The organism is Rhodoferax bucti (genome assembly GCF_005876985.1).
GTDB lineage: Bacteria > Pseudomonadota > Gammaproteobacteria > Burkholderiales > Burkholderiaceae_C > Allorhodoferax > Allorhodoferax bucti.
Genome location: NZ_VAHD01000003.1, coordinates 398,523 through 456,193, shown reverse-complemented (window position 1 = coordinate 456,193; position 57,671 = coordinate 398,523). Strand labels below are relative to the sequence as shown.

Genomic DNA, 57,671 nt, shown 5'->3' with positions numbered 1-57,671 from the left:
GTCAATCGACTCGGCCGCATTGCGCAGCAGGTTGACCAGCACCTGTTCGATCAGGATAGGGTCCACCATCACCAGCGGGATGCGGGCGGCCACGTAGTGGTTCAGCCGCACATTGAATTTGCGTAGCTCAATTTCCGCCAGCTCCACAGCTTCGGCCACCATGGTGGGCACTTCGGACAGGGTGCGGTTGGGCTCGCTGCGTTTCACAAAGCTGCGTATGCGCTGAATGATCTGGCCGGCGCGCTGGGCTTGCTTGGCGGTTTTTTCCAGCGCAACCAGCAGGTCCGGCTCGCTGATCTGCTTATCTTTGATGCGCGACACCATGCCATTGCAGTAGTTGTTGATGGCAGTGAGCGGCTGGTTGAGCTCGTGGGCTACGCTGGAGGCCATTTCACCCATGGTGATCAGGCGGCTGGCCGTCTGGGCGCGCTCCGCCTGAATGGCGGCTTGCTCTTCGGCCAGGCGGCGGGTGGTGATGTCGGTGGCAATCACCATTTGCGCCAGGCGGCCATCCACCCAGCTCAGGTAGCGGGTGCGTACCTCCAGCCATTTGCCCAGGGCGTCCACAAAAATGTCGGCGCTTTCGGAGTCGCTGTCGGGCAGGGCGCTGGTGGGCAGGCCGGCAAAAGAGTCCACGCTGTCGTCAGACTCGTCGTTGGTCGGGTTGTTGGGCATTCCGGCCTCGGCGACCAGTTGCAGGTGGCCGCCTGCCTGCACGCCAAACCACTGGCGGTAGAGCTTGTTGGCAAACAGCAGTTCGTCGCTGCCCAAAGGCGCCACTGATATGGAGGCGTCCAGCGCTTCCAGCACCGTGGTGAATCGCTGGTGCGAGGCGGTGAGCTGTTCCCGCACCCGGTTGGGTTCGGTGATGTCAGTCATGGAGGTGACCCAGCCTGTTTGGGTGCCCATGGCGTCGATCAACGGGGAGACATAGAGGCGGGCGTCAAACAGGCTGCCGTCTTTGCGCTTGACGCGTACCTGAATGCCGCCTGGGGTGGCGTTGCCGGTGAGTTCTTCTTCAAGCCGTGCGGCTACGTGCTCGCGCTCGCTGTCAGGCCAGTAGGGGAAGGGGGCGGTGCGGCCGACGAGGTCGGACTCGGTCCAGCCCGTCATCTGGCAGAAGGCTGCATTCACGTAGGTAATGCGGCCTTGCAAGTCCATAGCGCGCATGCCGGTGAGCATGGAGTTTTCCATGGCACGGCGGAAGTTGGTTTCCGACATCAAGGCCTGCTGGGCCTGGACGCGGCGGCGGGTATGGCGCCAGTTGGCGATCAGCATCCAGGCGGTCAGCACACTCAAAGCACTTACCAGCCAGAACAAGCCGCTCCCGATCACGCCCAGCGATGCCCGGTAAGTCTGGGCCCGGATCACCAACCCGGAACCCACCGGGGAGACCGGCATGGAGTACTCGTTGCCCGGGCTGCTCCAAGGCAGAAAGCGCCCCACTAATTTGCGGCCGGGAATGCTAGTGCCTGCGAGCAAGCGCCCGCCTGCATCCTGCAGCGAAATGGCGTAGCGGGCGGACACCTCAGACGGCACGCCATAGCGGTACAGCCCATCGATGGAGTATTCGGTAATCAGCACTCCGGCAAACCGGCCTTTACTCACCAAGGGAATGAACATCTGTAGCAGCGGCGCTTGGTCTTTGGCCAAGGGGGGCTGCACATAGACCAGTTGGTTGAGCTGGCGCGCCAGGTTGTAGCCGGTTTGGCGGTCTTCCCTGAGCAGCACGTCGCTGGTGGTCTGGTAGGGGCCGACCACGGTGGCACCCATGCCCTGGCTGGCGCGGGTGCGGTGTTTGTCGTCGATCCAGGCCATGGCCTGCACTTCGGGGTACTGGTCCAGCAGGTTGGCGGCGCGGAGTTTGAAGTCGGTGATGTCGATTTCTTTGTTGGCGATTTCGCGGGCAATGCGGGTGATCTGCTCTTGCCGCTCCAGCAGGCGCAGGCGCAGGCGCTGCTGGGTGTATTCCACGTCGCGCTGCACCGCTTCCTGTTCGCGGTCCATTTCTTCCAGACGCAAATAGCCCAGTGCGGCCACGATGGCGGCAAAAAACAGCAGCACCGCCGCCAAGGGGGCCAGCATGGCAAAGCGGTCCTGGCGGTGGGGCGTCAGCCGGTGCCACCAGCGTTTGGCGCCATCGACGGTGGGGATTCCCAGGGGTTTGGGTAAGGCAATCACTTTGTAAAAAGGCATGGCCCGAGTGTAGGGGAGGGGCGCCAACGGCGATGTCGCAAGTGCTGCAAAGCAGCATAAATATTTCAATATATGAAACGCATAAGCATGATTTGAAATTTTGAAATAAATATGAGAAACTAGGCAGACCGCACTAAATTACGCCAAAGTAACCAGGAGACATCGATGGCAGCAGTTCCCCAGAATCCTTTGGGCGCGTCCGACGTGGACGGCCAAGAAACCCGTGAGTGGATGGATGCGCTTAGCGCAGTGATTGAAGCCGAAGGCCCCGAGCGCGCGCACTTCCTGCTGGAGCAATTGCTGGAGCACGCTCGCCAGAAGAGCATCGACATGCCTTTCTCGGCCACCACCGGTTATGTCAACACCATCGAGCCGCAAGACGAAGAGCGCGCTCCTGGCAATCTGGAAATTGAAGAGCGCCTGCGCGCCTATATGCGCTGGAATGCCATGGCCATGGTCGTCAAGGCCAACCGCCACAACCCCGCAGATGGTGGGGACTTGGGTGGTCACATTGGCTCGTTTGCCTCGCTGGCCAGCCTTTTTGGCGCCGGCTTTAACCATTTCTGGCACGCTGAAAGCGAAAATCACGGTGGTGATTGCTTGTACATCCAAGGCCACGTGTCCCCCGGTGTGTACGCCCGCGCCTACCTCGAAGGCCGCCTGACGGAAGAGCAGTTGCTCAACTTCCGCCAGGAAGTGGACGGCAAGGGCCTCTCCAGCTACCCGCACCCCAAGCTGATGCCTGAGTTCTGGCAGTTCCCCACCGTGTCCATGGGCTTGGGCCCATTGATGGCGATTTACCAGGCCCGTTTCCTGAAGTACCTGCACGCCCGCGGCATTGCCAATACCGAAAACCGCAAGGTTTGGGTGTTCTGTGGCGACGGCGAAATGGACGAAGTCGAATCCCTGGGCGCCATCGGTTTGGCCGCCCGCGAAGGCTTGGACAACCTGGTGTTCGTGATTAACTGCAACTTGCAACGTCTGGACGGCCCGGTGCGCGGCAACGGCAAGATCGTGCAAGAGCTCGAAGGCGAATTCCGCGGTGCCGGCTGGAACGTGATCAAGCTGCTGTGGGGCTCCGGCTGGGATGCCCTGCTGGCGCGCGACAAGGAAGGTGCCCTCAAGAAATTGATGATGGACACCTTGGATGGCGACTACCAGGCCATGAAGGCCAATGACGGCGCTTACGTCCGTAAGCATTTCTTCGGCAAGGACCCCCGCACCCTGGAAATGGTGTCCAAGATGTCGGACGAAGAAATCTTCGACCTGCGCCGTGGCGGCCACGACTCCAAGAAGGTGTACGCCGCCTTCCACAAGGCCGTGAACCACAAGGGCCAGCCTACCGTCTTGCTGATCAAGACCGTCAAGGGCTTCGGCATGGGCAAGGCCGGTGAAGGTAAAAACAACGTTCACCAGACCAAGAAGCTGACCGACGAAGACATCAAAGCCTTCCGCGATCGCTTCAACATTCCCGTGCCGGACAGCGAGCTGCCCAACCTGCCTTTCTACAAGCCGGCAGACGACACCCCTGAAATGAAGTACCTGCACGAGCGCCGCAAGGCCTTGGGCGGCTACCTGCCACACCGCCGTACTAAAGCGGACGAGAGCTTTACTGTGCCGTCCCTGGACGTGTTCAAGAGCGTGATGGAGCCCACCGCCGAAGGCCGTGAAATTTCTACCACCCAAGCTTATGTGCGTTTCCTGACCCAGTTGCTGCGCGACCAGGCCTTGGGCCCACGCGTGGTGCCGATTCTGGTGGACGAGGCCCGTACCTTCGGTATGGAAGGCTTGTTCCGCCAAGTGGGCATCTACAACCCCGCTGGCCAGCAGTACACCCCGGTCGATAAAGACCAGGTCATGTATTACAAAGAAGACACCAAGGGCCAGATCCTGCAAGAAGGTATCAACGAAGCCGGCGGCATGAGCAGCTGGATTGCAGCGGCCACCAGCTACTCCACCAGCAACCGCATCATGGTGCCGTTCTACGTGTACTACTCGATGTTCGGCTTCCAGCGCATCGGCGACCTGGCCTGGGCGGCTGGCGACATGCAAGCCCGCGGCTTCCTGTTGGGCGGCACGTCCGGCCGCACCACCCTGAACGGTGAAGGCCTGCAGCACGAAGACGGCCACAGCCACATCATGGCTGGCACCATCCCGAACTGCGTTTCTTACGACCCGACCTTCGCCCACGAAGTCGGCGTGATCCTGCACCACGGTTTGAAGCGCATGGTCGAGAAGCAAGACAACGTCTTCTACTACCTGACCCTGTTGAATGAAAACTACCCCATGCCCGGCCTGCAGCCCGGCACGGAAGAGCAAATCATCAAGGGCATGTACCAGTGCAAGGCCGGCCCTGCGCTCACCGCCAAAGCACCACGCGTGCAGTTGCTGGGATCCGGCACCATCCTGCGCGAAAGCATTGCGGCGCAAGAGCTGCTCGAAAAAGACTGGGGCATCGGCGCTGACGTGTGGAGCTGCCCAAGCTTCAACGAACTGACCCGCGACGGCCAGGACGCTGACCGCTGGAACCTGTTGCACCCGCTGGAAACACCGCGTGTTCCGTTTGTTGCCGAGCAACTGGGTAAGTCCACCGGCCCCGTGATCGCGTCTACCGACTACATGAAGGCCTACGCTGAGCAGATCCGTCCTTTCGTGCCCAAGGGCCGTACCTACAAGGTGCTGGGCACCGACGGCTTCGGCCGCTCCGACTTCCGCAGCAAGCTGCGTGAGCACTTCGAGGTGAACCGCCACTACATCGTGGTCGCCGCCCTGAAGGCCCTGAGCGAAGACGGTGTGGTGCCCGTGGCCAAGGTGGCAGAAGCCATCGCCAAGTACGGCATCAACGCTGACAAAGTGAACCCCTTGTACGCCTAAGAACTCCGGAGACAACAACATGGCATTGGTAGAAGTAAAAGTCCCGGATATCGGTGACTTCGACGAAGTCGCGGTCATCGAGCTGCTGGTCAAAGTGGGCGACACCGTGAAGGTGGAGCAGAGCCTGATCACCGTGGAGAGCGATAAGGCCTCTATGGAAATTCCTTCCAGCACCGCCGGTGTGGTCAAGGAAATCAAGGTCGCCCTGGGCGACAAGGTCAAAGAAGGCTCCGTGGTCGTGATGGTGGAAGCCGCTGGTGCTGCTGCAGCGCCCGCTGCAGAGTCAAAAGCGGCTCCAGCGCCCACCGCTGCTGCGCCAGCAGCTCCTGTTTCTGTAGCGTCCGCTCCGGTGGCAGCCCCTGCGGCCTCCGGCCCGGTGGAAGTGCGCGTGCCCGACATCGGCGACTTCAAGGACGTGGCTGTCATCGAACTGCTGGTCAAGGTCGGCGATACCGTGAAGGTGGAGCAAAGCCTGATCACCGTGGAGTCTGACAAGGCCTCCATGGAGATTCCTTCCAGCACCGCCGGTGTGGTCAAAGAAATCAAGGTCAAGCTGGGTGACACCGTGAACATCGGTGACTTGGTGGTGATTCTGGAAGGCGTGGCCTCTGCGGCTCCGGTTCCGGTGGCTGCTGCCACTGCCGTTGCGCCCGCAGCCGCGGTTGCCGCTCCGGCGGCTGTGGCGGCTGTGGCGGCTGCCGCCGCAGCTCCCGCTGCCCTGGCGGTGCCCGCGCACGCGCCCGGTGGCACCACCTTGGGTCTGCCCCACGCATCGCCCTCGGTGCGCAAGTTCGCCCGTGAGCTCGGCGTGCCTTTGAACGAAGTCAAGGGCTCCGGCCCCAAGGGCCGCATCACCGAGGCCGACGTGCAGGGCTTCACCCGCTCCGTGATGAGCGGTGCGGTGCAAACCTTGGCCATCGCTGCCCAAGCCAAGGCATCCGGCAGCAACGACGGTGCCGGCCTGGGCCTGATCCCATGGCCCAAGGTGGACTTTGCCAAGTTCGGCCCGATCGAGCGCAAGGAAATGTCCCGCATCAAGAAGATCAGCGGTGCCAACCTGCTGCGCAACGCGGTCATGATCCCGGCCGTCACTAACCACGATGACGCCGACATCACCGACCTCGAAGCTTTCCGCGTCTCGACCAACAAAGAGAACGAGAAGTCCGGCATCAAGGTCACCATGCTGGCTTTCCTGATCAAGGCCTGCGTGGCCGCGCTCAAGAAGTTCCCCGAATTCAACAGCTCGCTGGACGGCGATGCGCTGATCTACAAGCAGTACTACCACATCGGTTTTGCGGCCGATACGCCTAATGGCTTGGTGGTGCCCGTGATCAAGGACGCCGACAAGAAAGGCATCTTCCAGATCAGCCAGGAAATGGGTGAGCTGGCCAAGAAGGCCCGCGATGGCAAGCTCGGCCCTGCCGATATGAGTGGCGCGACCTTCACCATCTCTTCATTGGGTGGTATCGGTGGCCGTTACTTCACGCCCATCATCAACGCGCCTGAAGTCGCCATTTTGGGCGTGTGCAAGAGCCAGATGGAACCCGTGTGGGATGGCAAGGCCTTCCAGCCACGCCTGATGCTGCCCTTGTCGCTGACTTGGGACCACCGCGTGATCGACGGCGCTGCGGCTGCCCGCTTCAACGTGTACCTGGGCCAGATCCTGGGTGACTTCCGCCGCGTGCTGCTCTAAGACAGGAACCTGAATATGGCAATCGTAGAAATCAAGGTTCCGGACATCGGTGACTTCGACGAAGTCGCGGTCATCGAGTTGCTGGTCAAAGTCGGCGACACCATCAAGCCCGAGCAAAGCCTGATCACCGTGGAGTCTGACAAGGCCTCCATGGAGATCCCGGCCAGCCACGGCGGTGTGGTCACTGAACTCAAGGTCAAGCTGGGCGACAAGGTCAAGCAAGGCTCTGTGGTGGTATTGCTGGAAGCTGCTGGTGCAGTTTCTGAAGCAAAACCGGCTGCAGCGACCGCCGCGTCTGCGCCAGCAGCTCCTGTTTCTGTAGCGGCTCCCGCTGCTCCGGCCCCCGTGGCCAGCAGCTTTGGCGGCAGTGCGGATCTGGAGTGCGACGTGGTCGTCATCGGTGGCGGCCCCGGCGGTTACTCTGCGGCTTTCCGTGCGGCGGACTTGGGCCTCAAGGTCATCGTGGTTGAGCGTTACGCCACCCTGGGCGGCGTGTGCCTGAACGTGGGTTGCATCCCCTCCAAGGCCTTGCTGCACGTGGCAGCCGTCATGGACGAAGTCAGCCACATGGCGGACCTGGGTGTGGAGTTCGGCAAGCCGGTGGTCAACATCGACAAGCTGCGCGGCCACAAGGAAAAGGTCATCGGCAAGCTGACCGGCGGCCTGGCTGCCATGGCCAAGATGCGCAAGGTCACCACCGTGCGCGGCTACGGCAACTTCGTCGGTGCCAACCACCTCGAAGTGGAAGAAACCAGCGGCACAGCCCAAGAGAAGACCGGTACCAAGAAGGTCATCGCCTTCAAGCGCGCCATCATTGCGGCTGGTTCGCAAGCCGTGCGTTTGCCCTTCATGCCCAACGACCCGCGCGTGGTGGACTCAACCGGCGCGCTGAAACTGAAAGAAGTCCCCAAGCGCATGTTGATTTTGGGCGGCGGCATCATCGGCTTGGAAATGGGTACCGTCTACAGCACGCTGGGCGCCCGCCTGGATGTGGTGGAAATGATGGATGGCCTGATGCAGGGCGCCGACCGCGATCTGGTCAAGATCTGGCAAAAGATGAACGCCAAGCGTTTCGACAACATCATGCTCAAGACCAAGACCGTGTCCGCACGCGCCTTGCCTGAGGGCATTGAGGTGACGTTTGCGCCAGCGGAAGAGGGCGGCACCGCCCCCGCGCCGCAGGTGTACGACCTGGTGCTGCAAGCCGTGGGCCGTACGCCCAATGGCAAGAAGATCAGCGCCGAGAAGGCGGGTGTGGCCGTGACCGACCGTGGCTTCATCAATGTGGACATCCAGATGCGCACCAACGTGCCGCACATCTTCGCCATCGGCGACATCGTGGGCCAGCCCATGCTGGCGCACAAGGCAGTGCATGAAGCGCACGTGGCGGCTGAAGTGATTGCCGGTGAACTCCAAGGCAACAAGGAATTGGCCGCAGCGGCGTTCAACGCCCGTGTCATTCCATCCGTGGCCTACACCGACCCCGAAGTTGCATGGGTCGGCCTCACCGAAGACCAGGCCAAGGCCCAAGGCATCAAGGTCAAGAAGGGTCTGTTCCCCTGGACCGCATCCGGCCGCGCGATTGCCAACGGCCGCGACGAAGGCGTTACCAAACTGCTGTTTGATGACTCCCCGGAAGCGCACGGCCACGGCAAGATCCTGGGCGGCGGCATGGTCGGCACCCACGCGGGCGACATGATCGGCGAGATCGCTTTGGCGATCGAGATGGGCGCGGACGCCGTGGACATCGGCAAGACCATCCACCCCCACCCCACGCTGGGCGAAAGCATCGGCATGGCGGCAGAAGTGGCGCACGGCAGTTGCACCGACGTGCCTCCGAGCAAAAAGTAAGTCCATAAAGCGCTACTGATTCAGTAGCTGGCCGCGCAGACTCCGTAAGGGCTGCGCGGCTTTTTCTTTGGTAGATACCCATTTGCCCGGGAACGTCTTGCGTTTCACCGCAGCGTACCGTGTGGCCCGCGTCTTACACTGCGAGGCCTCTTGCTGGATTGCCGGAGCGCCTTGTGCTCTGCCGCCAGGCTCCTTTTATTTGTGTGCTCTTCCGGGCGCTAACGTCGTCTCTGCCGTGTCCTTTTTCACCCGTCCGCGTCATGTGTTCCTGCTGGCTGGCTTGTGCTGCTTGCTGTGGGGGAGTGCCTATCCCGCCATCAAGCAGGGCTACGCTTTGCTGTCCATCAGCCGGGGTGATCTGGCTGCCCAGATTTTGTTTGCCGGCTACCGTTTTGTAGGGGCAGGGGCTTTGTTGCTCGTGTTTGCAAAACTCAGTGGCAAGGCGTTGCGGCTGGAGCGTACCCAAGCGGGTGAGCTGGCGCTGCTGGGGGTGTTGCAGACTACCTTGCAATACATTTTTTTCTACATCGGTCTGGCGCACACCACGGGGGTGAAGGCGTCCATTCTCAACACCTCTGGTGTGTTTTTCAGCGTGCTGCTGGCCCATTTTCTTTATCACAACGATGCGCTGACCTGGCGCAAGATATCGGGCTGTGTGCTGGGCTTGGCGGGGGTGCTGGCGGTGAATGCCGGTGGCTTGCTGGGCGATGGCAGTGGGGTAGAAGGCAGCTTTAGCGTGCTGGGTGAGGGCTTTGTGGTGTTGGCGGCGTTGGTGCTGTCTTCGGCATCGCTTTACGGCAAGCGTCTGTCGCAGCGCATGGATTCGGTGGTGATGACCGGCTATCAACTTGCGCTGGGGGGCGTGGTGCTGGTTGCCATCGGGTGGGGTGTAGGAGGGCGCATCAGCGGCTTTTCGTGGGCACCTGCGTTGTTGCTGGCGTACATGGCGCTGCTCTCCGCCGTGGCGTTCGCCTTATGGGGCGTGCTGCTCAAGTACAACCGGGTCAGCACCGTGGCTCTCTATAGTTTTCTGGTGCCGGTGTTCGGGGCGGGCTTGTCGGCGTTGTTCCTGGGGGAATCGCTGTGGGAGTGGAAGTACCTAGTGGCCTTGGTTCTGGTCAGTTTGGGCATTTACCGGGTGACCCAGGAGCGCTAAAAACGGCTGCTTCCCGCGCCGGCGGGAGGGCAGGTGCAAAGTGGTGGAAAATAGAGGGTTTCCCGCACAGCCCACCAACCTTTTTGCTCCTTTGAGCTTCTCCATGTCTGACGTAACTTCCTCCAAGATTTCTGTCGAGAAAATCGGCGGCACTTCCATGACCGCTTTTGGCGATGTGCTGCGCCACATCGTGCTGCACGACCCCAAACGCATCTACGGCCGCATCTACGTGGTGTCTGCCTATTCCGGCGTGACCAACCAGTTGCTGGAGCACAAGAAGACCGGCGAGCGCGGCATTTACGCCTTGTTTGCGGAGGGCAAGGGTTACCAGGATGCGCTGACCGGCCTGGCCGCCAGCCTGAAAAAACTCAACGCCAGCTATGCCGACATCGGCCTGCCACTGGCGGTGGCAGACGCCTTCATCGACCAGCGCATTGCCCAAGCCCGCGAATACCTGGGCGCCATGCACCACGTGTTGGCCAGCGGCTATTTGAGCCGCAAGGATGTGCTCCTGGCGGCCCGCGAAGTGCTGGCGTCCATCGGTGAATCCCACAGCGCGTTCAACTCGGTGGAAATCCTTAAGGCCAACGGCGTTAATGCCGTGCTCATGGACTTGGCCGGTTTTGACGACAACGAAGCTTGGACGATTGACGAGCGCATTGCCAACAGCTTCAAGGACCTGGACCTCGCCAACAGCGTGATCGTGGCCACGGGCTACACCAAGGGCACCGAAGGCATCATGCGTGAGTTTGACCGCGGCTACTCCGAGGTCACCTTCAGCAAGATCGCTGTGGAAGTGCGCCCCGCCGAGGCAGTGATCCACAAGGAATTCCACCTGTCGTCTGCCGACCCCAATCTGGTGGGCCTGGAAAACGCCATCGTGGTGGGCGCCACCAACTATGACGTGGCCGACCAGTTGGCCGATGTGGGCATGGAAGCCATCCACCCCAAGGCCGCCAAGCCGATGGAGTTGGCGGGCATTCCTATCCGCCTGAAGAACACGTTTGAGCCCGACCACCCCGGCACCCTGATCACCAAAGACTTCGTGGGCGAGCGCGCCCGCGTGGAAATCGTGACCGGTACCGACAAGGTCACGCTGATCGAGATCCACGACCCCAGCATGGTCGGTACCGTGGGCTTTGATGCCAGCTTGATGGAAGTGTTCTGCAAGCACGACATCAGCTATATCCTCAAAGCCACCAACGCCAACTCCATTGCCCACTTGGTGTGGGACAACCAGGTCACCGCCGAATTGGTGGCTGAGCTCGAAGGGCTGTACCAGGTGGTCACTGTGAAGCCCAGCGCCATTGTGTGCACCATCGGCTCCAACATCGGCATTCCCGGCGTGCTGGCCAAGGCCGCCCAGGCGTTGGCGGATGCGCAGGTCAACGTGAACTGCGTGTCGCAAACCTTGCGCCAGGTAAACATGCAGTTCGTGATTGAGCGCGAAGACTACAAAACTGCGGTCAAGGCGCTCAACATGGCTTTGTGTGTGAATTCCGGCACGCCGGTGCCACGCGTCTGATCGCGCACTAAAACGCTACTAAATCAGTAGCTGGCCGCGCAGAGTCCACGGGCGCTGCGTGGCTTTTTTATGCCTGAAAGTGGCTCACACCCGCTGTTTGTCGAGCTTGCGGCTCAGGGTGCGGCGGTGCATGCCCAGTCGGCGGGCGGCTTCCGAGATGTTGAAGTCGCTCTCCGCCAGTACCTGGTGGATGCGCTCCCACTCCAGTGTTTTGATGGAGCTGGAGCGGTTGGTCAGCGCCACTTCGGTGTTGCCTTCTTCCAGCTCAAAGGCGGCCTCAATGTCGTCGGTGTTGGAGGGCTTGGCCAGGTAGTGGCTGGCCCCGAGCTTGATGGCCTCTACCGCGGTGGCAATGCTGGCAAAGCCGGTCAGCACCACGATGCGCATGGCCTCGCTGTGGGCGTGGAGCAGGCGCACACAGGCCAGGCCGCTGGCCTCGCCCTTGAGCTTGAGGTCCACCACGGCGTAGGCGGGGGTGTGGGCGGGCAGCAAAGCCTCTACGCCGGCCAGGCCATCGGCATGCAGCACTTGGTAGCCCCGCCGCTCAAACGAGCGGGTGAGGGTGCGGGCGAAGGCTTCGTCGTCTTCCACGATGAGCAGCAGGCGTTCAGGGTCCATGGCGCTCGTTCTTTTCGGTTGGGGGCAAGGCAATGTCGGGCAAGGAGAGGGTGATGGTGACCTGGGCGCCACCGAACTCCCTATTTTCGGCGGTCAAACTGCCGCCCAGCGTGCGGGCAACGTTCATCGAGAGAAAAAGCCCCAGGCCGCCGCCCGGGCGCCCTTTGGTCGATTGGTAGGGCACGCCGATGTGGGTCAGCACCTCCGGGGCAAAGCCCGGGCCGCGGTCGGTGACCACGATGCGCAGGGTGTCGGCATCCAGGCTGGCTTCCAGGTGTACCCAGTGGGGGGAGGCGTCCCGGGCGTTGTCCAGCACATTGGTCACCATTTGCGCCAGGGTGGTGTCCGCCACCATGGTGGTGCCGGGGTCCACCAGGTTGTCGTAGAGAAAGGTGTCCACCGAGCGGGTGGTGCGCCATTCTTGGACCAGAGAGTCCAGAAACGCGCGCACCGTGGTCTGGCTGGAGTGCTCGCCGCGTGTTTCGCCGGCTGACAGTAGGATGCCGCTCACAATGCTTTTGCAGCGCTTCACTTGGGCTTCCATCTCGGCAATGTCCTCTTTGAGGGAGGCATCGCGCATCAAGGCGGGCATGTGCTTCCAGTCCCCCAGAATCACGGCCAGGGTTGCCAGCGGGGTGCCCAGCTCATGCGCCGCACCGGAGGCCAGCAGGCCCATGCGGACGATGTGCTCCTCTTCGGCAGCACGCTGGCGCACGGCGGCCAAGCGGGCATCGCGCCGGCGCAGGTTGTGGTTGATGCGGGTGATAAAGATCACCACCAGGATGGCGTTCAACAAAAAGCACACCAGCAGCCCCATGACATAGGGGCTGGCGAGCCCGAGGTGCAGGTTGGGGGCCAGCGGCAGGGGAATGCTGTGCTGCGCCAGCAGCGCCACACACACCGAGGCCACCACCACGATGGAGCCGATGTAGCCCCCCCGCAGCAGCATGGCGCCCACGGCAATTTGCAGCAGGTACAAAAACACAAAGGGGTTGCTGATGCCGCCGCTCAGGTAGAGCTGCGCGGTAAGTGCAGCCACATCCACCAGCAGGCCGAAAAACAACTCCAGTTCATGCACCGGCTTGCGGGCCCGCCAGCGCACTAGGCAGGCGAGGTTGAACACCGCCATGCCACCCACGATGGCGAGCATGGACTGCAGCGGCAACTGCATGCCCAACGTGTAGTGGGTCGCCTCGATGGTGAGCAGCTGCCCCACCACCGCAATCCAGCGTAGCTGAATCAGCTGGTGCAGGTTCCGGAGCCCGGCCGATGCGTCGGCCAGCTGGGCTTTGGCGGGTGGGGGCGGCGCTGCGGGTTCAGTCTGGAGTGGCATGGGCCGTATTGTTGCCTGCTGCGCGCAAGCGGCGCTCGTGGCGTGCCACAAGCCCCCCGGCACCGACGACCATCAAGGCCAATCCAAACCAAGTGAGCGCGTAGGCCAGATGGCTGTTGCTGAAGCGCACCACCGTCAGCCCTCCGCGCGGCCAGACGCCGGTGTCGGCGTGCAGGGCATCCGGGTTGGCGCTCAGGCGGGCATCCGGCAGGCCGGCATCTACAAAAAACGGAGCGGTGTTTGGCAGCTGTTGCGCGGCGGCGATGGCAGCCACATCGCGGGAGTACCACTTGTGCGCGGCCGGGTCGTTGCGGCGCAGGAAGCCGCCATCGGGCTCGGACATCCGCAGCAGCCCGCGTACGGTCACGTCCCCCGCTGGCGCAGGCACGGCACCAGGCGGTTGCCATTGGCTGCGTTGCTTGCTTGGAATGAAACCCCGGTTGACGAGCAGGGTGTTTCCGTCGGCCAGTTGCAGCGGGGTGAGCACCCAAAAACCTTGCCCCAGTGCTGTGGTGGCTTGGGTGAGCACGGTTTTGTCGGCGAGCCAGGTGCCCTGCACTTGCACATGGCGGTATTCAATATCCGTCTTGGTCAAGGCGGGCCACTGGGCTACCGGGGGGAGAGGCGTGGGGGCCTCCGTGAGCCGTTGGGAAACGCGCTCTATCAAATCCAGCTTCCAGGCCCGGCGCTGCACTTGCCAGACGCCCAGGCTGATAAAGCCTGCAAAAAGTGCGACACCCACCGCCGCAAGCACCGCGAGTTGCCATGCGGCATGCGGGCGCGGAGGGGCGTCAGTGCGGCTCACAGGCGGGGCCGTGGGTCAGGGCGAGGCTTTGGGCGCAGCCTCGGGCTGTGCGCTGTGCTCCATGGCCGGCATGTTGCTGTGGGTGGGCATCATGTTGGCATTCATGTGGAACATGACCCACAAGGTGCCGGTGATGGCAATGGCCACAAACACCACGGTGAAGATGGTGGACAGCAGCGTCCAGCCGCCTTCGATCTTGCCGTTCATGTGCAGGAAATACACCATGTGCACCAGGATCTGGACGACCGCAAAGCCCCCCAACACCAGCACGGCAGTGGGGCGGTCCGAAATCACCTTGGCCATGACCAGCCAGAAGGGGATGGCGGTCAGGATGATGGACAGCACAAAACCGGTCATGTAGCCCGAGAAGGTGCTGTGCGGCTCGTTGGCGTGGTGGTGGTCGTCATGGCCATGGGCGTCATGCGACGCGTGTGTGTTGTGTGCGCTCATTTACAGCACTCCCATCAGGTACACAAAGGTGAAAACGCCGATCCAGACCACGTCCAGAAAGTGCCAGAACATGGACAGGCACATCAGGCGGCGCTTGTTTTCGGTGCTCAGGCCGTGCTTGTTGATTTGCAGCATCAGCACCACCAGCCAGATCAGGCCGAAGGTGACGTGCAAGCCATGGGTGCCGACCAAGGTGAAAAATGCGGACAAAAAGGCACTGCGCTGTGGCCCTGCACCCTCGTGGATCAGGTGGTAGAACTCATACAACTCCAGGCCCAGAAAGCACAGGCCGAACAAGCCGGTGACGGCCAGCCAGAGCAGGGTGCCTTTCACATCGCCCATTTGCTTGCGCAGCATGGCAAAGCCGAAGGTGATGGAGGACAGCAGCAAAAAGCCGGTGTTGATGGCTACCAGCGTCAGGTCGAACAACTCTGCGCCATTGGGGCCAGCCGCGTAGCTGCGGCCCAGTACGCCGTAGGTGGCAAACAAGGCCGCAAAGATGAGGCAGTCGCTCATCAGGTAGAGCCAGAAGCCCAGCAGGGTGCCGTTCTCTGGATGGGGCTCGTGCGCCAGGTGGTACTCGCGGGAGCTGAGCGCGCCGGCTGCGGCGCCGTGGGAGGTACGGATATCAGACATGGCGGGCCAATTGCAATGTGCGGGCTTCTTCCGTGGCAGTCACTTGGGCTGCGGGGATGTAGAAGTCGCGGTGGTAATTGAAGGTGTGAACAATCGCAGAAATCAGCAAGGCGGCAAACGACACGCCGGCCAACAGCCACATGTGCCAGATCAGCGCAAAGCCAAACACCAGGGACAAGCCGGAGATCACCACACCGGCTGCGGTGTTGGCAGGCATGTGGATGGGCTTGAAGCCGCTCAGGGGGCGCTGGTAGGCGTGCTTTTTCATGTCCCACCAGGCGTCGATTTCATGCACCACGGGGGTTACGGCAAAGTTGTAGTCCGGCGGGGGGGACGAAGTCGCCCACTCCAGGGTACGGCCACCCCAAGGGTCGCCGGTCCAGTCGCGCAGCTCTTCGCGCTTGAGGTAGCTCACCACCAGCTGGATCAGGAAGCAGCCGATACCGGCCGCAATCATGGCAGCGCCGAAGGCGGCAATCACAAACCAGATTTGCAGAGACTGGTCTTCAAAATGGTTGGCGCGGCGGGTCACGCCCATCAAGCCCAGGATGTAGAGCGGGGTGAACGCCACCCAGAAACCCACCACCCACAGCCAGAAGGAGCGCACGCCCCATGTGCGGTCCAGCTTGTAGCCGAAAGCCTTGGGGAACCAGTAGTTGATACCCGCAAACATGCCGAACACCACCCCGCCAATGATCACGTTGTGGAAGTGGGCGATCAGGAACAGGCTGTTGTGCAGCACAAAGTCAGCCGGGGGCACCGCCAGCAACACGCCGGTCATGCCGCCGATGGCGAAGGTGATCATGAAGGCCACGGTCCACATCATGGGCAGCTCAAAGCGGATGCGACCCTTGTACATGGTGAACAGCCAGTTGAAGATCTTCGCGCCGGTGGGAATGGAGATGATCATGGTGGTGATACCGAAGAAGGTATTCACACTCGCCCCTGAACCCATGGTGAAGAAGTGGTGCAGCCACACCAGGTACGACAGGATGGTGATACACACGGTGGCGTACACCATGGAGGTGTAGCCGAACAGGCGCTTCTTGCTGAAGGTGGCCACGATCTCCGAGAACACGCCGAAGGCCGGCAGGATCAGGATGTAGACCTCAGGGTGGCCCCAGATCCAGATCAGGTTCACATACAGCATGGGGTTGCCGCCCAGCTCGTTGGTGAAGAAGTTGGTGCCGACGTAGCGGTCCAGGGACATCAACACCAACGCGGCGGTCAGCACCGGGAAGGACGCCACGATCAGCGCGTTGGTGCACAAGGCAGTCCAGACGAACACGGGCATCTTCATCAGGCTCATGCCGGGCGCACGCATCTTGATGATGGTGACGATCAGGTTGATACCCGAGAGCGTGGTACCCACCCCGGCAATCTGCAGCGCCCAAATGTAGTAGTCCAGCCCGGTGCTCGGGCTCTGAGCCCCGAGGTTAGACAACGCCAGCCAGCCGGAGGTGGAAAACTCGCCCAGGAACAACGAGAACATCACCAGCACACCGCCAGCGGTGGTCATCCAGAAGCTGAAGTTGTTCAGGAACGGGAAGGACACGTCCCGCGCACCGATTTGCAGCGGGATGAGGTAGTTCATCAAACCGGTCACCAAGGGCATGGCCACGAAGAAAATCATGATCACGCCGTGGGCGGTGAACACCTGGTCGTAATGGTGCGGAGGCAGGTAGCCCATGTTGTCGCCGAAGGCCATGGCCTGTTGCAGGCGCATCATCACGGCGTCGGCAAAGCCGCGCAGCAGCATCACCAAGCCCAGCACCATGTACATGATGCCGATCTTTTTGTGGTCGATGCTGCACACCCAGTCGCGCCAGAACGGGCCCCAGAGGCGGAACTTGGTCATGGCGGCCAGGACGGCAAGGCCACCCAGGGACACCATGATGAAGGTCCAGAGAATGATGGGTTCATGTGCCATGGGCACAACATCCCAGCTCAGCCGGCCTAGGGCCCAGTGGGTATCAGAGATAGAGGGGGAGGACATAGCGAGTCTCAAATCATTGTTGAACGGTGGCGCGGCTGGCGTTGCGGGTTTCCAGGGCCGCAATCACCTGGTCGGCGTTCTGCACGGTGCACACGTCTTGCGGCATGCTCAGGCCCATGGCTTTCACGTAGGTGTGCCCTCCACGTGCGTCAATGGCCATCATGTGGTGCATGCACATCTTTCCGTCTTCCACACAGCGGTTCAGCACCTTGTCGTACAGGCCGGCTTCTACCGAGGCAAAGCGCTGTACCGGGTCGCGTTCGCTGGGCTTGACCAGGTTCAGGTAGGCGCTGCGGTCCAGCGGCTTGCCTTCGGTTTTGGCTTTGTTCACCCACTGTGCAAAGTCGTCCTGGCTCAGGCCATGGAACTTGAAGGTCATGCCCGAGAAACCGGCGCCGCTGTAGTGCGACGACATGCCCTTAAAGACACCGGGGCGGTTGATGACCGCATTCAGCTCGGTTTGCATGCCGGGCATGGCGTAAATCATGCCGGCCAGGTCGGGCACATAAAACGCGTTCATGGTGGAACTGGCCGTCAGCTTGAACAGAATGGGGCGGTCCACCGGCGCGGCCAGCTCGTTCACCGTGGCAATGCCTTGTTCGGGGTAGAAAAACAGCCACTTCCAGTCCAGCGCGACCACTTGCACTTCCAGCGGTTTCACATCCGCTTGCAGAGGGCGCTGCGCATCAATGCGGTCCAGCGGGCGGTAGGGGTCCAGCTTGTGGGTGCCGATCCAGGTCAGAGCACCCAGGGCAATGATGATCAGCAAAGGCACGGTCCAGATCACCAGCTCCAGCGAGGTGGAGTGGTGCCATTCGGGGTCGTATTCGGCTTCGGTATTGCTCTGGCGGTATTTCCAGGCAAAAAACAGGGTGAGTGCAATCACCGGCACGATGATGATCAGCATCAGCAGCGTGGCGGTAATCACCATCTGGCCCTGTTGGGCCGCAATGTCACCGGCGGGGTTGAGAACAACTGCCTTGCTACAACCGGTGAGTCCGGCCGCCATGGCGAGGGCTGCGAGCCCGCTGAACCTGCGGAATGCCTTGAGTTTGAACATACTTGCTGTGCCCCGGAGAGGGGCGCCTAGGTTGGATACAAAGAAATGAGCTTCCGACTGTAATTTCGCTAGCAAATTTGTCCATTGGACATTTTGTCCAAGATCAAAGCCGTTTGCGTGGCTTGGCAAGCAGGGTTTCCCTGATAGGGTTTTCCTGATCTGCAACAAAGCCCCATGGCACCGAAAGCCCCTGCGCTTGGGTGTACAACCGAGTCAGGTTCGTTGATGAAGGAATTTGACTTATGTACCACCCCGCTGCTGCGGCCCTTGCAGGGTCTGGTTATGAAAATCCGGTCTCCCTGGCCGGCGCCCATACCGATGAAGACGTAACGCCCGGCGAAATCGCCGTGGGCGTGGTGATAGGCCGCGCCTCGGAGTATTTCGACTTTTTTGTATTCGGCATTGCCTGCGTGCTGGTGTTTCCCGGGCTGCTGTTTCCTTACCTGTCCCGGCTGGATGGAACCCTGATGGCTTTTGCGATTTTTTCGCTGGCCTTTATTGCGCGGCCTGTGGGCACTGCGATTTCGATGGCGGTGCAGCGCCGCTGGGGGCGGGGCACCAAGCTCACCCTGGCCTTGTTCATGCTGGGTGCGAGCACTGCTGGCATGGCGTTTTTGCCCAGCTATGCCACTGCGGGCACCACCGCCATCGTGGCCATGGTCATCCTGCGCATCGGGCAGGGGCTGGGCTTGGGCGGTTCGTGGGATGGTTTGCCCTCCTTGCTGGCCATGAGCGCACCGCCTGAGCGTCGCGGCTGGTTTTCCATGGTCGGCCAGCTGGGTGCGCCCGTGGGCTTTGTGCTGGCGGCCGGCTTGTTTGCCTACTTGCATGGCAGCTTGTCAGAGGCCGAGTTTTTGAGCTACGGCTGGCGCTACCCCTTCTTTGTGGCATTTGCCATCAACGTGGTGGCTTTGTTTGCCCGCCTGCGCCTGGTGGTCGGCCAATCGTATGCCGAGCGCTTGCAAGAGCTGGAGTTGCAGCCGGTAAGCGTGACCACCGTGGTGCGGGAAGAGGGCGGCAACGTCTTGCTCGGCGCCTTTGCGGCATTGGCCAGCTTTGCTTTGTTTCACTTGGCGACCGTGTTTCCCCTGTCGTGGATCGGCATGTACTCCGAGCAGTCGATTGACGAGGTGCTGAAGGTGCAGATCGTGGGCGCCTTGCTGGCGGCCGTGGCCATCATGTTCTCGGGCTGGCTGGCCGACCGCATCGGCCGCCGCATTTTGCTGGGCACCATGGCGGTGTTGATCGGCTTGTTCAGCTTTGCCACGCCTTGGCTGCTGGGTGCCGGCACCGTGGGCAACAACCTGTTCCTGTTGACGAGCTTCATCTTGCTGGGCCTGTCTTATGGGCAGGCTTCCGGCACGGTGACATCCAACTTCACCCCCCGCTACCGCTACACCGGTGCGGCCTTGTCGGCGGATTTGGCCTGGCTGGTGGGTGCAGGCTTTGCGCCTCTGGTGGCATTGGGTTTGTCGGCCCGCTTCGGCTTAGGTGCGGTGTCGCTGTACCTTTTGTCGGGGGCGGTGTGCACCCTGTTGGCCCTGCGTATCAACCGCTGGATTGAGCGCAAAGACTGAGCTCCACCCATACGCTATCTATTTCATAGCTGGCCGCGCAGACCCTCCGGGGGCTACGCGGCTTTTTTATGCCTTTTTTCGGGGTCGATGGCCTGCCCTAGGGGTTGGTAACGGTTGGGTAAAGATAGGGTTTTGATGGTATTTAGAATGTATTTAGATATATCATAAATGCATCTTAATAAAAACCGGTATCCCCATGAAACACCCTTTCCATCACCACCCCCACCGCATGCGCGCGTCAGATTTCGGCGATGCGGCCGGTGGCGGGCATACCCGCCGCGGTGGCGGCGGGCGCATCTTCAGCCATGGTGGCTTGCGCTTTGTGCTGCTGCACCTCATTGGCGAAAAAGCCAGCCACGGCTACGAGCTGATCAAGCAGATTGAAGAGCGCCTGGGCGGCAGTTACAGCCCCAGCCCGGGCACCGTGTACCCCACGCTCACCTTGCTGGAAGAGCAGGGCTACCTGCAAGGCCAGAGTGCCGATGCTGGCGGGCGCAAAAGCTACGCCATCACCGAGGGTGGACGTGCCTTCCTGGAGGAGAACCGCAGCACGGTGGACGCCATGCTGGCCCGGCTCAACGGCGGTGTGGATGGCGCTGGTGCCCGTGGCGGCCGGCCGCCCCAGGTCATGCGCGCGATTGAAAACCTCAAGTTGGCGATGCGCATGCGCCTCTCCCGCGAGGCGCTCACGCCCGAGCAAGCCAACGCCTTTGCGGCGGTGCTGGACCACGCAGCACAACAACTGGAGCGCATCTGATGGCCGATCTGTCTATCCAGCGGGTGCGCCACCCCTTGCGTTTCCGTGCATTGCAGGTCAGCCAGGTACAGCGGCTGGCACCCCACTTGGTGCGCGTTACTTTGGCCGGCGATGAGCTGGACGGTTTCACGAGCCTGGGTTTTGATGACCATGTGAAGCTGTTTTTCCCCGACCCGGACACCGGCGTGCTGGCCTTGCCCCAAGCCGGGCCCGAGGGGCCGGTCTGGCCCGAAGGCCAGCGCCCGCTGATGCGCGACTACACCCCCCGCCTTTACGACCCGGTGGCCCGCACCTTGGCCATCGACTTTGCACTGCACGAGCCCGCCGGACCGGCGACCCGCTGGGCCCAGCAGGCGCGCGTGGGGCAGACACTCGGCGTGGGCGGGCCTAGAGGCAGCATGGTGGTGCCCGCCGGGTTTGACTGGCATTTGCTGGTGGGTGACGCCACCGCCTTACCCGCCATGGCCCGCCGCCTGGAGGAGTTGTCGGTTGGTGCCCGTGCCGAAGTGTTGGTGGAGGTGGACAGTGCTGCCGACCAGATCGCCTTGCCCAGTGCTGCTGCGGTGCGTGTGCAATGGGTGGTTCGCTCCCCTGGCGTGGTCCATCCGCTGCTGGAAGCCTTGCGCAGCACGCCGCTGCCTGCCGGAGTGTTTTTTGCCTGGTTGGCGTGCGAATCGGCCCAGGCCAAAGTGCTGCGTGCCCACCTGATTACAGAGTGCCGCGCTAACCCCCAGTGGGTCAAAGCCTCTGCCTACTGGCGCCGTGGCGTGGCAGACGCCCACGAATCGCTGGACCGCTAAAGCCGCAAATTTTTGCCGGCTTCGTACACGGGGCAGTGTTTGCGGGTATCTTTGCTGCATGAGCACACAGTCCACTTCCTGGCACGCCCGTGCCGCCTCCCTTACCCCCGATGGGCGTCTGTTTATCAACGGTGAACGCGTTGCCGCTGCCGATGGCCAGACCTTTGCCAAGCACTCGCCGCTGAACGGGCAGTTGCTCGCCCCCGTAGCCCGGGGGCAGGCGGCCGATGTGGACGCGGCCGTGCGCGCAGCTCGTGCCGCTTTTGCCGACCGCCGCTGGGCCGGGCAGCCACCACGGGCGCGCAAAAAAGTGCTGCAGCGCTGGGCCGAGTTGGTGCTGGCCGCGCGTGAGGAGCTGGCGCTGCTGGAAACCCTGGATATGGGCAAGCCCATTGCCCACAGTCTGGCGGTGGATGTGCCCGCCACCGCCAACTGCCTGGCCTGGTATGGCGAGGCCATCGACAAGGTGTACGACGAAATTGCCCCCACCGCCGACACCGCACTGGCGTTGATTACCCGTGAGGCCATGGGCGTGATTGGTGCGATCGTGCCGTGGAATTACCCCCTCATCATGGCCGCCTGGAAGCTGGGGCCGGCTCTCGCAGCAGGCAACAGCGTGGTGCTCAAACCGAGCGAAAAGTCGCCATTCACCGCCTTGCGCCTGGCCGAGTTGGCGGTGCAGGCGGGTGTGCCGCCCGGTGTGTTCAATGTGGTGCCCGGTTATGGGCAGGAGGCGGGAGAAGCCCTGGCTCTGCACATGGAAGTCGATGCCATTGGCTTCACCGGCTCCACCCGCATTGGCCGGCGCATGCTGGCGTGTGCGGCTGAGTCCAACCTCAAGCGGGTGTACAACGAACTGGGCGGCAAGTCGGCATTTGTGGTGTTTAACGATGCCAAAGACGTAGAAGCCGCTGCGCGCGCTGCGGCGGGTGCCGTGTTTTACAACCAGGGCGAGTCGTGCAACGCGCCCACCCGGCTGCTGGTGCAGCAGGACGTGCTGCCTGCGTTCATGGCGGCGCTGCAGGACGAGGCCCACAAATACCTGCCCGGTGACCCCTTGAACCAGTCCACCGAGATGGGTGCTCTGGTGGACGCCGGCCAAATGAGCACGGTGCTGGGTTACATCCACCAAGGCCAGGCCGAGGGTGCCCACATTGCTTTCGGCGGGCGTCGGGTACGCACTGAAACCGGTGGCTACTTTGTGGAGCCCACCATTTTTGAAGGCGTGCGCAACGACATGAAAATTGCACGCGAAGAAATATTCGGCCCGGTGCTGGGCGTGATCCCGTTTGCCAACGAGGCTGAAGCGGTGGCCTTGGCCAACGACAGCGTGTACGGCCTGCAAGCCAGTGTGTGGACCAGCCAGCTCGACCGCGCTCACCGCGTGGCACGGGCTTTGCGTGCCGGTACGGTGCATGTCAACCAGTACGATGAAGACGACATTACCGTGCCCTTTGGCGGCTACAAACAGTCCGGCAACGGGCGCGACAAGTCGCTGCACGCGCTGGACAAATACACCGAGCTCAAAACCACCTGGCTCCGCATCAGTGATTGATATGAAGTGCCCGATATGAACCACGCCCCCTCTTACTACGCAGCCAGCGGCTTGCCCCAGCCCGCGCGCCTGCCTTTGCAAGGCGAGGTCGTGGCCGATGTGGTGGTTATCGGCGCGGGCTACACCGGCTTGTCGTCGGCCCTGCATTTGGCAGAAGCCGGCTTCAAGGTCGTGGTGCTTGAGGCCGCGCAAGTAGGGTGGGGCGCCTCGGGCCGCAACGGTGGGCAGTTGGTGCACAGCTATTCGCGCGATATGGATGTGATCGAGGCCCGCTATGGCGCCACGACCGCTCAGGCGCTGGGCAGCATGGCGTTTGAGGGCGCCAAGATCATTCGCGAGCGCATTGCCAAGTACCAGATCGATTGCCACTTCAAGCCCGGTGGCATGTTTGCTGCCATCACTGCCAAGCAGGTGAACCAGTTGGAGCACCACAAGGCGCTGTGGGAGCGCTACGGCCATACCGAGCTGCGCCTGCTGGACGCCGCGCAGAGCGAGGCCGCCATTGGCACCCGCCGCTACAAAGCCACCTTGCTGGACGACAGCACGGGCCACATGCACCCCTTGCGCCTGGCCCAAGGGGAGGCTGCGGCGCTGGAGTCTTTAGGCGGTGTGGTGCATGAGGGCTCACCCGTGCTGCGCATCGAGCGGGGTGACCCGGCGGTAGTGCACACAGCGCAAGGGTGTGTGAAAGCGCGGTTTGTGATCGTGGCCTGCAATGCCTACATTGGCGGTCTGGAGCCGCAACTGGCCTCAAGGTCCATGCCCTGTGGCACCCAGGTCATTGCCACCGAACCCCTGGGCGACCGCTTTCCCGAAATTCTGCCCACCGACTATTGCGTGGAAGACAGCAACTTTCTGCTGGACTACTTCCGCCTTAGTGCCGACCGGCGCCTGCTGTACGGCGGTGGCGTGATTTATGGCGCGCGCGATCCGCAGCATGTGGAGTCCATCATCCGGCCCAAGCTGCTCAAAACCTTTCCGCAGCTCCAAGGCGTGCGTATCGACTATGGCTGGACCGGCAACTTCTTGCTCACGCTCTCGCGCCTGCCGGAAGTGGGGCGGCTGAGCTCCAATATTTACTACTCGCAAGGCTGCTCCGGCCACGGGGTGACGTTCACCCATTTGATCGGGCGGGTGCTGAGCGAGGTCATCCAGGGGCAGGCCAACCGGTTTGACGCGTTTGCCCAGTTGCCGCACTACCCCTTTCCCGGTGGGCGCCTGTTCCGTGTGCCGCTCACGGCGCTGGGCGCTTGGTACTACGACCTGCGCGACAAGCTGCAAATCTAGGGTTTTACGGTGAAGCGGCGGTGGCTGATTTGGCCACCAGCCGGAACTTGATTTTCACGGTGTCTTGCACCGTCAGCGCCCCCATGGCAAGGCTCAGAGGGGTGATGCCGAAGTCGGATTGGCGAATCTCCAAGCTGCCCTGAATTGCCAATGCACCATGGGCTTCGCTCAGCGTCACAGGCAGCCGGATCTCGCGGGTCTGGTCTTTGATGCGCATGCTGGCCACCACTTCGGGGCTGGTAGCGCTTCCGGTGATGCGGGTGGCACGGATACTGATTTCTGGGAAGCGCTCACCGTCCAGCAGGGTGGGGCGCAGCATATTGGCTTTGGTGCCCGCTTTGGCGTCTTCACTCACATTGAGGGGAAAGTCATCTCCCTCTTCGGTCCGAGCCACGTTGTCATCGACGATCAGGGTGTTGACCGGTACCGTGATCTCAAACCCCGAGCTCTCCAAGGTGGGCCCGCGCCATAGTTGCCCCTGCATGTCGGCAGAGCTGATGACATGGTTGTGCCCCAGCCGCGCCATGGTGCCGCCCCGGTACACCAGAATGCGCAGGCTGGACTCGGCGGGTGCTATGCGCCACACCTGCGCGTTGGAGGGTAGGGATACTTGGGGCGATGGCCGAGCAGCGATGCCTTCTGCCGGGACCGGTTTCGGGCCGGTAACACGTTCAGGCAATGGAGCGCACGCCCCTAGTGCCAGGGTGGCCAGCAGCCCAAACAGGTAGCTGGTCTTGCGCACGCCTGTCAGCACTCCACGATGGCTTTGATCACGCCTGCTGCGGGGTTCAACAGGTCCTTGAATTTCTCGGGAACGTCGGCGAGGGACATGCGGTGCGTATTCAACGCGGTTGGAATCAGGCCGCCGCGCATGGCTTCCAGCACGGTCTGGAAGTCTTCGGTGGTGGCATTGCGGCTGCCCATGAGCGTCATCTCCCGCTTGTGGAACTCCGGGTCTGAGAAGGTGATGTCAGACGCCACGACCGAGATCAGGGTGTAGGTACCACCATGGGCCACGAATTTGAACCCGCGTTCCATGGCCTTGGGGTTGCCGGTGGCATCAAACACCACGTCAAAGAACTCCTGGTTGGTGAGCCTGGCCAGCTCGGCTTCATCGCTATCGCCCAAGGTCACACCGGCGCTGACGCCCAGTGCGCGGGTGCAGAAGTCCAGGCGGTCCTGCCGGCTGTCGAGTGCCGTCACAACCGCACCCCGCAGCTTGGCAAAAATCATGGCTGCCATACCGATGGGGCCTGCCCCCACGACCAACACGCGCTGCCCTTTGTGGACGTGGGCCCGGCGCACAGCGTGCGCGCCGATGGCCAGAAATTCCACCATGGCCGCCTGGTCCAGCGACACACCTTCGGCCTTGTGCACATACTGCTGCGGCACGCTCAGGTACTCGGTGAACGCGCCATCGCGGTGCACGCCCAGCACCTGGATGCGGGTGCAGCAATTGGTCTTGCCCGCCCGGCAGGCAATGCAGGTGCCGCAGGACAAGTAGGGCATCACATACACCGTGTCGCCGGCTCGCAGGGCACTGCTTTCGGGCGCAACTTCCACAATGCCTGAGAGTTCATGTCCCATCACGCGGGGGTAGTTCAGGTAGGGCTGGTTGCCGGTGAAGATGTGCAGATCGGTGCCGCATACGCCTACGCGCTTCACGCGCAACAAGACTTCATCGGAAGCTCGCTCCGGCTGGGGGGTGTCGTGGGCACGCAGGGTGCCGGGGGTTTCGCAAACAACGGTCAACATGTCGGTTTCCTTGGGTTTATTCCAGATTCTGTGCAATGAGTTCAGCGCGGGTCGGAAGGCCTTCCATGTCGCCGACCACCTGCAGCGCGCGCGAGGCAATCCAGTTGGCACGGCGCAATGCCTGTGGCCAGCCCAGGCCTTCGAGCTGGGCGCTGATGATGCCCACGGCAAAGGCGTCGCCAGCACCCACGGTGTCGACCACCACGGGCACGGGTACGCCGGGTACCTGGCCTTGCTCGCCGGCGGCGGTGCGGAAGTAGGCGCCTTCAGCGCCTTGCTTGATGACCACGGCCTTGACGCCCCGGTCCAGGTACCAGGCGGCGATGTCGGCCGGGGTGGTTTGGCCGGTCAGCAGCCGGCCTTCGTCAATACCCGGCAACACCCAGTCCGCGTGGCGGGCCAGATCGTTGAGGGTGTTGCGCATGGTGGCCACATCGAGCCACAAGCTCGGGCGCAGGTTGGGGTCGAACGACACGCTTCGGCCAGCGGCACGCAAGGTCTGCATGGCGTGGGCTACCAGCTCGCGGGCGGCTGGTGAGAGCGCGGGTGTGATGCCGGTGGTGTGCACATGCCGTGCGCGCAGCGCGTAGTCCGTTTTCAGGTGTGCCACGCTGAGTTGGCTGGCGGCCGAACCGCGGCGGTAGTACTCGATGGCGGGGTCGCTGCCGTCCACACTGCGTGACTTGAGCATGAAGCCGGTGGAGCGCTGTGGGTCGGTCTCGACCTGCGAGGTGTCTACACCCTCAGCCTCTATTGTTTTGCGCACATAGCTGCCAAACGAATCGGCTCCCAGGCGGCTTACCCAGCCGACTTTGAAGCCCAAGCGGGCCAAGCCGATTGCCACGTTGGTGTCGGCCCCGGCAATCCGTTTGCTGAAACTCTGCACTGCGGCTAACGGGCCAGGCTCTTGTGCCACCAGCAGCGCCATGGTTTCGCCCATGGACAGAACATCCAGTGTTTTGGGCATGGTGCTCACGCTGCCAGCTCCCCAAGGTTGACTGCTTCCAGCGTGGCCGCAACCCCGTGTGTTTGGAGCGATTGGAGCAATGGCAGCAGTGCGGCGGTGAGCGCAGCGTTCCCTGCCAAGTCACCAAACACCGAGGCATAGCCCAGCATGGCCTGCACGGTTTGCGTAGTCACCCCCTGCGCCAGCGATTGTTGGTGCAGCGCTGTGAGCGCTGCCGCGTGCGGGTCATCAATGCGGTAACTCTGGCCCAACTCGTCCACGCCGCGCAGGTAGTGCATCCACGCGGCCAGGCCCAGGGCCATGCGTGTGATAGGTAGTCCACGTGCCAAGCGGTCGCGCAGTGTCCCCAGCAGGCGCTGGGGCAGTTTTTGTGATCCATCCATCGCAATCTGATGCGTGCGGTGGGCGAGCGCCGGGTTGGCGTAGCGGGCCAGCAGGTTGTGGCGGTAGGCCGCTACGTCCAGGCCGGGCAAGTCGGGCAAGGTGGGTTCAATCTCGTCACGCATCAGCGCTTCAATGTGGGTGCGCAGTGCGGGCTGTCCAATGGCCTTGTCCACGGTTTGCCAACCGGCCATGGCGCCCAGGTAGGCGAGGCTGGAGTGGGTGCCGTTCACCATGCGCAGCTTGAGTTTTTCAAAAGGCTCGGCGTCCGGCACAAAGCGTGCTCCGCCCAGTGTCCAGTCCGGACGGTCAGCGGCAAACTCGTCTTCAATCGCCCAGTCAAAAAACGGCTCGCCCAGCACGGGCCAGGCATCCGCGCAGCACAGCGCGGCGCTCACCGCGGCACGATCGGCATCGGTGGTTTTGGGCACGATGCGGTCCACCATGGAGCATGGAAAACAGCACTGGCCCTCTATCCACGTGCGCAGCGTGCTATCAATTTCTTCAGCAAAGCGCAGCACCGCCGCACGCAGGACACGCCCATTGGCTGGCAGGTTGTCCAGCGACAACAGCGTCAACGGACCGTGGTCGCGCGCGTGGCGCAGCTGCAAACCATAGACCAGCATGCCGATGGCGGAGCGGGGGGCGTGCGGGTGGGCCAGGTCATGCACGATGTCCGGGTGGTCCAGCCGCAGCGCACCGGTGGCCGGGTCGTGGCAGTAGCCTTTTTCGGTCACGGTCAGGCTCACGATACGGGTGTCGGCAGCGGCGATGGCCTCCAACACCGCGTGCGGGTTTTCAGGGGCAACCAGCAGGCGCTGTACCGCGCCAATCACCTGCAGCTGTTGACGCGGCTGGCCGTGGGCGTCCGCATCACGGATCGCCAGGGTGTAGAGGCCGTCTTGCGGTGCCAAAGCATCGCGCGTATCGGCCTGGCGCAGCGACACGCCGGTGATACCCCAGCGCAAGTCGCCGGCAGCAATGGCGGCTTCCGTGGCAGCCGCCATGTGGGCGCGCATGAAAGCACCTATGCCCAGATGCACGATGCCGGTTTTCAGCGCTTCGCGGTCGTAGGCCGGGCGGGCCACGGCGGCGGGCAGGGCGCCTACCGTGCTGTCGTTTAAACGTTGCATATCCACCATCACCAGTTGGTCAGCGTGCCGTCGTGTTGCAGGCGGTTGACCGGCAGGTAGGCGCGTTTGTAGGGGTATTTGGCGGCCAGCTCTTCGTCAATGGTCACGCCATGGCCGGGTGCCTCGCCGGGGTGCATAAAGCCGTCTTTGAAGCTGTAGGCGTGGGGGAACACGGCGTCTGTCTCATCGGTGTGGCGCATGTACTCCTGAATGCCGAAGTTGGGTACCCACAGGTCGAAGTTGAGCGCAGCACCCATGCACACAGGTGACAAATCGGTGGCGCCGTGTGAGCCGGTGCGCACTTGGTAGAGCGCGGCCAAGTCCGCAATGCGGCGCAGGTGGGTGATGCCGCCGGCATGGACCACGGTGGTGCGGATGTAGTCGATCAGCTGGTTCTCGATCAGGTCCTTGCAGTCCCAGATAGTGTTGAAAATCTCGCCCACGGCCAGTGGCGTGGTGGTGTGCTGGCGTATCAGGCGGAAGGCTTCCTGGTTCTCGGCCGGGGTGGCGTCTTCTATCCAGAATAGGCGGTAGGGTTCCAGGTCTTTGCCCAGGCGGCCGGCCTCGATGGGGGTGAGCCGGTGGTGCACATCGTGCAGCAGGTGAATGTCCGGGCCCACGGCAGCGCGCACCTTGTCGAACAACTCGGGTGTGTGGCGCAGGTACTTCTCGGTGGACCAGTCGTGTTCGCTGGGCAGGTCGGCATCGGCAGGTTCGTAAAACATGGTGCCTTTGCCCACGCCGTACACCTTCTCCAGGCCGGGCACGCCGCTTTGCGCGCGGATGGCCTTGTAGCCCATCTCCTTGTAGCGCAGCACTTCTTCCACCGTCTGGGTGATGTCTTTGCCATTGGCATGGCCGTAGACCATCACGCCGGTGCGGCTCTTGCCCCCCAGCAGTTGGTACAGCGGCATGTTGGCGGCTTTGGCCTTGATGTCCCACAGGGCCGTGTCCACCCCTGCAATCGCGCTCATGGTGACCGGGCCCCGGCGCCAGTAGGCACCCTTGTAGAGGTACTGCCAGATGTCTTCGATCTGCTGCGGGTCGCGGCCGATCAGGCAGGGAATGACGTGCTCAGTCAGGTAGCTGGCTACAGCCAGTTCGCGTCCGTTGAGTGTGGCATCGCCGATGCCGGTCAGGCCCTCGTCGGTTTCAATTTTCAGGGTGACAAAGTTGCGGCTGGGCGCACAGATGATGACTTTGGCGGAGGTGATTTTCATGGTGGTAGGTCAATAGGGTTACATCACGGCGCCAAGCGCCCAAGGTACAAATTCGTTTTGGCCGTAGCCATGCAGCTCGCTCTTGGTCTTGCGGCCGGAGGCGGCGGCCAGCATCTCGTGGAAGATGCGCTCGCCCAACTGCTCCACGCTCTCGCTGCCGTCGATAACGGTGCCGCAGTTGATGTCCATGTCTTCTTCCTGCTTGGTCCACAGCGCGTTGTTGGTGGCGAGCTTGAGCGACGGCGAGGGCGCGCAGCCATAGGCCGAGCCCCGGCCGGTGGTAAAGCAAATCAGGTTCGCACCACCCGCTACCTGGCCGGTGGCCGACACCGGGTCGTAGCCCGGCGTGTCCATGTAGACAAAGCCTTTGGCGGTGATGGGCTGCGCATATTCGTACACGTCCACCATGGGCGTGGTGCCACCTTTGGCAATGGCGCCCAGTGATTTCTCCAGGATGGTGGTCAGCCCCCCGGCCTTGTTGCCGGCCGAGGGGTTGTTGTCCATCTCGGCATGGTGGCGGGCGCAGTAGTCGGTCCACCATTGCAGGCGGGCTTCGAGCTTGTCGGCCACGGCTTGCGACACGGCGCGTTGCAGCAGCAAATGCTCGCCGCCATAAATCTCGGGCGTCTCCGACAGCACGGCCGTGCCGCCGTGGCGCACCACCAGGTCCACCGCCGCACCCAGCGCGGGGTTGGCGCTGATGCCGGAGTAGCCGTCTGAGCCACCGCACTGCAGGCCCACGATCAGGTGGCTCGCAGGCACCGGCTCGCGTTGGACGGCGTTGGCCTCGGGTAGCAGGCCTTTGACGACCTCAATGCCGCGTGCCACGCTTTTGGCGGTGCCACCTGTGTCCTGGATGCTGAAGGTCACCAGCTTGGCGCCTTCACGCAAGCCTTCTTGTGCCAGCAGGCCTTGAATCTGGTTGGTCTCGCAGCCCAGGCCCACCACGATCACCGCAGCAAAGTTGGCGTGGCGTGCATAGCCGGCCAACGTGCGACGCAGCACCTGCAGGCCTTCGCCCTCGCTATCGGTAGCGCAGCCGGCGCCGTGGGTCAGCGCCACGATGCCGTCCACTTGGGGGAAGTCCGCCAGGGCTTCGGGGTGGATGTCGCGGCGGAAGTGGTCGGCAATGGCGCGCGCCACGGTGGCCGAGCAGTTCACGCTGGTCAGCACGCCGATGTAGTTGCGCGTTGCCACACGACCGTCCGGCCGCTTGATGCCGTCGAAGGTGGCCGGCGTGTCCGCATAGGCCACAGGTCGTACATCGCCTCCCACGGTGTGGCCACGGTCAAAGCGGCTGAAGGCCAGGTTGTGGGTGTGCACATGTTGGCCCGGTGCGATGGCCTGCGTGGCCGTGCCAATGATCTGGTTGTAGCGCCGCACCGGCTCGCCGGCGGCGATGGCGCGCACCGCCACCTTGTGGCCCGGCGGAATCAGGCCCGACACGGTGATGCCTTCCGAGTCGAGGCGGGTGCCGCCCAGCAACTGCTGCCGGGCGATGACCACATCGTCTGCGGGATGGATGCGGATGACCGGGTTCACTTGAGCAGGCCCATCTGGTGCGGCAGCCACAGGGTGAGCGCCGGGATGTAGGTGATGGCAATGAGCGCCAGCATCAGCGGTACCAACCAGGGCAGGATGGCCATGGTGGTGCGTTCGACCGACAACTTGGCAATGCGCGCCAGCACAAACAACACCATCCCCAGCGGCGGATGCAGCAGACCGATCATCAGGTTCAGCGTCATGATCAGGCCGAACTGGATGGGGTCAATACCCAGCTTGAGCACGATGGGCAGCAGAATGGGCACCAGGATGGTGATGGCGGCAATCGTGTCGATGAAGCAACCCACAAACAGAATCAGCAGGTTGGCCAGCAGCAGGAATACCCACTTGTTGCTGGTGATGGACAGAATCCAGTCCGCCAAAGCCTGCGCGGCCTGCGTGGTGGTGAGCAGCCACGCGAAGATGGACGCGGCGGTGACGATGAACAGCACCGAGGCCGTGGTTTCAATCGTCTCAAACGTTGCCTGGGCCAGCGTGCGGATGGTCATGGAGCGGTAACGCACCAGGCCCAGAAACAGCGCCCAGATCACGGCGGCCACGGCCGCTTCGGTGGGGGTGAACCAACCCATGGTCATGCCACCGATCAAGATGACGGGCGCCATGAGCGCCAGCACGGCCGAGAAGTTGAAGCGCCAGTCCAGCACCAGCAGCGCTACAAACGCAGCGCCTGCCGCCAGGTTGACCGAGGCACCGGCCTTGACAGCCAGCCACACCGCCATGGGGAAGGCCAACACCACCAGAATCTCCAACGTGGCGCCGCCCAGACGGCCCCAGTGGAAGGCCACATCGCCGCCCCAACCATTGCGGTGCGCAAAGTAGGCGACGGTGGCCATCATCAGCCCGGTCATGAACAGGCCGGGCAGGATGCCCGCCACAAACAGTGCGCCGATGGACACGTTGGCCATCATGCCGTAGATCACAAAAGGCAAGGAGGGCGGGATGATGGGGCCCAGCGTGGCCGACGCCGCAGTGACGCCCACAGCAAATTCGGTGCTGTAGCCATGCTCTTTCATGGCCTTGATCTCAATCGCGCCCAGGCCGGCAGCATCTGCAATCGCAGTGCCCGACATGCCCGAGAAAATGACCGAACCGATGATGTTCACCTGGCCCAGACCGCCTTTCATCCAGCCCACCAGGGCCACGGCAAAGTCGTAGATGCGGCTGGTGATGCCTGCAATATTCATCAGGTTGCCGGCCAGAATGAAGAAAGGCACGGCCAGCAAGGGGAAGGACTCGATGCCCGCAATCATGCGCTGCGCCAGCACGATGTCGGGCACCGTGCCGGAGGCCAGGATATAGATCAGCGAGCCGCCGGCCATGGCCACAGCCACCGGCAGGCCGCAGACCATCAGCCCCAGAAAAGAAACAATCAATATCAACATGGTGGGGGTTCCGTTCAGTCGGCCGAGCCGTCAAAGAAGCCAGGGTTTTGCAGAGCCGAGAAGCCGCGCCGCCAGTTTTCCACGGCGACTTGCAGGGCACGCACCGCCATCAGGGCAAAGCCGGCAAAGGCGAGCCAGTACACATGGCTTTTGTTCCAGTTGATGGTGGTCATGGGCTCGTTGTCCACGGCCAGCGCATAGCGCGCCACCAGCCAGGCACCGTAGCTGTAGAACACCAGGGCGGCCACATCCACGGCAGTGGAGAGTGCGCGGCCCGCCGGTTCCGGCAGGTAGCGGTAGACCAGGTTGACCTGGATGTGCCGCACGCGGCGCACACACATGGAGGCGCCGATGAACACCACCGGCATCAGGCAGTACACCGCCAACTCTTCGGTCCAGGCGAAGGAGTCGTTCAGCACATAGCGGCTGAAAAACTGCAAGAACACCAGACCGGCCATATTCCAGAAGAAGCCGAGGCAAATCCAGTCTTCTACGCCGTAGACGGAGAGGTCGACCGTGTGCTGGTCGGCCTCTGCGAAGCTGGCGACCAGCGCTTCCGCGCTGGTTTCAACCGGATGCGACTCAGGCGCGCCGCCCGACACGGGCAGGGTGCTGTGAAGCGTCATGGTGGGCTGCCTTACTTGATAGCCTGGATGCGTTCCCAGTCCGCCTTCTGGTAGCCGAACTGCTCAAACGGCACGTTTTTCAGCACGGTGTCGCGGAACTCGCCGGTGTTCACCTCGGTCACGCTGATGCCTTTGCCACGGAACACCGCGGTCAGCTCGCCTTCGCGTGCAGCCACTTCCTTGGAGGCCTTGGCAGCGGCTTCGAGTGCCACATCGGTGAAGATTTTTTTGTCAGCCTCCGAGAGTTTTTTCCACAAACCGCCAGCGACCACGGTGTTCAGGTGGTCCACGATGTGGCCGGTCAGCACGATGTGCTTTTGCACTTCATAGAACTTCTTGGCCTCAATCGTGGGCAGCGGGTTCTCTTGCGCTTCCACGGTGCCGTTTTGCAAGGCAAGGTAAACCTCGGCAAACGCAATCGGCGAGGTGTTGGCACCACAGGCACGCGGCATGGCCAGGTAGGCAGGCACGTCAGGCACGCGCATCTTCAGGCCCTTCATGTCGGCGCACTTGGCAATCGGCTTGTTGCTGGTGGTGTGGCGGGTGCCGTAGTAAGTGGTGGCAATGATTTCGTTGCCGCTCTTTTGCTCGTAGCCGGCGGTCAGCTCTTTGTAGATGTCGCTGCGGGTGTAGGCCAGCAGGTGGTCCACATTGCGGAAGGTGTAGGGGTAGTAGGTCACACCAATGCGGGGGAAGGCCTTGGCCGCAAAGCTGGAGCCCGAAATGATGATATCTACCGTGCCCAGGCTCAGGCCCTGGTTGATGTCGTTTTCCTTGCCGAGCTGGGAGGCGGGGTACACATCAATCTGGTAGCGGCCATTGGTGCGCTTCTGGATTTCCTGCGCAGCCCAGACGGACGCGGTGTGGAAGGGCTCGTTGGTCTCGTAGACGTGGGCCCACTTGAGTTTGGTCTGGGCGAATGCCGGGGCGGCAACCACCAAGCCTGCTGCCAGGGCGAGGGAAATGCGTTTGAATGTCATGCTTTTTGTCTCCTGTTGTTGTGAAGTTGGTGTTGGCTGGCGGGGCCGGGCGTTAACCCGGAACCAGCTGCACCTTGGTACTGCGGCCTCTGTCCAATGCCAGATCGAAGGCCGCTTTCGATTGGCTGATCGGTAACTGGGCGCTGATGAGCGGGCGCACATCGGCCCGCCGGCTGCGAATGGCCTGCACGGCCCAGTCGAATTCGATGTCGGCGCGGAAAGCGCCCACGTAGTCCAGCTCGCGCGACATGATGTCGTTGGCCGGAAAAGGAATCTCTGCGGGTAGCGTGCCCACCTGCACCACGCGCCCGCCACGGCGTACCGCGGCCAGGCAACCTGCCAGCGCGGCGGGGTGGCCGGCGGCTTCCAGCGCCACATCTACGCGGCCTTTCCAGGCCGTGGCATCGGGCAGGGCTTCGTCAGCACCGACCGTCAGCGCCATTTCGCGGGCCCGCTCGCTGGGGTCGCAGGCAATCACGCGGCCGGCACCGGCCAGGCGCGCAGCAATCACCGACATGCAGCCGATGGTGCCGGCGCCGGTGACCAGCACGGTGGCGCCCAGCACCTCACCCGCGCGGCGCACCGCATGCAGGCCCACCGACAGGGGCTCGGCACAGGCGATCTCGCCCAGGCTCACATCTTCATCAATCGCGGTGAGCTGGGTCTCGTTCATCACAAAGTGCTCGCGGAAGAAGCCGGGGATGTGCGGGAAGATGGCCGCACTGCCCAGAAACACCATCTTCTCGCACAGGTTGCTGCGCCCGGCACGGCAGGCGGGGCACAGGCCGCAAGGGTGGGCGGGGTTGACCGCCACTTTCTGGCCAAGTTTCACTTTCGTCACGCCTTCGCCTACCGCATCCACTACCCCCGAGGCCTCGTGCCCCGGCACAAACGGTGCGCGGATGGCGAAGATGCCGGCACGGCCGTGCTGGTAGTAGTGCAGGTCGGAGCCGCAAATGCCACCGGCACCCAGGCGCAGGCGCACTTGGCCGGGGCCGGGCTCCTGGGGGCTGAGTTGCTCGATGCTGAGGTTCAGCGGGCCGTTCAGGGTGCAGGCAAGGCTCATGGGGGTGTCCTGTGAATGCGAGCGCGGATCAGGCTTCGCTGGGGGTTGTCAGGCTGGCGGAGAAGCGACCGTGCGAGCGGTCCAGGTGGCCGCTCATGGCGGCGCGAGCCATGTCGGGGTCGTGGGCGGCAATGGCATCCACCACAGCGCGGTGTTCGTCTACCGCCTGTTGCCAGGTGGCTTCGCGCTCAAAGTGGCCGCCCAGGGCTTGGAACATCGGGCCGTTGCGCTCGTCAAACAGCTGGGTCACCACGGCTTGCAGCGCACTGTTGTCGCTGGCTTGCGCAATGCGGATATGAAAGGCGCGGTCCCCGCGGATGGGCAGGGTGCGGGCGGCAATGTCGGCCTCCATGTCGCGCAGGGTTTCCAGCAGATCGGGCACCAGGGTGGGGTCGGTGCTTTGCGCGGCCAAAGCGGCGAGCTCGCACTCAATGAGTTGGCGGGCGCGGATGATTTCCAGCGGGCCGGGTGTGTTGTCCAGCATGCGCACGCTCTCGCGGCCCACCACCACGATGCCCGAGCCCATGCGGACTTCGATCAGGCCTTCCACTTCCAGCGCGATCAGCGCTTCGCGCACCGACGGGCGGGACACGCCCATCTTGGTGGCCAGATCGCGCTCGGCAGGCAGTTTGCTGCCCACGGCAAATTCACCGCTCTGGATCAGTTGGCGCAGCTGGTCCGCAATCTGGCGGTACAGCCGGCGGGGCTCTATGGGTTGGAACGGCATACGTCGATTGGCTAAAAGGTAAATTGGTCTGACCAGTTGGCCGAATTGTGGGGTGAATCCCGTCAAAGGCGTTCTAGGGTTTTCCCGACAGCGCGCGTGGCGGGCGTAAAAAAACCGCCTCGGGGGCGGTTTTTGCTATGAATTCAGGAGCTGCTCGCGCTTATTGCACGAGCGCTAGAGGCAGATTTGACTACAAATCAAGCACCAAACGCGCGCTCTTCGACCTAGAGCAGCAGGGCAGAAACTGGTCGTTCGCAGCCTGTTCTTCGGGCAGGAGGTACTGGTCGCGGTGGTCAGGCATGCCGGCTTTGACGCGGGTGAGGCAGGTGCCGCACACGCCTTGCTCGCACGACATGGGGATATCGATACCGCCTGCGTGCAGCGCTTCCAGCGCTGTCTGGTCGGGCAGCACCTTGATGACCTTGCCGGTGCTCGCAATCTCCAGCTCAAAGCTGCCGTCGTCGGCTTTGGCGGTAGGCGCGGCACCAAAGTACTCACGGTGCAAGCGGTCTTCCGGCCAGCCGGCGGCGCGGCCTGCGCTGAGCACGGCGTCCATAAAGCCTTGCGGGCCGCACACATACAAGTGGGTGCCTGCGGGGGCGCTTTGCAGGGTGGCGGCAATGTCCAGTTTCTGTGCCGCATCGCCATCGTCAAAGTGGTGGTGGGCGTGTGCTGCAAACGGCGCTGCAGCCAGCCGCTCCACAAACGCAGTGCGCGCTTGGCTGCGGCTGCAGTGGTGCAGGGTGAAAGCGCCGCCGGTCGCCGCCAGCTGTTCTGCCATCGCCAGCATGGGCGTGATGCCGATGCCACCGGCCAGCAGCAGGTGGTGGGGTGCCGTGCTCTCCAGGGGGAACAGGTTGCGCGGGGTGCTGATGGTGAGCGTGCTGCCCTCGGCCACCAGGTCGTGCACGGCGGTAGAGCCACCGCGTGACGCGGCATCGCGCAGCACGCCAATCACATAGCGCTTTGTTTCGGTGGGCGCGTTGCTCAGCGAATACTGGCGCACCAGCCCATTGGGCAGGTGCACATCAATGTGCGCGCCGGCGGTAAAGGCGGGTAGGGCGCCACCGTCTGCGGCCACCAGCTCCAGGCTGCAGATGTCCTGCGCCTCGGTGCGCTTGGCCGCTACGCGGACTTGCAAAGTCGCAGGAGTGTTGGTGGGCCCGCTCATGCAGCCGCCTCGGCAGCTGCCGGGTTGCGCTCCGCGGCCATCACGCGGTCAATCACCTTGCGGGACTGCACGCCGCCGGTGTCGATGTTCAGCATCAACAGCTTGCGCTCGGGGTAGGCCAGCAGGTTTTGTTGCTGGCGCTCCAGCATCTCTTGGTCTTCCGCAAAGATCTTGCCTTGGCCTTCGCGGATCTGGGCGGTCAGCGCCGTGTCTTGCGGCTTGAACTTGCGCGCCATGCCCCAGAAGTAGTGGATGGACGTGTCTGTTTCGGGGGTGATGAAGTCCACCACCCAGCTGGCGGCCTTGAACTCGTCCGGCGCCTTGTAGCCGCCGTGGCCCTGCAGCGCCACACCCACCTCGATCATGATGTGGCTGGGGGGCGTGAAGTGGCAGATCTGCCAGCGGTCCACCAACTGGTCGTCAGGCAGGCCGTTCATGCGCAGGGCCATTTTCCAGAAGGGCGGTGCCTCAATGCCTTTCATGTAGCGCTCGGTGATCACATGGTCGCCGTCCACGCGGGTCTGGCAGGGCACTTCGTCAATTTCCTTTTGGCCGATGCTGGTGCTGTGCACATAGGTTTCGTGCGTCAGGTCCATCAGGTTGTCGATCATCAGGCGGTAGTCACAGGTAATCTCGTACAAGCCGCCGCCGTAGCCGAACTGCGGGTTGCCCAGCCATTCAAACTTCGGAATGCTGGCCACGTCTGCCTTGGCTGCGTCGCCGGGCCAGACCCACACAAAGCCATGTTCCTCATGCAGCGGGAAGCTGCGGTTGGCCGGAAAGCCGCGCACGCGCTGGCAGGGCATGGACACGGTCTTGCCGTCGCATCCCATGGCCAGGCCGTGGTAGCCGCAGACCAGCGTGTCGCCCTCTACCTTGCCCAGCGAGAGTGGGGCGCCCCGGTGCGGGCAGAAGTCTTCCACCGCGGCGGGCACGCCCGCGCTGTTGCGGAACAGCGCCATGGGAATGTTGCAAATGCGGCGGCCCAAGGGGCGGTCGGAAGGGATCTCTTCGCTGCGGGCAGCAACGTACCAGGTGTTGAGAGGAAACATGGCTTGGCTCCTTGGATGGAAAGGGCAACGATCTTAGTCATTCAGTATGCTGAATGAAGCAAATCATAGACCGAAGTCAATTCCATGGCTAGGGGCTGTAGATGAGGGTTTTCCCTCAAAAAGGGATGAATCCGATGGCTGGTCGGGGTTGGGGTCGGAGGCCTTGGCTATGCGCGGTCGGAGGGCTGGTCCGGCGTATCGGCCTGCTCTTCAGGCGTCGATGTATTGAGGTGCACAAACTTGCGCAGCAGGCGCAAGAACTCCTCGCGCTCGGTGGGCTCCAGCGCGTCCAGCAACTGCCCGTACATGGGCGCCACGCGCGGCAGCATCTCGGCCAGCACCGCCTCCCCCTCGGGGGTCAGGCGCAGGGCGCGCTGGCGGCGGGGCAGCAGCTCCCGCACGATCCAGCCCTTGGCATCCAGCCGCGCAGCAATGTCGGCGGTGGTCGATGTGTCCAGTGCCACCCGGTCGGCCAGCGTCACCTGGTCCATGCCCGGCGCGTCTTGCAGCGCGCGCAACACCGCGTATTGCACCGGCGTGATCTGCTTGCCATGCGTCTTGGCAAACGTGCCCACCGCCAACTGGTGCGCCCGCCGTATCAGGTGGCCGGGTTCGGCTTGCAGGGGGATGGATGGGTTAGGTGTGGTGGGAGTGGTCATGGCAGTTTCCAAGCTTCAGTACACAGCGTCGTGGTCACCCACGTTCACCGGAATGATCTGACCATCTTGGATCAAAAGTTCCAGCGTGATTCGGTACGACAGGTTGATGGACACGGAGTGCAGCCCTTCGAGCTTGCCGCGCAGGGCGTGCAAGCGCAGGGAGGGGTGGGCCGGGTTCAGCTCCAGCACTTGCAGCGTTTTCAGGTACTGCTGGCGCAGCTCGGGGTGGCGTTTCAGAAAGCGGGCGGCTTTGCGGTTGTATTGCTCGGTGAATACCAGCGCGAAAGGCGGTGAAAAAGGTGCGCCCTTGGGTGGCGTGTCGCCGGCCATTACATTGCGTCCAGCCGTGCCAGGTGGGCCTCGGGCGACTCTTGCACTGCGCGGCCTGCTGCCAAGTCGGCGCGGGTTTGAGCAAGCGCCGCGTCCAGCTCGCATTCGCGCAGGTAGTGGTAGTGCGCCATGTCCATCACCACAAACTTGTCTTTGCCACGCACTTGCACCACCGCCTCGGTGGACGTGCTGAGGGCGAACTCAATCGCAGAAATGCCCTTGGTTTTGAGGTCGTTGGCGCTGATATGGGACATGGCGTGCTCCAGAAAAGGTGCTTTTAAGTGCGTTGAATAGTACGGTGAATCGTGCTTTTTTGGAAGTGGTAGTGTTTGCGAGCAGGTTTTGCGACGGAAAAATGCCCGTTCAATCCGCAATTCCGGCGCACCACACACACCATTTGCTATCGTTTCAGTAGCTGCTCGCGCTTATTCCATGAGCGCTAGGTGCCGAATGGATGCCTAAACGCCTTCCACCCGGCTCCCCGTCCGCCCCCAGCGCCGCACTGCTTCCTCTGGCGTTTGGCCTTGCTGCATGAGCGCGCCCAGTGGCGCCAGCAGCGCTTGCAAGTCTGCTTCGTCAAACTTGGCCGCACCCTCGGCATCGTGGCCGAGCACGCTGTCGGACAGGGCAAGTTTGCGGGCTTGCAGCTCCAGCATGCGTTCTTCGATGCTGCCTTCCACCACCAGCTTGTAGACGAACACCGGCTGGTCCTGGCCGATACGGTGGGCGCGGGCGGTGGCTTGTTCTTCCACCGCCGGGTTCCACCACGGGTCCATGTGGATGATGGTGTCGGCGGCGGTGAGGTTGAGCCCGACGCCACCGGCTTTCAGGCTGACCAGCAGCACCGGCACTTCCTGGTCTTGAAAGCGCTGCACGACTTGGCCACGTTGGGCGGGGCGGGTGTTGCCGGTCAGGCTCAGGAAGGGCAGGCGCAGTGCCGAGAGTGCATCGGCAATTAACTCCAGCAGCTCGGTGAACTGGGAGAACACCAACACGCGACGGCCTTCATCGACCAGTGGAACCAAAAGGTCTGTGAGCGCATGCAGTTTGGCGCGCTCCATGTCGGGCGCAATGTCGCTGGTTTCAGCGCCGGGCCGCCCCAAGCTGCGGACTTGGGGTTTTGCCAAACGCTCCCCCTTGGGGGGCAGCGACCCGCGCAGCGGCGGAGCGTGGGGGCCATGTTTCACCAGATGGGGGTCGCAACACACCTGCCGCAGCTTGAGCAGCGCATCGAGGATGCTGATCTGCGCGCCCGCAAAGTTCTGCCGTTGCAGCACGCGGCGTACCTGTTTGTCGGCGGCCACGCGCACGCTTTCGTACAGCTCGCGCTGGCGCCCTTGCAGTTGCACGCGCTGGATGACTTCGGTGCGCGGCGGCAGCTCGGTGGCCACGTCTTGCTTGCGGCGGCGCAGGATGAAGGGGCGCACGCGCTGGGCGAGCAGGGCGGCGCGCACCGTTTCGCCGTTCTCTTCAATTGGTTTGCGCCAGCGGGCGGCAAAGCTGCGTTGGTCGCCCAGAAAGCCGGGCATCAGCCAGTCGAACTGCGCCCAGAGTTCGCCCAGGTGGTTTTCCAGTGGTGTGCCGGTCAGGCACAGGCGGTGGCGGCTTTGCAGCTGGCGCAGGGCGCGGGCGCTGCGGCTGGCGGCGTTTTTGACCATTTGCGCCTCGTCCAGAATGACCAGATGAAAAGGTTGCGCAGCCAGCACGTCGATGTCGCGCCACAGCAGCGGGTAGGTGGTGAGCACCAGGTCATGCGCGGGCAAATCCGCAAACAACGCGGCGCGCTCCGGGCCGTGCAGGTTCAGCACCCGCAAATCCGGCGCCATGCGGCGGGCTTCGGCCTGCCAGTTGAACAGTAGCGAGGTCGGCAGCACCACCAGCACCGGGCGGTCCAGCCGGCCGGCTTGTTTCTCCAGTAGCACATGGGCCAGCGCCTGCGCGGTTTTGCCCAAGCCCATGTCGTCGGCCAAGATGCCGCCTAAGTGTTGGGCCCGCAGGTATTGCAGCCAAGCGAGGCCTTCGAGTTGGTAGGGGCGCAGTTGTACCTGCAAACCGGCGGGCGCCGCCACCGGCTGGGGCTGGCCTATGGTGTGCAGGCGTTGGGCCAGCGCGGCCAAGCCTACATCGCCTTCCAGCTGCCAGCTTTGGTGGGCACCCACGCGCGAGGCGTCCAGCAAGCTGGCGCGCAGGGTGTTGATGCGTTGGGCCTCCCACGCGCCCAGTTGGATGGGGCCCTTGGGCGCCATGCGTTGCGGGTCGGTCAGCAAATCCACCATGGCGCCCACGATGGCTTTGAGCGGGCCGGCTTCGGCGTCAATGCGCTTGCCGCCCGGCGCCCGCAGCGATACGGTGGCCAGGTCGTCCAGCGTGTCGAGGTAGTTGCGGATCAGCCAGCGCGGGTCGCGCTTGATGAGGTTGGCCAGCATGGGGGCGAGGTCCAGCGTCTCGCCATCAATCTCAATGCCCAGGCTCAGCAGCCATTCGCCTTCGCGCCCTGGCAGGGCCAGCTTTTCCACGCCGCGTGCGGGTTTGACCAAGGGGCTGTCCAGCTCCTTGCCCAGCACCTCGCCGGTGTCGGGGCTGAGGATGAGCTTCCAGCGCTCCACGGGCACGCTTTCGTGCGCAAAGCCGGGTTGCACCACCACCGTCCAGCCCTGCGCTTGGAGTTGGGGCACCTGGTCGGCCCAGAAATCGCCAAAGTGGTCTTCTTGCGGCAGCGTCCACACGCTGCCCAGATGCGGGCGCTGCTTCTGGCTGCGCCACTGGAAGGTGCTATCCACCAGCGGCACAAAGCCCATGTCCCACACCGCGTCCATGGCGTCAGCCTCGGCCACTAGGTTGCGCTGCAGGCGCACCACTGGGCCGCCGGTGTCGAACAGGTCTTCAAACTCCGCCGGGCGACTGTTGAGGATGGAGCTGGGGGCGGGCGTCTCCCAGCGGTCGCCGGCCGGGGTGCGGTAGGTCCAGTCGAACTGGGCCAGCGTTACGCTGTCGCCGCGTGGGCCCAGTTTGCCCTGGGGCTTGAGGCCCAGCAGGCCCTCGCCCCGGCCCAGCGTCATCAGCGTGATGCGGGGGCGGAACTGGCCGATAACGGTGCCATCAGCGTCTGGCTCAGCGTCGCTTGGGGCGGCAGGCAGAGGCGGTGTGCGCTTGCGGTTCATGATCAAAAAGGCTGCTAGCGCCCGTGGAATGTGCGCGAGCAGCTATCAAAAGAAGAGCAAATCTTCGTCAGCAACTGCAGGCTAAATACCCATGCTCTGCAGCGTGACCAGGCCCTTGGGCGTCTTGAGGGTGGCGCTCAGGTTGGCCGGGCCTTCCTGGATAGCCACGCCTTCCAGACCGATGGCCGTATAAGCGGCTTGCAGTTTGGCCGCACTCGGGTGGCTCACCGCGATGCTGTCCAGGCTCACCTTGCTGCGCGGCAGGCTGTTGCGCGGGTGCAGGCGCAGGGGCTCGGCGTCGTCCGGTTTGCCCCATTGGATGAGCGTGGGCAAGCAGCCTTCAAACAGGCGATAGCCGTCTTCACGCACGGTGATTTGCCAGTGCAGCACGCCTTTGCGCGAATGGCGGCTGGCGGGCATGGCCGGGCCGCGGTCGATGCCGATATTTTTGAGGGCAATGCGGGCGGCTTGCAGTTCATCGGTGCCGGCCACGAAGTGCACCAAGCGCGGCTCTTGGGCCACTGCGGCACGCAGCTCGGGGTTGTCCAGGTCAAACCAGCGTTTGGCGTGGGGGTTGGCCGGGCCTTTGGCGCCAGGGTTGATGGCGATGATCTCGAAATACGCCAGCGGGTGAGCCGGCGTGGCGATCTTGAAGAGTTTGTTGTGGGTGCCGAACTGGCTGTGTTCGCCGCCGGCTTCCGGGGTGATGCCGAGCGTGGCTTCGCACCACTGCACACCCTGCTCCAGGGTGTGGGCTGCAACGACGAGGTGGTCTATCTGTGTTTTCATCGCCGCACGATACCACCCCGGCGCCGTCTCAAACGTCTAGCGGCTGACCCAGTTCACCAGGAAGTTCAGCAGCTTGGTGCGGCCGGCCGTGTAGGGCGGGAAGAACATGCGGATGCTGGGCAGCCAGCCGCCCTTGAGCACCGCACGCTCGTGCGAGAAGGCCTTGAAGCCGTAAATGCCATGCGAGCTGCCGATGCCGGAGTTGTTGACCCCGCCGAAGGGCAGGTTGCCGTGGGCCACATGCAGCACGCAGTGGTTTACGCAGGCGCCGCCGGAGCTGGTGTTGGTGAGCACGGCGTCGATGTTGCTCTGGTTGCTGCTCCAGATATACAGGGCCAGCGGCTTCTGGTCGGCGTTGATGGAGGTGATGACCTGCTGCAGGTCGGTGTAGGGAATGATGGGCAGCACCGGGCCGAAGATTTCTTCCTGCATCAGGGTGGAGTCCATGGGCACGTTGTCCACCAACGTAGGGGCAATGTAGTTGCCGGCGGTGTCCACCTCGCCGCCACTCAGCACCCGTGCGCCGCGCGAAGTGGCGTCTTTGAGCAGGCCTTCGATGCGTTGGGTGTGGCGCTGGTTGATGATGTGGGTGAAGTCCGCGTTGCTGCGCTGGCTCTGGGCGCTGTCGCCATAACGTGCCTTGATGACGGCCTGGCAAGCGGCCACAAACGCATCGCGCACCGAGGCGTGCACATACAGGTAGTCAGGCGCCACACAGGTCTGGCCGGCGTTGACAAACTTGCCCCACATGAGGGTTGCAGCCGCCTTTTGCAGGTCGGCGGTCTCGTCGACGATGGTGGGTGACTTGCCGCCCAGCTCCAGGGTCACGCTGGTGAGGTTCTTGGCCGCCGCCGCCATGACCACCTTGCCCACGGCGGGTGAGCCGGTAAAGAAGATGTGGTCAAACGGCATGGCCAGCAGGGCTTGCGAGGTGGCCAGTGCCCCTTCAAACAAGGCCACTTCATGCGCCGGAAAGGCCTTGGCCACGATGCTGGCCAGCACCTGGGCCACCCGCGGCGCCATCTCCGAGGGTTTGAGGATGGCGGTGTTGCCAGCTGCCAAGGCGGAGACCAGGGGGCTGAGCATCAGGTAAAGCGGGTAGTTCCAGGGCGCGATGATCAGGCAGCGGCCGCGGGGCTGGTACTGCACATGGGCGCTGTTGCCCATGGTGAGTTCGGTGGCGCGGATGCGGGTAGGGCGCATCCAGCCCTTGAGGCATTTGATGTTGTGGCGGATTTCGTCCAGGCTGGGCACGATTTCGGTGCCGTCTACTTCAAAGCGGGGTTTGTGGAAGTCGGCGGCAAAGGCTTCGTACAGGGCTTCTTTGTGCGCCAGCAGGCTGGTGCGCAGCCGTTCCAAGCGTTCAATGCGCTGTGCCGCGGTGGATTGCCGCCATGCCAGCGCAGTGGCCCGCTGAGCCTCGAAGGTGGTTTGCATCAGTTGCGGGTCGGCATCTTGAAACGGTTGGCTCATGCGAGGGCTCCAAAGGGTGGGCGTGGCGAAACAACCGGCATTGTGGGGGCGAAGGTGGCGCCCGTCTGTCACTTGCGCTGCGTTTTGAGCGCTGGCTCCAAACGGGCTGCGGGTTGACCCTTAGCCCGCCTGCCGTAAGGTGAGGTTGAAGCGGTAAGGGCCAGTGAGCGGGTGCTGGCCGGCTTCCACCGGCTGCACGCCATGAAAGCGCAAGCGCGCCGGCCCACCCCAGACCAGCACATCGCCGTGGTGCAAGGTCAGGCGCTGCACTTTGTCACCACGCTCCAAACCACCCAACTCAAACACGGCCGGCAGGCCCAGTGACACCGAGACGATGGGGGCTGCGTAGTCGCGTTCGTTTTTGTCTTGGTGCAAAGTCATGCGCGCGCCTGGGGCGTAGCGGTTGATGAGGCAGGCGTCGGGTACAAAGCCGGTGTATCCCGCCTGCTTGGCGGCAGCGTGTGCCAGCGCCAGGAATGCATCGGGCATAGGTGGCCACGCAGAATGTGTGAGAGGGTCTGTGGCTTGGTAGCGGTAGCCGCTTGCATCACTGACCCAGCCCAAGGTGCCGCAGTTGCTCATGGCGACCGACATGCGCAAGCCACTAGGGGTGTGCAGGTGTCGCAGAGGGCTGGCGAGAAGGGTGCTGCTGATGCCTGCCCACAGCGTGGGAGCGGCAGAGAGTGCAAAACCCGGCAGCGCAAACGCACCGGGCGCGATCTCAGAAGGGGCTTGCGGCGAGGGTGGTGCCTCGCCAAAAAGGTCCAGATTCATGGGGAACCCGGCGCCGCGTGTGCGGCGGGTTTAGCGGGCAGGCGTTTGTTGCGCGTCTTCGGCGCTCACGCGGCGGGCGCCGTCGAAGCGCTTGGCCCAGTAGCTGATGCCCATGTCTTCTACCCGCACTTCGGCGCCGGGCTTGGGCGAGTGAATGAACTTGCCATTGCCCACGTAGATACCGACGTGGCTGAATGCGCGGCGCATGGTGTTGAAGAACACCAAGTCGCCGGGTTGCAGGTCGTGCTTGTCAATTTTTTGGGTGGCAGCAGCTTGCTCGGAGGCTTGGCGGGGCAGCAGCAGGCCGGCCGTTTGCTCGTAAATCGCGCGCACAAAACCACTGCAGTCAAAGCCGGTGTCTGCCTGGGTGCCGCCGCGTTTGTAGGGCACACCCAAAAAAGCCATGGAGTTCATCACCAGCTCGGAAGCGCGGCTTCCTACCTTGTTACCCACATCGCCGATGCGCGCCAGAAAGCCGCGGTCGTTGATCAACCGGGTGATTTCGTCATTGCCAGCAGTGGGGGCGGTAGTGGGTTCGGCGCGGACCAGACCGAAGGAGAGCAAGAGAGTAAGCAGCAGGAAAAAACGCATCCGCGCACTCTAGTGGGCCTGTGCCAGTGTGTCAAGTAATGTGACACCTTCCTTTCATTCGCTAACTATCTGATTTTCTTGAAGAATTTTGCAACTATCAGTAAAACGGAGCCGTTTGGCGGACGAACCGTGAAGCACTGCACAGCGATTTGCTGCAACGCACACCGGGCTTTGCAACCACGGCTCCGGAACTTTGAGCCCCTGCGCGCGCAGGGGCGGTTATGCTCGCCCCAGTTTTTTGAGAAGGATTTCCCCATGTTGATCGATGTGGACATGAGCCAGCTGGTGCTGGTGGATTACCAGACCCGTTTGATGCCCGCCATGTTCGAGTCTGAACTGGTCGTGGCCAACGCGGTGCGTCTGGCCAAATTGGCCGCTTTGTTGGAAGTGCCTACTTTCTATACAGAGCAATACCCTTCTGGGCTAGGTAATACCGTCCCGGATCTAAAGGCAGCGTTGGACGAGGCTCGCGCGAAGGTTCTGAACAAAATGCAGTTCAGCGCGATTGAAGAGGGCTTGGGCGAGTGGTTGCGTCCACCGGCCAAGCCGGTGCAGGGCAATGCCCGCAGCTTGCCCAAGCATTTGCAGAAGCCTGCGGCGTCTGAGCGCAGCGCGATCGTGATTGCCGGTTGTGAGGCCCATGTCTGCCTGCTGCAAACCGCGCTGGATTTGTTGGAAGACGAATTTGAAGTGTGGGTCGTCACCGATGCTTGCAGCTCGCGCACCGAGCGCAACCGAGACGCCGCATTTGACCGGCTGGCAGGCGCCGGTGCCGAGCTGGTGACCACGGAAATGGTGGCTTTCGAGTGGATTCGCACGGCGGAGCACCCGGTCTTCAAAGAGGCTCAAGCCTTGATCAAATAAATCTGCTGCGCCAGCAACTGGCGCGCAGAGCGCAAAAAGCGGCGGCCTGAAAGGGAGGCCGCTTTTTTTATGGCACCAAGGTGCCGGTCCGGTAGGGCTGGGGTGTAAGTCAGCTTGCAGCAAGTTGCTTACCCATAATTATGAATTCAGTTTTATAGGCCCGACCGGAGACAAACAATGACAGGCTACGCTGATTTCTACCGCCGTTCCATCGACGACCGCGATGGCTTTTGGACCGAGCAGGCCGGGCTGATTGACTGGAACACGGCGCCCACCCAGGTGTGCGACTACAACAACCCGCCTTTTGCCAAGTGGTTTGTGGGCGGCACGACCAACCTGTGTCACAACGCGGTGGATCGCCACGTGGCGACCCGGCCGGATCAGGCCGCCTTGATTGCGGTGTCCACCGAAACGAATTCTGAGGTCGTGTATTCCTTTGCCCAGCTGCATGCAGAGGTGCAGCGCATGGCAGCCGTGCTGCTGTCCTTGGGGGTCAAGAAGGGCGAGCGGGTGTTGATTTACATGCCCATGATTGCCGAGGCTGCTTTTGCCATGCTGGCCTGCGCGCGCATCGGTGCCATTCACACTGTGGTGTTTGGCGGGTTTGCTGCAGGCTCGCTGGCCTCCCGTATTGAAGACGCATCGCCCGTGGTGATTGTGAGTGCCGATGCCGGCTCACGCGGTGGTAAGGTGGTGGAATACAAGCCCCTGCTGGACGAGGCCATTGCCACCTCAAGCCACAAGCCGGCTGCCGTGCTGCTGGTGGACCGCAAACTGGCTGCTATGAATTTAGTAGCTGGTCGCGACCGTCTATGGGGCGCTGAGCGCCAAAATCACTTGGATGCGGTGGTGCCTTGCGAGTGGGTGGAGTCCACGCACCCCAGCTACACGCTGTACACCAGCGGCACCACCGGCAAGCCCAAAGGCGTGCAGCGCGACACGGGTGGCTATGCGGTGGCGTTGGCTGCCAGCATGAAACACATCTTCTGCGGCAACGCCGGCGAGACCTATTTCAGCACCAGCGACATTGGCTGGGTCGTGGGGCACAGCTACATCATCTATGGCCCGCTGATTGCCGGCATGGCCACCATCATGTACGAGGGCCTGCCGACCCGCCCGGATGCAGGCATCTGGTGGAGTCTGGTGGAGAAGTACAAGGTGACGGTGATGTTCAGTGCGCCGACGGCCGTGCGCGTCCTCAAGAAGCAGGACCCCACCATGCTGACCAAATACGACCTGTCCAGCCTGCGGGCGCTTTTCCTGGCGGGCGAGCCGCTGGACGAGCCCACGGCGCAATGGATCAGCGAGAGTTTGGGCAAACCCATCATCGACAACTATTGGCAGACCGAAACCGGCTGGCCCATTTTGACCATTGCCAACGGCGTGGAAAAAGCCCCCAGCAAGTTCGGCAGCCCGGGCGTGGCCATGTACGGCTACAACATCAAGCTGATCGACGAGAACACCTCAGAGGAGCTGACGGGCCCTGACCAGAAAGGCGTGGTTGCCATTGAAGGGCCCTTGCCCCCCGGCTGCATGCAAACGGTGTGGCGGGACGATGCACGCTTTGTCAACACCTACTGGAGCAGCATTCCCGGCAAGCAGCTGTACAGCACCTTTGACTGGGCGGTGCGCGACAAAGACGGCTACTTCTTTATCCTGGGTCGCACGGATGATGTGATCAACGTCGCCGGCCACCGCTTGGGTACCCGTGAAATCGAAGAGAGCATCTCCAGCCACTCCAATGTGTCCGAGGTGGCGGTGGTGGGCGTGGCAGACCAGCTCAAAGGGCAGGTGGCGGTGGCCTTTGTTGTGGTCAAAGACGCCAGCGGGCTGACGGACGAGGCCGCCAAGCTCAAGTTGGAAGGGGACATCATGAAAGTGGTGGACCAGACCATCGGCGCTGTGGGTCGTCCGGCCCGGGTGCGCTTTGTTTCTGTGTTGCCCAAAACCCGCAGCGGCAAACTGCTGCGCCGCGCGATCCAGGCGGTGTGCGAGGGGCGTGACCCCGGCGATTTGACCACCATGGAAGACCCGGGCGCGCTGCAGCAGATTCGTGAGCTACTGGCATAAATAGGCATCAGGGTATGCACGAAGTGCATACCCTGGGCAAGTCTTTACTATCCCGCAAAATCATTCGGTGGCACAATCCGCCCTGCAATGAAGGCCCTTCCCATGCCACAGTCGCATCCGCCAATCGGTTCAGCCGTGTCGCGGAAGGTTAATTAACCAGCTTTAACCAGCTAATGTTCCCTGAAGGGGAACGGAGGTCAGCGCAAGATGAGTGATTCAAACTCCCAAGGGGCGAACACGGGTTCCGTGTACCAAACCTATCAAAACAACACCTACCTGTTCGGTGGCAATGCTCCGTACGTCGAAGAGATGTATGAGAACTATCTAGCCAACCCCGGCAGCGTTCCCGATACATGGCGCGATTATTTCGATGCCTTGCAACACGTTCCCGCAGCGGACGGCACTACTTCCAAAGACGTAGCGCACCTGCCCGTGATCAACGCATTCGTTGATTTGGCGAAAAAAGGTGTCAAACAAACCGTCATGGCAACCGGTGCGGACTCCGAAATGGGCCGCAAGCGCACCGCCGTGCAGCAGCTGATCGCCGCGTATCGCAACGTAGGCGCCCGTTGGGCCGACCTCGATCCCCTGAAGCGCATGGAGCGCGACAAGATTCCCGAACTGGAGCCATCTTTCTACGGCTTCAGCGATGCAGACCAAGAAACGGTCTTCAACATCAGCAATACCTTCTTCGGCAAAGAGTCCATGAGCCTGCGTGAGCTCATGAACGCGTTGCGCGAAACCTACTGCGGCACCATCGGCGTGGAGTACATGTACACCACCGACCAGAACCAAAAGCGCTGGTGGCAGCAAAAGCTGGAGGCTAGCCGTAGCAAGCCCCAGTTCAATGCAGAAAAGAAAAAACACATTCTGGAGCGCTTGACCGCTGCAGAAGGCCTGGAGCGCTACTTGCACACTAAGTACGTGGGCCAGAAGCGTTTTTCCCTCGAAGGTGGCGAGAGCTTTATTGCCGCCATGGACGAGCTGATCCAGCAAGCCGGTGCCAAGGGTATCCAGGAAATCGTGATCGGTATGGCCCACCGCGGCCGCTTGAACGTGCTGGTGAACACTTTGGGCAAGATGCCTGGTGACCTGTTTGCCGAGTTCGACCACACCGCTCCTGAAGACCTGCCTGCCGGTGACGTGAAGTACCACCAGGGTTTCAGCTCGGACGTGTCCACCGCTGGCGGCCCCGTTCACTTGTCCTTGGCCTTCAACCCCTCCCACCTGGAAATTGTGAACCCCGTGGTCGAAGGCTCGGTGCGTGCCCGTATGGACCGCCGTGGCGACCCCAAGGGTGCGCAAGTGCTGCCCGTGCTGGTGCACGGCGATGCGGCCTTCGGCGGCCAGGGCGTGAACCAGGAAACCTTGGCATTGGCCCAGACCCGTGGTTACACCACCGGCGGCACGGTGCACCTGATCATCAACAACCAGATCGGTTTCACCACCTCTGACCCGCGCGACATGCGCTCCAGCGCGTTCTGTACCGACATCGTGAAGATGGTTGAGTCCCCCGTGCTGCACGTGAATGGCGATGATCCGGAAGCCGTGGTGCTGGCGACCCAGTTGGCCTTGGAATTCCGTATGGAGTTCGGTCAAGACGTGGTGGTGGATATCACCTGCTACCGCAAGCTGGGCCACAACGAGCAAGACACTCCTTCGCTGACCCAGCCGCTGATGTACAAAAAGATCAGCGCGCACCCCGGTACCCGCAAGCTGTACGCCGACAAGTTGGCCGCACAAGGTTTGGGCGCCGAGTTGGGCGACGCGATGGTCAAGGAATACCGTGCTGCCATGGATGCCGGCAAGCACACGGTGGACCCCGTGCTGACCAACTTCAAGAGCAAGTACTCGGTGGACTGGTCTCCGTTCCTCGGCAAAAAGTGGACGGACGCTGGCGATACCGCCATTCCGTTGACCGAGTGGAAGCGCTTGTCTGAAAAGCTGACAACCATTCCCGAAAGCGTTACACCTCACCAGCTGGTGAAAAAGGTCTACGACGACCGCGCAGCCATGGGCCGCGGTGAAGTGAATGTGGACTGGGGCATGGGCGAGCACATGGCTTTCGCTTCGTTGGTGGCCAGCGGCTACCCCGTGCGTTTGTCGGGTGAAGACTGCGGACGCGGCACCTTTACCCACCGCCACGCAGTGATTCACGACCAAAAGCGTGAGAAGTGGGATGCCGGTACCTACGTGCCTTTGCAAAACGTCGCCGACAACCAAGCTCCATTTGTTGTGATCGACTCCATCCTGTCTGAAGAAGCAGTGTTGGGCTTTGAGTACGGCTACGCTTCCAATGACCCCAACACCTTGGTAATCTGGGAAGCCCAGTTCGGCGACTTCGCCAACGGCGCCCAAGTGGTGATCGACCAGTTCATTGCCTCCGGCGAAGTGAAGTGGGGCCGCGTGAATGGCATCACTTTGATGTTGCCCCACGGCTACGAAGGCCAAGGCCCTGAGCACAGCTCGGCGCGTCTGGAGCGCTTCATGCAATTGGCGGCTGACACCAACATGCAGATCGTGCAGCCGACCACGGCCAGCCAGATCTTCCATGTGCTGCGTCGTCAGATGGTGCGCAACCTGCGCAAGCCTTTGATCATCATGACGCCCAAGAGCCTGCTGCGTAACAAGGACGCGACATCGCCGCTGTCCGAGTTCACCAAGGGTGCGTTCCAGACCGTCATTCCGGAGAGCAAAGAGCTCAAGGGCGACAAGGTCAAGCGTGTGATCGCCTGCTCCGGCAAGGTGTATTACGACCTGGTGAAAAAGCGCGAAGAGAAGGGCCACGACGACACGGCCATCATCCGTGTGGAGCAGTTGTATCCCTTCCCGCACAAAGCGTTTGCTACGGAACTCAAAAAGTACCCCAACGCTACCGAGGTGGTGTGGTGCCAGGATGAGCCGCAAAACCAGGGTGCCTGGTTCTTTGTGCAGCACTACATTCACGAAAACATGTTGGAAGGCCAGAAGCTGGGCTACTCCGGCCGCGCAGCATCTGCTTCTCCTGCCGTGGGCTATTCCCACTTGCACCAGGAGCAGCAAAAGGCGCTGGTCGAAGGCGCTTTTGGCAAATTGAAGGGCTTTGTGCTGACCAAGTAAGGCGGCCGCAGTACCTCACCCCCCAACGAATAACGGAAAGAATTTGATATGGCAATCGTAGAAGTCAAAGTCCCCCAGCTGTCTGAATCTGTGGCGGAAGCAACCTTGTTGCAATGGAAAAAGAAGGTCGGCGAAGCAGTCGCTGTCGACGAAATCCTGATCGAAGTCGAAACCGACAAGGTCGTGATGGAAGTGCCCGCGCCTGCCGCTGGCGTACTGGTCGAGCTGGTGGTGGCCGATGGCGCTACCGTGGCAGCTGAGCAGCTGATCGCACGGATTGATACCGCGGCAGTGGCGGGGGCCGTGGCACCTGCCGCCGCCGCCGCTGCGCCTGCGACCGCAGCTCCTGTGGCCGCCGCAGCTGCAGCCGGCAACTCCAAGGCAGGCGTTGCCATGCCTGCTGCCGCCAAGCTGTTGGCCGACAACGGCATCGCTGCTTCCAGCGTGGAAGGTACCGGCAAAGACGGCCGCATTACCAAGGGTGATGTGTTGGCCGCCGCTGCTGCTCCTAAAGTAGTAGCAGCTGTCGCAATCCCCACGGGCGCTCCGACCAAATCGTTGCCTCAAGTGGCGGCGCCTTCGGTGAACCTGGGCGATCGTCCCGAGCAACGCGTGCCCATGAGCCGTCTGCGTGCCCGCGTGGCGGAGCGTCTGCTGCAGTCGCAAAGCACCAATGCCATCCTGACCACCTTCAACGAAATCAACATGGCCCCGGTCATGGAAATGCGCAAGCGCATGCAAGAGCGTTTCGAGAAAGAACACGGTTGCAAGCTGGGCTTCATGAGCTTCTTCGTCAAGGCTGCTGTGCACGCCTTGAAGAAGTTCCCCGTGTTGAACGCATCTGTGGATGGCACCGATATCGTGTACCACGGCTACTTCGACATTGGTATCGCCGTGGGCTCCCCCCGTGGCTTGGTGGTGCCCATCCTGCGCAATGCAGACCAGATGAGCTTTGCCGATATCGAGAAGAAGATCGCTGAGTTCGGCCAAAAGGCCAAGGACGGCAAGCTGGGCATTGAAGAAATGACCGGTGGTACTTTCTCCATCTCCAACGGCGGCACCTTCGGTTCCATGATGTCTACCCCCATCATCAACCCGCCCCAGTCCGCCATCTTGGGCGTGCACGCCACCAAGGACCGCGCCATGGTCGAGAACGGCCAAGTGGTGGTTCGCCCCATGAACTACTTCGCCATGTCCTACGACCACCGCATCATCGACGGCCGCGAAGCCGTTCTGGGTCTGGTGGCCATGAAGGAAGCGCTGGAAGATCCAGCTCGCTTGCTGTTTGATATTTGATACACCCCCCGGCTACGCGCACTGTGTGCGCTTCGCTTTCCCCCTTGCAGGGGGCAACACCAGCGGCCTGGCAAAGCCAGTTCCGCGGTGTTCCTGAGTGAAGGCACGCGCTCCGTGTGGCGTTTCAAGAATTAAGCGAGAAATACTATGAGCAAACAATTTGACGTGATCGTCATTGGCGCTGGCCCCGGTGGTTACATTGCCGCCATCCGCGCTGCCCAGTTGGGCTTCAACGTGGCCTGTATCGACGAATGGAAGAACGCTGTCGGCGGTCCCGCGCCTGGCGGTACCTGCACCAACGTGGGCTGCATCCCCTCCAAGGCGCTGCTGCAATCGTCCGAGCATTTCAACCACGCCAACCACCACTTTGCCGAGCATGGCATCGAGGTGAAGGGTGTGAGCATGGATGTGGCCAAGATGATTGCCCGCAAGAACACTGTCGTGAAACAGAACAACGACGGCATCTTGTACTTGTTCAAGAAGAACAAGATTGCCTTCTTCCACGGTCGCGGTTCTTTCGTCAGGGCCGTTCCAGCCGGTGAGGGTGGAACCTCCGGTTCCACGGGCGGTTACGAGATCAAGGTGGCTGGCGCCGCAGAAGAAACCATCACCGGCAAGCAGATCATCATCGCCACCGGCTCCAATGCGCGCGCATTGCCCGGTACACCGTTTGACGAAGTCAATGTGTTGTCCAACGACGGCGCGCTGAACATCGGCGCGGTGCCCAAGAAGTTGGGCCTGATCGGCTCTGGTGTGATTGGCCTGGAAATGGGCTCGGTGTGGAAGCGTCTCGGTGCGGAAGTCACCATTCTCGAAGGCCTGCCCACATTCCTGGGCGCGGTGGACGAAGGCGTGGCCAAGGAAGCCTTCAAGGCCTTCACCAAGCAGGGCTTGAAGATCGAGCTGGGCGTCAAAGTCGGCGAGATCAAGAACGGCAAAAAGGGCGTATCGGTGGCCTACACCAACGCGAAGGGCGAAGCCCAGTCGCTGGATGTGGACAAGCTCATCATCTCCATCGGCCGTGTGCCCAACACCATCGGTCTGAACACCGAAGCCGTGGGCCTGGCGCTGGACGAACGCGGTGCGATTGTTGTGGATGCCGACTGCAAGACCAACCTGCCCGGTGTCTGGGCGGTGGGCGACGTGGTGCGTGGCCCGATGCTGGCCCACAAGGCGGAGGAAGAGGGCGTTGCCGTGGCTGAGCGCATTGCTGGCCAGCACGGGCATGTCAACTTCAACACCATTCCTTGGGTGATTTACACCAGCCCTGAGATCGCATGGGTTGGCCGCACCGAGCAGCAACTCAAGGCGGAAGGCGTGGCCTACAAGGCGGGTCAGTTCCCGTTCTTGGCGAACGGCCGCGCACGTGCTTTGGGCGACACCACCGGTTTCGTCAAGTTCCTGGCCGATGCCAAGACGGACGAAATTCTGGGCGTTCACATCGTGGGACCGCAAGCCTCCGAGTTGATCTCTGAAGCTGTGGTGGCCATGGAGTTCAAGGCGAGCGCGGAAGACATCGCCCGCATCTGCCACGCCCACCCCTCCCTGAGCGAGGCGACCAAGGAAGCGGCTCTGGCAGTAGACAAGCGCACGCTGAACTTCTGATCTTTGTAAGCCAAATAAGCTGCTAGCGCCCGTCAAACGTGCGTTAGCAGCTTCTCTTTTTGTAGCATACCGGAGTAAGCCTTGAGCGTTAAAGAAGCCTACGAGGCGGAGTTGAAGGCGCGTGGATACACCGCCGACCCCGCGCAATTGCGCGCCGTGGAGGCCTTGGAGCGTTGTGCCAATGACTGGGCCCACTACAAGGCTAGACGCTCTAACGCCCTCAAGAAGCTGATCAACCGGCCCGAGATTCCGCGCGGTGTGTACATGTTTGGCGGTGTAGGGCGGGGCAAGAGCTTTCTGATGGATTGCTTCTTCAACGCCGTGCCGCTCAAGCGCAAAACGCGCCTGCACTTTCACGAATTCATGCGCGAGGTGCACCATGAACTGGTGAACCTGCAAGGCACGGTGAATCCGCTGGACGAGCTGGGCAAGCGCATGGCCAAGCGCTACCGTCTCATTTGTTTTGATGAGTTCCACGTGGCGGACATCACCGACGCCATGATCCTGCATCGTTTGCTCAACGCCTTGTTTGACAATGGCGTGGGCTTTGTGACCACCTCCAATTTCAAGCCGGATGACCTCTACCCCGGCGGCCTGCACCGCGACCGCATACTGCCTGCCATTGCACTTTTGAATGCCAAGCTGGAAGTGCTCAATGTGGACAACGGCACCGACTACCGCCGCCGTACGCTCGAAGATGCCAAGCTCTACCACGTGCCCACCGGTCCCGTGGCGGATGCGGCGATGACTGCCACTTTCAACGCCTTGGCGGAGCAGCATGATGAGGATTCGCTGCTGCACATCGAGTCCCGTGAAATTCGGGCCCGCCGCAGGGCGGGCGGAGTAGTCTGGTTTGATTTCAAAACCTTGTGCGGCGGGCCGCGTTCGCAAAATGACTACCTGGAAATTGCGTCCCGCTTCCATACGGTGTTTTTGAGTGACGTCCCCCACATGCCGGTACGCATGGCCTCGGAAGCGCGCCGCTTTACCTGGCTGGTGGACGTGTTGTACGACCGGCGCGTGAAGCTCATCATGTCGGCGGAAGTGGCCCCTGAGGGCTTGTATACGGAAGGCCCCATGGCCCACGAGTTTCCCCGCACCGTGTCCCGTTTGACGGAGATGCAGTCCAAGGAGTTTCTGGAGCTGGAGCGCCGTACCGTGGACACCCGCCTGACATGAAGCGCGCGTGGATCATCCTGTTAACCGTATGGCTGGCCGGTCATGCAAGTGCCCAGGTCAGCGATACCTTGGAGCGCATTGAGGCAGAGCGCAGGCAGGTGCAGGCCGACAGCCAGAACGCCGAAGCGCAGTGCTACGAACGCTTTGCGGTTAACGCATGTCTTTCAGATGTGTCTGCCAGCCGGCGCACGCGGCTGGCACAGCTGAAAAAACGGGAGTTGGCCGTGCGTGATGCGCAGCGCGCGGAGCGTACCCGTGAGCAGTTGCAGCTTTTGGAGGAAAAGCAGCAAGACCAAGCCGAGCGCGTACGCGAATTGGCCAACCGGGCACCGGAGCCTGTGCCACAGCCCAAGTTGCCACCGCAGCCCGCCGGGCCGGCATCGCCTCCTGCGGATAAGGCCGCTACGGTCATCTCTCCTGCGGATGCTGCTGCCAATCGCGCCGCCTACGATGCCAAGGTGCTGGAAGCTGCGCGCTACAAGGCAGAGGTCGAGAAGCGACTGTCCGAGCAAAAAGAGCGCGCAGACCCTTTGCCAATCAGCCCCTGAGGGTGGTGCGACTTAGCTGTGCAGTGACTCGACTTTGACGATAACCAGCGACAGGTTATCGCCACCGCCGCGCGCACGTGAGCGGGCTTTTTCAATCAAAAACTCGGTTGCTTCCCGGGCAGACAGGGTGGACAGCACCGAGCCCAGCTCCCCGTTGTTGAAGTAGTGCCAGATACCGTCACTACAGGCCATCAGCACATCACCGGGGCGGAGTTTGGAAATGAAGTGAAAGTCCACCGGCGGGTCGTTCTCCGTCCCGAGGCACCCCATGAGAATGTTGGATTGCGGGTGGACCGCCGCCTGCTCCTCGGTAATCTCGCCGCGATTGACCAGTGCTTGTACGTAAGAGTGGTCGGTGGTGCGCTTGATGAAGCGGTTGCCGTGAAATTGGTACACCCGTGAATCACCGGTGTGCGCCCAATGGCAGTCACCGCCCGGGTTGATCAAAAAAGCGGCCAGTGTGCTGTGAGGCTCTTCCTCTGAAGAGATTGCGGTGAGCTTGATCACCATGTGGGCTTCTTGCACGACTTGCGTCAAGGTGGCTACTGCGTCATCGGTGTCCGGGTCGTAGCGCTCAAACAGTTGTTTGGCCGTGAGCATGACTTGGTCCGAGGCCTTGCGGCCGCCACTGCGCCCTCCCATGCCATCCGCCACAATGCCGAGCAGGCAGCCGTTGACACGCACATGCTTCAACAGCGCAACTTGGTCTTGCTGGTATTCCCGGTCACCTTTGTGGATGCCGGTAGATGCGCTGAGGCGGTAGCCTGAAGACATGGTGGTGTGCGGTAGAAGGAAGTAGGGTGGCTGTGCGGCAGTGCCTCCCGTATTATCGGGCGGCTGCCTTTTACTTGCGCAGTGTAACCAGCCAGCGGACACCTTTTACCTTTGGACACCAGCCTCCCTTTTTCTGAGCGCCCTGCCGTACCCCCTGCTCTCCCAGAGCAAGTGGCCCAGGTTTTTTCGTCGACTGGCGCCCTGGCTTCTGCGGTGCCCGGTTATGCGCCGCGCGCAGGGCAAATTGCCATGGCGCGGGCGGTGGCT

At 62.4% G+C, this 57,671-nt stretch carries 48 protein-coding genes (2 of these 48 cut by a window edge); 18 read left to right on the top strand and 30 right to left on the bottom strand.

Going from position 1 to position 57,671, the window contains the following annotated elements; translation table 11 throughout:
- Positions 1-2,196, bottom strand: the 5' portion of a protein-coding gene (locus tag FDM28_RS13120) for a PAS domain-containing sensor histidine kinase (protein WP_138515793.1). It extends 351 nt beyond the left edge of the window; only the first 2,196 of its 2,547 coding nucleotides appear in the window; the start codon lies at positions 2,194-2,196; the stop codon falls past the left edge of the window.
- A 165-nt stretch (positions 2,197-2,361) separates the two neighbouring features.
- On the opposite strand from FDM28_RS13120, the gene aceE reads away from it, so the two are divergent.
- The 5 genes from aceE (at position 2,362) to FDM28_RS13095 (ending at position 11,295) form a co-directional block, all read left to right on the top strand.
- Positions 2,362-5,070: a pyruvate dehydrogenase (acetyl-transferring), homodimeric type gene (gene aceE, locus FDM28_RS13115; protein ID WP_138515791.1), complete on the top strand. Its 2,709-nt coding sequence runs from the start codon at positions 2,362-2,364 to the stop codon at positions 5,068-5,070.
- A 19-nt stretch (positions 5,071-5,089) separates the two neighbouring features.
- Positions 5,090-6,763, top strand: a complete 1,674-nt coding sequence (gene aceF, locus FDM28_RS13110) for a dihydrolipoyllysine-residue acetyltransferase (protein ID WP_138515789.1) — start codon at positions 5,090-5,092, stop codon at positions 6,761-6,763.
- Between the two features lie 15 nt (positions 6,764-6,778).
- Positions 6,779-8,614: a dihydrolipoyl dehydrogenase gene (lpdA, locus tag FDM28_RS13105; RefSeq protein WP_138515787.1), complete on the top strand. Its 1,836-nt coding sequence runs from the start codon at positions 6,779-6,781 to the stop codon at positions 8,612-8,614.
- A 235-nt stretch (positions 8,615-8,849) separates the two neighbouring features.
- The gene (locus FDM28_RS13100; protein ID WP_170211755.1) at positions 8,850-9,770 is read left to right on the top strand and encodes a DMT family transporter; all 921 of its coding nucleotides are present in this window, start codon (positions 8,850-8,852) and stop codon (positions 9,768-9,770) included.
- 103 nt (positions 9,771-9,873) lie between these two features.
- Entirely contained in the window at positions 9,874-11,295 is a 1,422-nt protein-coding gene (locus FDM28_RS13095) for an aspartate kinase (protein ID WP_138515783.1), read from the top strand.
- Between the two features lie 84 nt (positions 11,296-11,379).
- On the opposite strand, the gene FDM28_RS13090 is transcribed toward FDM28_RS13095, so the two are convergent.
- From FDM28_RS13090 to cyoA, 7 genes are read right to left on the bottom strand one after another with little or no spacing between them, the layout of a single operon-like run.
- A complete protein-coding gene (locus FDM28_RS13090; protein WP_138515781.1) occupies positions 11,380-11,913 on the bottom strand; it encodes a response regulator transcription factor in 534 nt (177 codons plus the stop codon).
- Positions 11,903-13,246: an ATP-binding protein gene (locus FDM28_RS13085; RefSeq protein WP_138515779.1), complete on the bottom strand. Its 1,344-nt coding sequence runs from the start codon at positions 13,244-13,246 to the stop codon at positions 11,903-11,905. Before FDM28_RS13085 ends, FDM28_RS13090 begins: the two co-directional genes overlap by 11 nt.
- Entirely contained in the window at positions 13,230-14,051 is an 822-nt protein-coding gene (locus FDM28_RS13080; RefSeq protein WP_276611937.1) for an SURF1 family protein, read from the bottom strand. The genes FDM28_RS13085 and FDM28_RS13080 overlap by 17 nt, the downstream gene beginning before the upstream one ends.
- Before the next feature lie 15 nt (positions 14,052-14,066).
- Positions 14,067-14,501, bottom strand: coding sequence for a cytochrome o ubiquinol oxidase subunit IV (cyoD, locus tag FDM28_RS13075; RefSeq protein WP_138515777.1), 435 nt, complete (start codon positions 14,499-14,501; stop codon positions 14,067-14,069).
- A complete protein-coding gene (gene cyoC, locus FDM28_RS13070) occupies positions 14,502-15,137 on the bottom strand; it encodes a cytochrome o ubiquinol oxidase subunit III (RefSeq protein WP_138515776.1) in 636 nt (211 codons plus the stop codon).
- Positions 15,130-17,133 (bottom strand): cytochrome o ubiquinol oxidase subunit I, encoded by a 2,004-nt coding sequence (gene cyoB / locus FDM28_RS13065; protein WP_138515774.1) that lies wholly within the window; start codon positions 17,131-17,133, stop codon positions 15,130-15,132. The genes cyoC and cyoB overlap by 8 nt, the downstream gene beginning before the upstream one ends.
- 13 nt (positions 17,134-17,146) lie before the next feature.
- Positions 17,147-18,193 carry a ubiquinol oxidase subunit II gene (gene cyoA, locus FDM28_RS13060; protein WP_138515772.1) on the bottom strand — a complete coding sequence of 349 codons (1,047 nt, stop codon included), beginning with the start codon at positions 18,191-18,193 and terminating at the stop codon, positions 17,147-17,149.
- 242 nt (positions 18,194-18,435) lie between these two features.
- Here cyoA and FDM28_RS13055 point away from each other — a divergent pair, with 242 nt between their 5' ends.
- From FDM28_RS13055 to FDM28_RS13035, 5 genes are all read left to right on the top strand, one after another.
- A complete protein-coding gene (locus tag FDM28_RS13055) occupies positions 18,436-19,770 on the top strand; it encodes an MFS transporter (protein WP_138515770.1) in 1,335 nt (444 codons plus the stop codon).
- A gap of 196 nt (positions 19,771-19,966) precedes the next feature.
- On the top strand, positions 19,967-20,527 hold the full coding sequence (locus FDM28_RS13050; RefSeq protein WP_138515768.1) for a PadR family transcriptional regulator: 561 nt from the start codon (positions 19,967-19,969) through the stop codon (positions 20,525-20,527).
- Positions 20,527-21,327 (top strand): siderophore-interacting protein, encoded by an 801-nt coding sequence (locus FDM28_RS13045; protein ID WP_138515754.1) that lies wholly within the window; start codon positions 20,527-20,529, stop codon positions 21,325-21,327. The genes FDM28_RS13050 and FDM28_RS13045 overlap by 1 nt, the downstream gene beginning before the upstream one ends.
- Positions 21,328-21,385: 58 nt before the next feature.
- A complete protein-coding gene (locus tag FDM28_RS13040; RefSeq protein WP_138515752.1) occupies positions 21,386-22,882 on the top strand; it encodes an aldehyde dehydrogenase in 1,497 nt (498 codons plus the stop codon).
- A 15-nt stretch (positions 22,883-22,897) separates the two neighbouring features.
- Positions 22,898-24,169: an NAD(P)/FAD-dependent oxidoreductase gene (locus FDM28_RS13035; RefSeq protein ID WP_138515750.1), complete on the top strand. Its 1,272-nt coding sequence runs from the start codon at positions 22,898-22,900 to the stop codon at positions 24,167-24,169.
- Positions 24,170-24,173: 4 nt separating this feature from the next.
- On the opposite strand, the gene FDM28_RS13030 is transcribed toward FDM28_RS13035, so the two are convergent.
- From FDM28_RS13030 to FDM28_RS12930, 21 genes are all read right to left on the bottom strand, one after another.
- On the bottom strand, positions 24,174-24,911 hold the full coding sequence (locus tag FDM28_RS13030; RefSeq protein WP_170211753.1) for a YceI family protein: 738 nt from the start codon (positions 24,909-24,911) through the stop codon (positions 24,174-24,176).
- 5 nt (positions 24,912-24,916) lie between these two features.
- Complete coding sequence (locus FDM28_RS13025) at positions 24,917-25,924, bottom strand: zinc-binding alcohol dehydrogenase family protein (protein ID WP_138515746.1); 1,008 nt, start codon at positions 25,922-25,924, stop codon at positions 24,917-24,919.
- Between the two features lie 16 nt (positions 25,925-25,940).
- The gene (locus tag FDM28_RS13020; RefSeq protein ID WP_138516304.1) at positions 25,941-26,891 is read right to left on the bottom strand and encodes a sugar kinase; all 951 of its coding nucleotides are present in this window, start codon (positions 26,889-26,891) and stop codon (positions 25,941-25,943) included.
- A 5-nt stretch (positions 26,892-26,896) separates the two neighbouring features.
- Positions 26,897-28,405 carry a mannitol dehydrogenase family protein gene (locus FDM28_RS13015; RefSeq protein ID WP_240792003.1) on the bottom strand — a complete coding sequence of 503 codons (1,509 nt, stop codon included), beginning with the start codon at positions 28,403-28,405 and terminating at the stop codon, positions 26,897-26,899.
- Between the two features lie 8 nt (positions 28,406-28,413).
- Positions 28,414-29,625 carry a D-mannonate dehydratase ManD gene (gene manD / locus FDM28_RS13010; protein ID WP_138515742.1) on the bottom strand — a complete coding sequence of 404 codons (1,212 nt, stop codon included), beginning with the start codon at positions 29,623-29,625 and terminating at the stop codon, positions 28,414-28,416.
- A gap of 18 nt (positions 29,626-29,643) precedes the next feature.
- Positions 29,644-31,197, bottom strand: coding sequence for a UxaA family hydrolase (locus tag FDM28_RS13005; RefSeq protein WP_240792002.1), 1,554 nt, complete (start codon positions 31,195-31,197; stop codon positions 29,644-29,646).
- A complete protein-coding gene (locus tag FDM28_RS13000; RefSeq protein WP_138515740.1) occupies positions 31,164-32,570 on the bottom strand; it encodes a TRAP transporter large permease in 1,407 nt (468 codons plus the stop codon). Before FDM28_RS13000 ends, FDM28_RS13005 begins: the two co-directional genes overlap by 34 nt.
- A 14-nt stretch (positions 32,571-32,584) precedes the next feature.
- The gene (locus FDM28_RS12995; RefSeq protein ID WP_138515738.1) at positions 32,585-33,196 is read right to left on the bottom strand and encodes a TRAP transporter small permease; all 612 of its coding nucleotides are present in this window, start codon (positions 33,194-33,196) and stop codon (positions 32,585-32,587) included.
- An 11-nt stretch (positions 33,197-33,207) separates the two neighbouring features.
- A complete protein-coding gene (locus tag FDM28_RS12990; protein ID WP_206021970.1) occupies positions 33,208-34,176 on the bottom strand; it encodes a sialic acid TRAP transporter substrate-binding protein SiaP in 969 nt (322 codons plus the stop codon).
- Positions 34,177-34,228: 52 nt separating this feature from the next.
- A complete protein-coding gene (locus FDM28_RS12985; RefSeq protein ID WP_138515736.1) occupies positions 34,229-35,242 on the bottom strand; it encodes an L-idonate 5-dehydrogenase in 1,014 nt (337 codons plus the stop codon).
- 28 nt (positions 35,243-35,270) lie between these two features.
- On the bottom strand, positions 35,271-35,969 hold the full coding sequence (locus FDM28_RS12980; protein ID WP_170211751.1) for a FadR/GntR family transcriptional regulator: 699 nt from the start codon (positions 35,967-35,969) through the stop codon (positions 35,271-35,273).
- A gap of 190 nt (positions 35,970-36,159) precedes the next feature.
- Complete coding sequence (locus FDM28_RS12975) at positions 36,160-37,140, bottom strand: PDR/VanB family oxidoreductase (RefSeq protein ID WP_138515733.1); 981 nt, start codon at positions 37,138-37,140, stop codon at positions 36,160-36,162.
- Complete coding sequence (locus FDM28_RS12970) at positions 37,137-38,192, bottom strand: aromatic ring-hydroxylating dioxygenase subunit alpha (RefSeq protein WP_138515732.1); 1,056 nt, start codon at positions 38,190-38,192, stop codon at positions 37,137-37,139. Before FDM28_RS12970 ends, FDM28_RS12975 begins: the two co-directional genes overlap by 4 nt.
- A gap of 167 nt (positions 38,193-38,359) precedes the next feature.
- The gene (locus tag FDM28_RS12965; RefSeq protein WP_138515730.1) at positions 38,360-38,851 is read right to left on the bottom strand and encodes a MarR family winged helix-turn-helix transcriptional regulator; all 492 of its coding nucleotides are present in this window, start codon (positions 38,849-38,851) and stop codon (positions 38,360-38,362) included.
- A gap of 15 nt (positions 38,852-38,866) precedes the next feature.
- On the bottom strand, positions 38,867-39,181 hold the full coding sequence (locus FDM28_RS12960) for a type II toxin-antitoxin system RelE/ParE family toxin (protein ID WP_138515728.1): 315 nt from the start codon (positions 39,179-39,181) through the stop codon (positions 38,867-38,869).
- Complete coding sequence (locus FDM28_RS12955; RefSeq protein ID WP_138515726.1) at positions 39,181-39,435, bottom strand: type II toxin-antitoxin system Phd/YefM family antitoxin; 255 nt, start codon at positions 39,433-39,435, stop codon at positions 39,181-39,183. Before FDM28_RS12955 ends, FDM28_RS12960 begins: the two co-directional genes overlap by 1 nt.
- A 204-nt stretch (positions 39,436-39,639) precedes the next feature.
- Positions 39,640-42,342 carry a DEAD/DEAH box helicase gene (locus FDM28_RS12950; RefSeq protein ID WP_138515724.1) on the bottom strand — a complete coding sequence of 901 codons (2,703 nt, stop codon included), beginning with the start codon at positions 42,340-42,342 and terminating at the stop codon, positions 39,640-39,642.
- A gap of 81 nt (positions 42,343-42,423) precedes the next feature.
- Positions 42,424-43,131, bottom strand: a complete 708-nt coding sequence (locus tag FDM28_RS12945; RefSeq protein WP_138515722.1) for a VOC family protein — start codon at positions 43,129-43,131, stop codon at positions 42,424-42,426.
- 36 nt (positions 43,132-43,167) lie between these two features.
- Complete coding sequence (locus FDM28_RS12940) at positions 43,168-44,604, bottom strand: aldehyde dehydrogenase family protein (RefSeq protein ID WP_138515720.1); 1,437 nt, start codon at positions 44,602-44,604, stop codon at positions 43,168-43,170.
- A gap of 120 nt (positions 44,605-44,724) precedes the next feature.
- Positions 44,725-45,378: a DNA oxidative demethylase AlkB gene (gene alkB, locus FDM28_RS12935; RefSeq protein WP_138515718.1), complete on the bottom strand. Its 654-nt coding sequence runs from the start codon at positions 45,376-45,378 to the stop codon at positions 44,725-44,727.
- A 30-nt stretch (positions 45,379-45,408) separates the two neighbouring features.
- Positions 45,409-45,969 carry a C40 family peptidase gene (locus tag FDM28_RS12930; RefSeq protein WP_138515716.1) on the bottom strand — a complete coding sequence of 187 codons (561 nt, stop codon included), beginning with the start codon at positions 45,967-45,969 and terminating at the stop codon, positions 45,409-45,411.
- 255 nt (positions 45,970-46,224) lie between these two features.
- On the opposite strand from FDM28_RS12930, the gene FDM28_RS12925 reads away from it, so the two are divergent.
- The 7 genes from FDM28_RS12925 (at position 46,225) to FDM28_RS12895 (ending at position 56,630) form a co-directional block, all read left to right on the top strand.
- The gene (locus tag FDM28_RS12925) at positions 46,225-46,833 is read left to right on the top strand and encodes an isochorismatase family protein (RefSeq protein WP_138515714.1); all 609 of its coding nucleotides are present in this window, start codon (positions 46,225-46,227) and stop codon (positions 46,831-46,833) included.
- 177 nt (positions 46,834-47,010) lie between these two features.
- Complete coding sequence (locus FDM28_RS12920; RefSeq protein ID WP_138515712.1) at positions 47,011-48,903, top strand: propionate--CoA ligase; 1,893 nt, start codon at positions 47,011-47,013, stop codon at positions 48,901-48,903.
- A gap of 207 nt (positions 48,904-49,110) precedes the next feature.
- The gene (locus FDM28_RS12915; RefSeq protein WP_138515710.1) at positions 49,111-52,002 is read left to right on the top strand and encodes a 2-oxoglutarate dehydrogenase E1 component; all 2,892 of its coding nucleotides are present in this window, start codon (positions 49,111-49,113) and stop codon (positions 52,000-52,002) included.
- A 48-nt stretch (positions 52,003-52,050) separates the two neighbouring features.
- Complete coding sequence (gene odhB / locus FDM28_RS12910; protein ID WP_138515708.1) at positions 52,051-53,298, top strand: 2-oxoglutarate dehydrogenase complex dihydrolipoyllysine-residue succinyltransferase; 1,248 nt, start codon at positions 52,051-52,053, stop codon at positions 53,296-53,298.
- Between the two features lie 147 nt (positions 53,299-53,445).
- Positions 53,446-54,903: a dihydrolipoyl dehydrogenase gene (gene lpdA, locus FDM28_RS12905; protein WP_138515705.1), complete on the top strand. Its 1,458-nt coding sequence runs from the start codon at positions 53,446-53,448 to the stop codon at positions 54,901-54,903.
- An 81-nt stretch (positions 54,904-54,984) separates the two neighbouring features.
- Positions 54,985-56,082, top strand: a complete 1,098-nt coding sequence (zapE, locus tag FDM28_RS12900) for a cell division protein ZapE (protein ID WP_138515703.1) — start codon at positions 54,985-54,987, stop codon at positions 56,080-56,082.
- Positions 56,079-56,630 carry a hypothetical protein gene (locus FDM28_RS12895; RefSeq protein ID WP_138515701.1) on the top strand — a complete coding sequence of 184 codons (552 nt, stop codon included), beginning with the start codon at positions 56,079-56,081 and terminating at the stop codon, positions 56,628-56,630. The genes zapE and FDM28_RS12895 overlap by 4 nt, the downstream gene beginning before the upstream one ends.
- 12 nt (positions 56,631-56,642) lie before the next feature.
- On the opposite strand, the gene FDM28_RS12890 is transcribed toward FDM28_RS12895, so the two are convergent.
- The gene (locus FDM28_RS12890; protein WP_138515700.1) at positions 56,643-57,404 is read right to left on the bottom strand and encodes a PP2C family protein-serine/threonine phosphatase; all 762 of its coding nucleotides are present in this window, start codon (positions 57,402-57,404) and stop codon (positions 56,643-56,645) included.
- Between the two features lie 111 nt (positions 57,405-57,515).
- Between FDM28_RS12890 and FDM28_RS12885 the strand changes: the two genes are divergently transcribed.
- A protein-coding gene (locus FDM28_RS12885; protein WP_240792001.1) for a DNA repair helicase YoaA crosses the window boundary here: on the top strand, positions 57,516-57,671 show its start. It continues 1,899 nt past the right edge of the window; the window shows 156 of its 2,055 coding nt (coding positions 1-156); its start codon is at positions 57,516-57,518; its stop codon lies beyond the right edge, outside the window.

Excerpts from the sequence above, each read along its gene's own strand:
- manD (WP_138515742.1), bottom strand. The coding sequence starts at position 29,625 with ATGAAAATCACCTCCGCCAAAGTCATCATCTGTGCGCCCAGCCGCAAC.
- lpdA (WP_138515787.1), top strand. The coding sequence starts at position 6,779 with ATGGCAATCGTAGAAATCAAGGTTCCGGACATCGGTGACTTCGACGAA.
- FDM28_RS13050 (WP_138515768.1), top strand. The coding sequence starts at position 19,967 with ATGAAACACCCTTTCCATCACCACCCCCACCGCATGCGCGCGTCAGAT.
- FDM28_RS12955 (WP_138515726.1), bottom strand. The coding sequence starts at position 39,435 with ATGTCCCATATCAGCGCCAACGACCTCAAAACCAAGGGCATTTCTGCG.
- FDM28_RS12970 (WP_138515732.1), bottom strand. The coding sequence starts at position 38,192 with ATGTTTCCTCTCAACACCTGGTACGTTGCTGCCCGCAGCGAAGAGATC.
- FDM28_RS12945 (WP_138515722.1), bottom strand. The coding sequence starts at position 43,131 with ATGAAAACACAGATAGACCACCTCGTCGTTGCAGCCCACACCCTGGAG.
- FDM28_RS13015 (WP_240792003.1), bottom strand. The coding sequence starts at position 28,405 with ATGCAACGTTTAAACGACAGCACGGTAGGCGCCCTGCCCGCCGCCGTG.
- FDM28_RS13020 (WP_138516304.1), bottom strand. The coding sequence starts at position 26,891 with ATGCCCAAAACACTGGATGTTCTGTCCATGGGCGAAACCATGGCGCTG.
- FDM28_RS12925 (WP_138515714.1), top strand. The coding sequence starts at position 46,225 with ATGTTGATCGATGTGGACATGAGCCAGCTGGTGCTGGTGGATTACCAG.
- FDM28_RS12890 (WP_138515700.1), bottom strand. The coding sequence starts at position 57,404 with ATGTCTTCAGGCTACCGCCTCAGCGCATCTACCGGCATCCACAAAGGT.
- FDM28_RS12980 (WP_170211751.1), bottom strand. The coding sequence starts at position 35,969 with ATGCCGTTCCAACCCATAGAGCCCCGCCGGCTGTACCGCCAGATTGCG.
- FDM28_RS12920 (WP_138515712.1), top strand. The coding sequence starts at position 47,011 with ATGACAGGCTACGCTGATTTCTACCGCCGTTCCATCGACGACCGCGAT.
- FDM28_RS13085 (WP_138515779.1), bottom strand. The coding sequence starts at position 13,246 with ATGCCACTCCAGACTGAACCCGCAGCGCCGCCCCCACCCGCCAAAGCC.
- FDM28_RS12940 (WP_138515720.1), bottom strand. The coding sequence starts at position 44,604 with ATGAGCCAACCGTTTCAAGATGCCGACCCGCAACTGATGCAAACCACC.
- FDM28_RS12995 (WP_138515738.1), bottom strand. The coding sequence starts at position 33,196 with ATGACGCTTCACAGCACCCTGCCCGTGTCGGGCGGCGCGCCTGAGTCG.
- aceE (WP_138515791.1), top strand. The coding sequence starts at position 2,362 with ATGGCAGCAGTTCCCCAGAATCCTTTGGGCGCGTCCGACGTGGACGGC.
- FDM28_RS13040 (WP_138515752.1), top strand. The coding sequence starts at position 21,386 with ATGAGCACACAGTCCACTTCCTGGCACGCCCGTGCCGCCTCCCTTACC.
- FDM28_RS13000 (WP_138515740.1), bottom strand. The coding sequence starts at position 32,570 with ATGTTGATATTGATTGTTTCTTTTCTGGGGCTGATGGTCTGCGGCCTG.
- FDM28_RS12975 (WP_138515733.1), bottom strand. The coding sequence starts at position 37,140 with ATGAGCGGGCCCACCAACACTCCTGCGACTTTGCAAGTCCGCGTAGCG.
- FDM28_RS13095 (WP_138515783.1), top strand. The coding sequence starts at position 9,874 with ATGTCTGACGTAACTTCCTCCAAGATTTCTGTCGAGAAAATCGGCGGC.
- odhB (WP_138515708.1), top strand. The coding sequence starts at position 52,051 with ATGGCAATCGTAGAAGTCAAAGTCCCCCAGCTGTCTGAATCTGTGGCG.
- FDM28_RS12965 (WP_138515730.1), bottom strand. The coding sequence starts at position 38,851 with ATGACCACTCCCACCACACCTAACCCATCCATCCCCCTGCAAGCCGAA.
- FDM28_RS12930 (WP_138515716.1), bottom strand. The coding sequence starts at position 45,969 with ATGCGTTTTTTCCTGCTGCTTACTCTCTTGCTCTCCTTCGGTCTGGTC.
- FDM28_RS13025 (WP_138515746.1), bottom strand. The coding sequence starts at position 25,924 with ATGTTGACCGTTGTTTGCGAAACCCCCGGCACCCTGCGTGCCCACGAC.
- FDM28_RS12915 (WP_138515710.1), top strand. The coding sequence starts at position 49,111 with ATGAGTGATTCAAACTCCCAAGGGGCGAACACGGGTTCCGTGTACCAA.
- FDM28_RS12950 (WP_138515724.1), bottom strand. The coding sequence starts at position 42,342 with ATGAACCGCAAGCGCACACCGCCTCTGCCTGCCGCCCCAAGCGACGCT.
- FDM28_RS13090 (WP_138515781.1), bottom strand. The coding sequence starts at position 11,913 with ATGGACCCTGAACGCCTGCTGCTCATCGTGGAAGACGACGAAGCCTTC.
- FDM28_RS12895 (WP_138515701.1), top strand. The coding sequence starts at position 56,079 with ATGAAGCGCGCGTGGATCATCCTGTTAACCGTATGGCTGGCCGGTCAT.
- cyoC (WP_138515776.1), bottom strand. The coding sequence starts at position 15,137 with ATGTCTGATATCCGTACCTCCCACGGCGCCGCAGCCGGCGCGCTCAGC.
- cyoA (WP_138515772.1), bottom strand. The coding sequence starts at position 18,193 with ATGTTCAAACTCAAGGCATTCCGCAGGTTCAGCGGGCTCGCAGCCCTC.
- cyoB (WP_138515774.1), bottom strand. The coding sequence starts at position 17,133 with ATGTCCTCCCCCTCTATCTCTGATACCCACTGGGCCCTAGGCCGGCTG.
- FDM28_RS13045 (WP_138515754.1), top strand. The coding sequence starts at position 20,527 with ATGGCCGATCTGTCTATCCAGCGGGTGCGCCACCCCTTGCGTTTCCGT.
- FDM28_RS13055 (WP_138515770.1), top strand. The coding sequence starts at position 18,436 with ATGTACCACCCCGCTGCTGCGGCCCTTGCAGGGTCTGGTTATGAAAAT.
- cyoD (WP_138515777.1), bottom strand. The coding sequence starts at position 14,501 with ATGAGCGCACACAACACACACGCGTCGCATGACGCCCATGGCCATGAC.
- FDM28_RS12960 (WP_138515728.1), bottom strand. The coding sequence starts at position 39,181 with ATGGCCGGCGACACGCCACCCAAGGGCGCACCTTTTTCACCGCCTTTC.
- alkB (WP_138515718.1), bottom strand. The coding sequence starts at position 45,378 with ATGAATCTGGACCTTTTTGGCGAGGCACCACCCTCGCCGCAAGCCCCT.
- FDM28_RS13035 (WP_138515750.1), top strand. The coding sequence starts at position 22,898 with ATGAACCACGCCCCCTCTTACTACGCAGCCAGCGGCTTGCCCCAGCCC.
- FDM28_RS12990 (WP_206021970.1), bottom strand. The coding sequence starts at position 34,176 with ATGACATTCAAACGCATTTCCCTCGCCCTGGCAGCAGGCTTGGTGGTT.
- FDM28_RS12985 (WP_138515736.1), bottom strand. The coding sequence starts at position 35,242 with ATGAGCCTTGCCTGCACCCTGAACGGCCCGCTGAACCTCAGCATCGAG.
- lpdA (WP_138515705.1), top strand. The coding sequence starts at position 53,446 with ATGAGCAAACAATTTGACGTGATCGTCATTGGCGCTGGCCCCGGTGGT.
- aceF (WP_138515789.1), top strand. The coding sequence starts at position 5,090 with ATGGCATTGGTAGAAGTAAAAGTCCCGGATATCGGTGACTTCGACGAA.